General features: G+C 62.4%; 47 protein-coding genes and 1 tRNA gene (1 of these 48 only partly in view). 29 read left to right on the top strand and 19 right to left on the bottom strand.

Annotation, left to right across the window (positions count from 1 at the left end):
- Together HHL24_RS25705 and HHL24_RS25700 are read left to right on the top strand one after the other, a co-directional pair.
- Positions 1–990 carry the 3' portion of an autotransporter assembly complex protein TamA gene (locus HHL24_RS25705; RefSeq protein WP_169488159.1) on the top strand. 849 nt of this gene lie to the left of the window's left edge, so the window shows 990 of its 1839 coding nt (coding positions 850–1839); the start codon falls outside the window, past its left edge; its stop codon occupies positions 988–990.
- A gap of 28 nt (positions 991–1018) precedes the next feature.
- Complete coding sequence (locus HHL24_RS25700; protein ID WP_169488158.1) at positions 1019–5449, top strand: translocation/assembly module TamB domain-containing protein; 4431 nt, start codon at positions 1019–1021, stop codon at positions 5447–5449.
- 113 nt (positions 5450–5562) lie between these two features.
- Here the strand turns inward: HHL24_RS25700 and metG are convergent, their stop codons facing one another.
- Positions 5563–7698 (bottom strand): methionine--tRNA ligase, encoded by a 2136-nt coding sequence (metG, locus tag HHL24_RS25695; protein ID WP_169488157.1) that lies wholly within the window; start codon positions 7696–7698, stop codon positions 5563–5565.
- Positions 7699–8120: 422 nt separating this feature from the next.
- A complete protein-coding gene (locus HHL24_RS25690; protein ID WP_054035104.1) occupies positions 8121–8774 on the bottom strand; it encodes an OmpA family protein in 654 nt (217 codons plus the stop codon).
- Between the two features lie 330 nt (positions 8775–9104).
- Here HHL24_RS25690 and apbC point away from each other — a divergent pair, with 330 nt between their 5' ends.
- From apbC to HHL24_RS25665, 5 genes are all read left to right on the top strand, one after another.
- Positions 9105–10193 (top strand): iron-sulfur cluster carrier protein ApbC, encoded by a 1089-nt coding sequence (gene apbC, locus HHL24_RS25685; protein ID WP_169488156.1) that lies wholly within the window; start codon positions 9105–9107, stop codon positions 10191–10193.
- Positions 10194–10324: 131 nt separating this feature from the next.
- On the top strand, positions 10325–10858 hold the full coding sequence (locus HHL24_RS25680) for a superoxide dismutase family protein (protein ID WP_120298454.1): 534 nt from the start codon (positions 10325–10327) through the stop codon (positions 10856–10858).
- Between the two features lie 143 nt (positions 10859–11001).
- The gene (gene dcd / locus HHL24_RS25675; protein ID WP_169488155.1) at positions 11002–11571 is read left to right on the top strand and encodes a dCTP deaminase; all 570 of its coding nucleotides are present in this window, start codon (positions 11002–11004) and stop codon (positions 11569–11571) included.
- Between the two features lie 87 nt (positions 11572–11658).
- Positions 11659–13944: an arginine/lysine/ornithine decarboxylase gene (locus tag HHL24_RS25670; RefSeq protein ID WP_169488154.1), complete on the top strand. Its 2286-nt coding sequence runs from the start codon at positions 11659–11661 to the stop codon at positions 13942–13944.
- Positions 13945–13946: 2 nt separating this feature from the next.
- On the top strand, positions 13947–14705 hold the full coding sequence (locus HHL24_RS25665) for a lysozyme inhibitor LprI family protein (protein WP_169488153.1): 759 nt from the start codon (positions 13947–13949) through the stop codon (positions 14703–14705).
- Positions 14706–14815: 110 nt separating this feature from the next.
- On the opposite strand, the gene HHL24_RS25660 is transcribed toward HHL24_RS25665, so the two are convergent.
- From HHL24_RS25660 to zwf, 4 genes are all read right to left on the bottom strand, one after another.
- Positions 14816–15742, bottom strand: coding sequence for a bestrophin family protein (locus HHL24_RS25660; RefSeq protein WP_169488152.1), 927 nt, complete (start codon positions 15740–15742; stop codon positions 14816–14818).
- Between the two features lie 178 nt (positions 15743–15920).
- On the bottom strand, positions 15921–17837 hold the full coding sequence (locus HHL24_RS25655; protein WP_169488151.1) for a bifunctional transcriptional regulator/glucokinase: 1917 nt from the start codon (positions 17835–17837) through the stop codon (positions 15921–15923).
- On the bottom strand, positions 17815–18522 hold the full coding sequence (pgl, locus tag HHL24_RS25650) for a 6-phosphogluconolactonase (RefSeq protein ID WP_169488150.1): 708 nt from the start codon (positions 18520–18522) through the stop codon (positions 17815–17817). The genes HHL24_RS25655 and pgl overlap by 23 nt, the downstream gene beginning before the upstream one ends.
- 203 nt (positions 18523–18725) lie before the next feature.
- Positions 18726–20189 (bottom strand): glucose-6-phosphate dehydrogenase, encoded by a 1464-nt coding sequence (gene zwf, locus HHL24_RS25645; RefSeq protein WP_169488149.1) that lies wholly within the window; start codon positions 20187–20189, stop codon positions 18726–18728.
- A 532-nt stretch (positions 20190–20721) separates the two neighbouring features.
- Between zwf and HHL24_RS25640 the strand changes: the two genes are divergently transcribed.
- From HHL24_RS25640 to HHL24_RS25625, 4 genes are all read left to right on the top strand, one after another.
- Positions 20722–21969: an ABC transporter substrate-binding protein gene (locus HHL24_RS25640; RefSeq protein ID WP_169488148.1), complete on the top strand. Its 1248-nt coding sequence runs from the start codon at positions 20722–20724 to the stop codon at positions 21967–21969.
- Between the two features lie 205 nt (positions 21970–22174).
- The gene (locus tag HHL24_RS25635; protein WP_169488147.1) at positions 22175–23113 is read left to right on the top strand and encodes a carbohydrate ABC transporter permease; all 939 of its coding nucleotides are present in this window, start codon (positions 22175–22177) and stop codon (positions 23111–23113) included.
- Complete coding sequence (locus tag HHL24_RS25630) at positions 23103–23960, top strand: carbohydrate ABC transporter permease (RefSeq protein ID WP_074285103.1); 858 nt, start codon at positions 23103–23105, stop codon at positions 23958–23960. Before HHL24_RS25635 ends, HHL24_RS25630 begins: the two co-directional genes overlap by 11 nt.
- Positions 23961–24136: 176 nt before the next feature.
- The gene (locus HHL24_RS25625) at positions 24137–25252 is read left to right on the top strand and encodes an ABC transporter ATP-binding protein (RefSeq protein WP_169488146.1); all 1116 of its coding nucleotides are present in this window, start codon (positions 24137–24139) and stop codon (positions 25250–25252) included.
- Positions 25253–25378: 126 nt separating this feature from the next.
- On the opposite strand, the gene HHL24_RS25620 is transcribed toward HHL24_RS25625, so the two are convergent.
- Positions 25379–26296: a LysR family transcriptional regulator gene (locus tag HHL24_RS25620; protein ID WP_169488145.1), complete on the bottom strand. Its 918-nt coding sequence runs from the start codon at positions 26294–26296 to the stop codon at positions 25379–25381.
- Between the two features lie 173 nt (positions 26297–26469).
- The gene (locus HHL24_RS25615; RefSeq protein ID WP_169488144.1) at positions 26470–27129 is read right to left on the bottom strand and encodes a glutathione S-transferase family protein; all 660 of its coding nucleotides are present in this window, start codon (positions 27127–27129) and stop codon (positions 26470–26472) included.
- 412 nt (positions 27130–27541) lie between these two features.
- On the opposite strand from HHL24_RS25615, the gene HHL24_RS25610 reads away from it, so the two are divergent.
- The gene (locus HHL24_RS25610) at positions 27542–28123 is read left to right on the top strand and encodes a hypothetical protein (RefSeq protein WP_169488143.1); all 582 of its coding nucleotides are present in this window, start codon (positions 27542–27544) and stop codon (positions 28121–28123) included.
- Between the two features lie 138 nt (positions 28124–28261).
- Here the strand turns inward: HHL24_RS25610 and HHL24_RS25605 are convergent, their stop codons facing one another.
- The 3 genes from HHL24_RS25605 to trxB form a co-directional block, all read right to left on the bottom strand.
- Positions 28262–28882 carry a trimeric intracellular cation channel family protein gene (locus HHL24_RS25605; protein ID WP_169488187.1) on the bottom strand — a complete coding sequence of 207 codons (621 nt, stop codon included), beginning with the start codon at positions 28880–28882 and terminating at the stop codon, positions 28262–28264.
- A gap of 13 nt (positions 28883–28895) precedes the next feature.
- The gene (locus tag HHL24_RS25600; RefSeq protein ID WP_169488142.1) at positions 28896–29669 is read right to left on the bottom strand and encodes a Smr/MutS family protein; all 774 of its coding nucleotides are present in this window, start codon (positions 29667–29669) and stop codon (positions 28896–28898) included.
- Between the two features lie 245 nt (positions 29670–29914).
- Positions 29915–30913 carry a thioredoxin-disulfide reductase gene (gene trxB, locus HHL24_RS25595; protein ID WP_169488141.1) on the bottom strand — a complete coding sequence of 333 codons (999 nt, stop codon included), beginning with the start codon at positions 30911–30913 and terminating at the stop codon, positions 29915–29917.
- 336 nt (positions 30914–31249) lie between these two features.
- Here trxB and HHL24_RS25590 point away from each other — a divergent pair, with 336 nt between their 5' ends.
- Positions 31250–33565: a DNA translocase FtsK gene (locus HHL24_RS25590; RefSeq protein ID WP_169488140.1), complete on the top strand. Its 2316-nt coding sequence runs from the start codon at positions 31250–31252 to the stop codon at positions 33563–33565.
- Between the two features lie 231 nt (positions 33566–33796).
- Complete coding sequence (lolA, locus tag HHL24_RS25585) at positions 33797–34525, top strand: outer membrane lipoprotein chaperone LolA (RefSeq protein WP_169488139.1); 729 nt, start codon at positions 33797–33799, stop codon at positions 34523–34525.
- Between the two features lie 55 nt (positions 34526–34580).
- Here the strand turns inward: lolA and HHL24_RS25580 are convergent, their stop codons facing one another.
- Together HHL24_RS25580 and HHL24_RS25575 are read right to left on the bottom strand one after the other, a co-directional pair.
- Complete coding sequence (locus HHL24_RS25580) at positions 34581–34877, bottom strand: DUF418 domain-containing protein (RefSeq protein ID WP_169488138.1); 297 nt, start codon at positions 34875–34877, stop codon at positions 34581–34583.
- A 77-nt stretch (positions 34878–34954) separates the two neighbouring features.
- The gene (locus HHL24_RS25575) at positions 34955–35875 is read right to left on the bottom strand and encodes a LysR family transcriptional regulator (RefSeq protein WP_169488137.1); all 921 of its coding nucleotides are present in this window, start codon (positions 35873–35875) and stop codon (positions 34955–34957) included.
- 168 nt (positions 35876–36043) lie between these two features.
- Here HHL24_RS25575 and speB point away from each other — a divergent pair, with 168 nt between their 5' ends.
- Positions 36044–37033 carry an agmatinase gene (gene speB / locus HHL24_RS25570; protein ID WP_169488136.1) on the top strand — a complete coding sequence of 330 codons (990 nt, stop codon included), beginning with the start codon at positions 36044–36046 and terminating at the stop codon, positions 37031–37033.
- 105 nt (positions 37034–37138) lie between these two features.
- Here speB and cytX read toward each other — a convergent pair whose 3' ends face one another.
- Complete coding sequence (gene cytX, locus HHL24_RS25565; RefSeq protein WP_169488135.1) at positions 37139–38455, bottom strand: putative hydroxymethylpyrimidine transporter CytX; 1317 nt, start codon at positions 38453–38455, stop codon at positions 37139–37141.
- Positions 38456–38851: 396 nt separating this feature from the next.
- Between cytX and HHL24_RS25560 the strand changes: the two genes are divergently transcribed.
- The 4 genes from HHL24_RS25560 (at position 38852) to HHL24_RS25545 (ending at position 42750) form a co-directional block, all read left to right on the top strand.
- Positions 38852–40165 carry a replication-associated recombination protein A gene (locus tag HHL24_RS25560; protein ID WP_169488134.1) on the top strand — a complete coding sequence of 438 codons (1314 nt, stop codon included), beginning with the start codon at positions 38852–38854 and terminating at the stop codon, positions 40163–40165.
- A 191-nt stretch (positions 40166–40356) separates the two neighbouring features.
- Entirely contained in the window at positions 40357–41652 is a 1296-nt protein-coding gene (gene serS, locus HHL24_RS25555) for a serine--tRNA ligase (RefSeq protein WP_169488133.1), read from the top strand.
- Positions 41653–41835: 183 nt separating this feature from the next.
- Positions 41836–41925 (top strand) — tRNA-Ser (locus tag HHL24_RS25550).
- A gap of 606 nt (positions 41926–42531) precedes the next feature.
- Positions 42532–42750, top strand: coding sequence for a hypothetical protein (locus tag HHL24_RS25545; protein WP_169488132.1), 219 nt, complete (start codon positions 42532–42534; stop codon positions 42748–42750).
- 137 nt (positions 42751–42887) lie between these two features.
- Here the strand turns inward: HHL24_RS25545 and HHL24_RS25540 are convergent, their stop codons facing one another.
- Positions 42888–43238: a hypothetical protein gene (locus HHL24_RS25540; RefSeq protein ID WP_169488131.1), complete on the bottom strand. Its 351-nt coding sequence runs from the start codon at positions 43236–43238 to the stop codon at positions 42888–42890.
- 287 nt (positions 43239–43525) lie between these two features.
- Here HHL24_RS25540 and HHL24_RS25535 point away from each other — a divergent pair, with 287 nt between their 5' ends.
- The 4 genes from HHL24_RS25535 to HHL24_RS25520 are packed head-to-tail and all read left to right on the top strand — an operon-like array spanning position 43526 to position 47416.
- A complete protein-coding gene (locus HHL24_RS25535) occupies positions 43526–44830 on the top strand; it encodes an NAD(P)/FAD-dependent oxidoreductase (protein WP_169488130.1) in 1305 nt (434 codons plus the stop codon).
- Positions 44815–45678 carry a DUF1365 domain-containing protein gene (locus HHL24_RS25530; protein WP_230417564.1) on the top strand — a complete coding sequence of 288 codons (864 nt, stop codon included), beginning with the start codon at positions 44815–44817 and terminating at the stop codon, positions 45676–45678. The genes HHL24_RS25535 and HHL24_RS25530 overlap by 16 nt, the downstream gene beginning before the upstream one ends.
- Positions 45679–45690: 12 nt before the next feature.
- The gene (locus HHL24_RS25525) at positions 45691–46902 is read left to right on the top strand and encodes an SAM-dependent methyltransferase (protein WP_169488129.1); all 1212 of its coding nucleotides are present in this window, start codon (positions 45691–45693) and stop codon (positions 46900–46902) included.
- 1 nt (position 46903) lies between these two features.
- On the top strand, positions 46904–47416 hold the full coding sequence (locus HHL24_RS25520) for a chalcone isomerase family protein (protein ID WP_169488128.1): 513 nt from the start codon (positions 46904–46906) through the stop codon (positions 47414–47416).
- Between the two features lie 23 nt (positions 47417–47439).
- Here the strand turns inward: HHL24_RS25520 and HHL24_RS25515 are convergent, their stop codons facing one another.
- The 3 genes from HHL24_RS25515 to HHL24_RS25505 form a co-directional block, all read right to left on the bottom strand.
- Entirely contained in the window at positions 47440–48495 is a 1056-nt protein-coding gene (locus tag HHL24_RS25515; protein ID WP_169488127.1) for an alpha/beta hydrolase, read from the bottom strand.
- 105 nt (positions 48496–48600) lie between these two features.
- Positions 48601–49905: an Nramp family divalent metal transporter gene (locus HHL24_RS25510; RefSeq protein WP_169488126.1), complete on the bottom strand. Its 1305-nt coding sequence runs from the start codon at positions 49903–49905 to the stop codon at positions 48601–48603.
- Positions 49906–50026: 121 nt separating this feature from the next.
- Positions 50027–51004: a ferritin-like domain-containing protein gene (locus HHL24_RS25505; RefSeq protein WP_169488125.1), complete on the bottom strand. Its 978-nt coding sequence runs from the start codon at positions 51002–51004 to the stop codon at positions 50027–50029.
- A 390-nt stretch (positions 51005–51394) separates the two neighbouring features.
- Here HHL24_RS25505 and map point away from each other — a divergent pair, with 390 nt between their 5' ends.
- The 6 genes from map (at position 51395) to HHL24_RS25475 (ending at position 55813) form a co-directional block, all read left to right on the top strand.
- On the top strand, positions 51395–52180 hold the full coding sequence (gene map, locus HHL24_RS25500; RefSeq protein WP_169488124.1) for a type I methionyl aminopeptidase: 786 nt from the start codon (positions 51395–51397) through the stop codon (positions 52178–52180).
- Positions 52181–52365: 185 nt separating this feature from the next.
- Positions 52366–52899, top strand: coding sequence for a GNAT family N-acetyltransferase (locus HHL24_RS25495; RefSeq protein WP_169488123.1), 534 nt, complete (start codon positions 52366–52368; stop codon positions 52897–52899).
- Positions 52900–53119: 220 nt separating this feature from the next.
- On the top strand, positions 53120–53980 hold the full coding sequence (gene minC / locus HHL24_RS25490; RefSeq protein WP_169488122.1) for a septum site-determining protein MinC: 861 nt from the start codon (positions 53120–53122) through the stop codon (positions 53978–53980).
- Positions 53981–54083: 103 nt separating this feature from the next.
- Positions 54084–54899, top strand: coding sequence for a septum site-determining protein MinD (minD, locus tag HHL24_RS25485; protein ID WP_063495093.1), 816 nt, complete (start codon positions 54084–54086; stop codon positions 54897–54899).
- A gap of 12 nt (positions 54900–54911) precedes the next feature.
- Positions 54912–55175: a cell division topological specificity factor MinE gene (gene minE, locus HHL24_RS25480; protein ID WP_028196771.1), complete on the top strand. Its 264-nt coding sequence runs from the start codon at positions 54912–54914 to the stop codon at positions 55173–55175.
- A gap of 326 nt (positions 55176–55501) precedes the next feature.
- Complete coding sequence (locus HHL24_RS25475; RefSeq protein WP_169488121.1) at positions 55502–55813, top strand: YXWGXW repeat-containing protein; 312 nt, start codon at positions 55502–55504, stop codon at positions 55811–55813.
- Between the two features lie 233 nt (positions 55814–56046).
- Here the strand turns inward: HHL24_RS25475 and HHL24_RS25470 are convergent, their stop codons facing one another.
- Positions 56047–57462, bottom strand: a complete 1416-nt coding sequence (locus HHL24_RS25470; RefSeq protein WP_169488120.1) for a chloride channel protein — start codon at positions 57460–57462, stop codon at positions 56047–56049.
- Between the last annotated feature and the right edge of the window lie 209 nt (positions 57463–57671).

The raw sequence follows: 57671 nt of genomic DNA, 5'->3' as shown, positions 1-57671 counted from the left end.
GTGGATAGCGATCCGGCCAAGCCGGTCGATACGCCGATGCACGTGAAGGTGTCGGAATATCCGTACAACAATATCCGCGGCGGGGTGGGTTATTCGACTGACAACGGCCCGCTGATCCAGGGTTCGTATTCGTATCTCGACACGTTCGGCAAAGCGTGGCCGTTTACGGTCGAGGGCCGTCTCGACCAGATCCAGCAGTACGGGCAAATCCAGCTCTCGATGCCGCCTGGGCCGCGCGCGTGGACTAATAGCGTGCTGGCCTCCTACACCACGACCGACGTGTCCGATACGCGCATCTACAGTATCCGCGGCGGCGTGCAGCGGGCCCGTACGTCGCAATACATCGACTACAACTACTCGATCCTCTACTACCAGGACCGGCTCGACCAGAACGAGTTTGCGCCGACCACCAGTCGCGCGTTGGTGCCATCATGGTCATGGACCCGCCGCAATACCGACGACCCGCTGTTCCCGCGCTCGGGCAACCTGATTCACGTCGAAGCGGGCTTCGCGGTCAAAGGCGTGCTGACCGACCAGACCTTCGTGCGCGGCTACGCCCGTGGCCAGCAGTACCTGCCGATCGGCAAGGAAGACATTGTGCTGTTCCGTGCCGAACTCGGCGGCGTGTTCACGAGCGGCAGTTCGAGCGGGATCCCGGCTTCGCTGTTGTTCCGCGCGGGGGGCTCGAATTCGATACGTGGCTACAGCTATCAGAGTATTGGTAACAACGTCGACGGTTCGGTGCTGCCCACCAAGTATCTCGTGACGGCGGCGGCCGAGTATCAGCACTGGTTTAGTCACGACTGGGGCGCAGCCGCGTTCTTCGACGTCGGCACCGCCACCGATACCTGGGGCGAGAAAGTCTTTTATCCCGGCGTCGGCGTCGGGGCGCGCTGGCGCAGCCCGGTCGGTCCGGTCAACGTCGATGTCGCCTACGGGATCCGCAACAGGAGCGTGCGACCCTACCTGACCCTCGGCATCGCCTTCTGATGGAAACCTGCTTTTACATGATCCACGCATGACCACGGACGTTTCCGCCCAGCCACCCGCGCAGCCGCCCGGCGCTCATCCGCCCGGACAGCCACCTTCGCCCGACGCGCCGCCACCTGAGCGCCGTCGTGGTCGGTTGCTGCTGAAAACGCTTGCGTGGACGATCGCTGTGCTGGTACTGCTGGTCGCCGTGGCAATCGGCCTGGTGTACGGCGCGCTGACGACTGAGCGCGGAACGGCATACGCATGGCAGGCGGCCGTCAAACTGCTGGGTGGCAAGCTAACGGGCACACTCGAGAGCGGCGCCATCGCCAACGGCGTGCAACTCCGGCAGGTACGCTGGCGCAGCCTCGACGGCAACGGCACCGATATCCAGATCGACCGCGTGGCCGGCCGCTGGGGACTGACGCGCAAGCCTTGGCGCTTCACGATCGACTATCTGCATATCGGTACGATCGACGCCCGTGTCGGCTCTTCGTCGTCCAGCAGCAGCGGACCGCTGAAACTGCCGCAAGACTTGCGCTTGCCGATGCAACTCGAAGTGCGCGACGTGCAGGTCGACAAACTGCTGTTGCGCCAGGGTGGGTCGACGACCGAGCTTTCCCGCTTCATGTTTCATGGCCGCAGCGACGGCCGGCGCCACGAGGCGGCGATCGAGCGGCTGGACACGCCGTTCGGCGCGGTGACGGCGGCGGCGAAGCTCGACGGGGTGCGGCCGTTTCCGCTGACCGGAGATATTGGTTATTCCGGTAAGGTCAACAACGAGGCAGTGCAGGTGGGCGGCCATCTGAGCGGCTCGCTGGAGAATCTCATTGCCGAACTCGATGCCAGCGGCATGAAGCTCGCCGGCCACGCCCGGGTCGAGGCGACGCCATTTGGCGACGTACCGTTGCAACGCGCGACGCTGACTTTCGACCACCTCAATCCGCAGGCATTTGCGCCCGGCGCGCCGTTAGCGGATCTGGCGGTGCGGGCTGAACTTGCTCCGGTGGGGCAAGATGCGGCGGGTGCGGTAGTGTTGGGCACGGCTAGTGGGGCGAGCGGGGTGAGTGGCGCAGGCGCGGCGAGTAAGGCGAGTCCCGCCGGCGCTTCCGGCGCCGCGAGCACCGTCAGTGCCGGCAGCGCCGCCGCCAGCAATAGCGCGAGCCAGAACAACGCCGCCGGCATTGCCGAGTCGCATGTTGTCAAAAACGGCAAAGGCGGCGTCAACACCGACGCGGCAGAAAAAGGCGCCGCAGGTTTCGCCGTTGCCGGCCATGTCTCGATCGTCAACGCGAAACCGGGTGCGATCGACCAGAACCTGTTGCCCGTGATCGATGCCAACGCCGACGTGCGCCTCGACGCCCAGGCGCAGCGCATCTCGAACCTGAAGGTACGGCTCGTGAAGAGCGCCACGCTCACTGGCGGCGGCGCGCTGACCGGCAAGCGCGGCCAGTTCGATCTGCAAGTCGCCGGGCTCGACCTGAACGCGCTCGAAGCGACCGTGCGGCCTACCCAGCTTTCCGGTCCGATCGGCATCCGTCTGAACGACGACGTCCAAAGCCTGACCCTCGATCTCGCCGACCCGAAAGCCGGGTTGCGCGCGCAAGGCAAGGTGACCTTCGACCCCGCGCGCATGAGCTTCAACGATGTGCGTGTCACGTCGGGCAAAGGCCGCATCGATCTGTCCGGCGCGCTCAAGCACGACGCGAATTCCACCTACAACCTGAAAGCGCAACTGACCGATTTCGATCCGTTGACGCTAACTTCGCAGATGCCGTCGCGCACGCCGGTAACGGGCCCGGCACCCGCGGCGAGCAATGCCAAAAGCAGGAAAGTTGCACAAGGTGCGGCGGAAGCGGGCAGCACGGCCGGTGCGAAAAGCGCGGCCCCTGCCGACAAAGCCGCCGCCGCAGTAAAGAACACCGCCAAGGCCGCGGTGCGGACTGAGGTGATTCAACGCAAAGCGCCGCCGCCCAGGCGCGGCGCGCAGCCAGCGCGCAAGATCGAGGCACGCGTGAACGGCACGCTCACGGCAGCGGGGATGCTCGGTCCGGTCTTCACCACCAAAGCTGAGTTCAAGCTTGGCCCGAGCGTCTATGACGGCCTGCCGCTGACGGGCGGCGGCACGGTCCAGCTAGCCGGCGCGCGAATTCTGCCAAGCCGCGCGAATCTGTCGGTGGCGGGCAATCAGGTGGACTTGCAAGGCAGCTTCGGCGCGCGCGGCGACCGGCTGCGTTTCCGCGTCGATGCGCCGGAACTGGAGCGCCTCGGTTTCGGCCTCGCCGGGTTCGTCGCGGCGGATGGCGACGTCACCGGCTCGTTTGCGCATCCGAATATCGTGCTGAACTACAAGGCAGACAGCGTGGTGTTCAGCAGTAACCGCATCGGCCATGCGGAAGGTCACGCCGAACTGCGCGACGGTGCGAACGGCGCGCTCGTTTTCACGACCGACGCGCGCAATCTCAGCGCTGGTGGCGTCGATCTGACCACGCTCACGGCACGCCTGTCCGGCACGCGCGCAAACCATACGCTGGAGGCGGCGGCCACCGGCAAACTGCAGGACCGTCCGCTCGATCTGGCGCTCGCGGCCAACGGCAAGCTGACCGAAGCACGCGACGGCACGCGCTGGGACGGCACCGTGACCCGCCTGCAGAACCGCGGCACGCCCGCTCTGAATCTCGAGTCGCCGCTCGCCGTGAGTGCCGGACCGGACCGCCTGACGCTCGGCGCGACACGTCTCACGCTCGAGGGCGCGGTGCTGAGCCTGAAATCGTTCGCCTTTGACCACGGCAAGATCCAGTCCGCGGGCACCTTGACCGACATTTCGCTCGCGCGCTTGCAGGATCTGCGTCGCGAGATCACCGGCGAGCCGCCGGCCGTCAAAACCGATCTGGTGTTCGACGGCGACTGGGATTTTGCGCTCGGCAGCACCGCGAGCGGTCACATCGAGTTGAAGCGTCGCGGCGGCGACGTGACGGTCGAAATCGGTCGTGGTTTGGCTTCGCTGGGTATTACGGATTTGAGCGCGCGCGCTGAATTCAGCGGCGGCAACCGGCTGAATGCGACCGTCCACGCGCAGGCTAGCCGGATCGGCGTGGTCGACGCCGACGCGCACACCGCGCTCGTGATGCGCGACGGCTTCCTGACCATTAACGAAGAGGGCGCGCTGAGCGGCAATGTGAATGCGAACGTGCCGTCGCTGAAAACGACCGGCGGCCTGTTCGGCCCGAGCTATCTGCTCGACGGTCACCTCGCGCTGAAACTCGCGCTCGGGGGCACGGTCGCCAAGCCGAACCTGACGGGGTCGCTGCTCGGCGACGGTTTGTCGGCAACGATGGTCGACCAGGGCGTGCAGTTGAAGGACGGTGTGGTGCGCATCGCGCTCTCGCAAAATCTGGTGGACTTCCAGCAGGTCGAGTTTCACGGCGCGAGCGGCACGCTGCGCGCCACCGGCCGTGTGCGTCTGGATGGCGCCCAGCCGGATCTGTCCGCGAGCATCGTCGCGGATAAGCTGGAATTGTTCGCGGCGCCTGATCGCAATCTGTCGCTGTCGGGCAGCGCGAGCGTGGCGAATGCCGGGGCAGAGGGCGGCATGGCGATCAACGGCAAATTCGTGGTCGATCACGCGCTGTTCGATATGCCGGAGCAGTCCGCGCCGAAGCTCGGCGACGATGTGGTGATCGTGCGTCCGGACGGCACGGTGGCGGGCGAGCGGCCGCCGCCCGCGGTGGCCGGCACCAACAAGCCGATCGGTCCGTTCGCGCCGCGCGCCAATATCGACATCAGTCTCGGCAACAGCTTCCGTTTTCGCGGGCAAGGCGCGGACCTCGGCCTGAGCGGCACGATCACGGCAATGAGCGCGCCGAACCTGCCGCTGCGCGCGGTCGGCAATGTCCGCGTAACGCCGGGTTCGACCTATACCGCGTTCGGTCGCAAGCTCAACATCGAGAACGGCTTCTTCACGTTCAACGGTCCGGTGGCCAATCCGGGAATCAATATCCTGGCAATGCGCCGCAATCAGCAGGTCGAGGCGGGCGTGCAGGTCACCGGCACCGTTCAGTTCCCGGTTGCGAAGCTGGTGTCAGAGCCGAGCGTGCCCGATAACGAAAAGCTCTCGTGGCTGTTGTTTGGACACGGCACGGATCAGGGCAATAACCTCGGTCAGCAAAGCACCATGACGACCGCGCTCGCCTTGCTCGGCAGCGCGAGCGGCAAGCGGATCGCGCAGACCTTCGGACTCGACGAATTTTCGATCGGGCGAAGCGAAGTCGGGTTGACCGATCCCCAGGTGGTGATGGTGTCGAAGGCAATCAACGAGTGGCTCGTGGTCGGCTACGAGCAGGGTCTGCAGTCGGCGAGCAATGCGATCAAGGCGACGGTGAACCTCACGCGCTATTGGTCGGTTGCGGCATATGGCGGCACGTTCGACGGCTTAGAACTGCTTTACACCCGGCGCTTCGACCAGATCCGGTGGTGATGGAGGTGACGGCGGTGGCAGTGGTCCGGGCAACGCCACGGCACAAAAAAACGGCACGCCTTTTAAAGCGTGCCGTTTTTTGTTGATACCTGCAGCGTTCGACGCCGCGCGCTTTATTTCACGCGCATGCCCGGCTTCGCGCCGCTATCCGGCTCGAGGACGTAGAGGCCCGGTTCGGCTTTCTCGTCAGTCGCCGAGGCCGCCAGCACCATCCCTTCGGACAGGCCGAACTTCATCTTGCGCGGTGCGAGGTTCGCGACCATCACTGTCAGCTTGCCGATCAGTTGCTCCGGCTGATAAGCCGACTTGATGCCCGAGAACACGTTGCGCGTTTTCTCTTCGCCGACGTCGAGCGTCAGTTGCAGCAGTTTGTCCGAGCCTTCCACCGCCTTGCAGTCGACGATCTTCGCGATGCGCAGATCGATCTTGGCGAAGTCGTCGATCGAGATGATGCCAGGCGTTTCATCCTTATCGGTAGCGGCTGCTTTCGCTGCCTTCGACTTGGCCTTCGCATCAGCCGGCGCCGCAGCTTCCGGCGTGGCTTGCAGCGAGTCGCGATTCGCTGCGATGAGCGCCTCGATCTGCTTCGGATCGACGCGCGTCATCAGATGCTTGTACGCGTTGATCGGGCGCGTGGAGGAGAGCGGCACGTTCGCGTCGGCCCACACCAGCGGCTCGATGCCGAGGAAGGCTTCGACCGCTTCCGCCAGCTTCGGCAACACCGGTTTGAGCGCCAGCGACAGCAGACGGAATGCTTCGATGCTCACGCTGCAGGTTTCGTGCAACGCGACCGCGTTAGCCGGGTCTTTCGCCTGATCCCACGGCTTGGCGGTGTCGACGTATGCATTGACTGCGTCGGCCAGTTCCATGGTCTGGCGCAGTGCGCGGTTGTACTCGCGCGCCTCATAGTTCGCGGCGATTTGCGGCACGGCCGCGCGCAGCGTGGCGAGCAACGGGTGCTGCATGGCGCTGTCCTGCACGCGGCCGTCGAAACGCTTGATCAGGAAGCCGGCGGCGCGGCTCGCGATGTTCACGTACTTGCCGACCAGATCGCTGTTCACACGAGCCTGGAAGTCGTCGAGGTTCAGGTCGAGGTCTTCCATCGTGCTGTTCAGCTTGGCGGCGAAGTAGTAGCGCAGCCATTCCGGATTCAGGCCCGTGTCGATCACGCTTTGCGCGGTGATGAACGTGCCGCGCGACTTCGACATCTTCGCGCCGTCCACCGTCAGGAAGCCGTGCGCGAACACGTTGGTCGGCGTGCGGTGACCCGAGAATTCGAGCATGGCCGGCCAGAACAGCGTGTGGAAATACAGAATGTCTTTGCCGATGAAGTGGTACTGCTCGGCGGTCGAGCCCTTGCGAATCCACGCGTCGAAGTCGAGGCCGCGCTTAACGGCCAGGTTTTTGAAACTCGCGTAATAGCCGACCGGTGCATCCAGCCACACGTAGAAATATTTGCCCGGCGCGCCCGGAATCTCGAAGCCGAAATACGGCGCGTCGCGCGAAATATCCCAGTCGGCGAGCTTGGCTTCGCCGGCGTCGCCGAGCCATTCGCGCATCTTGTTGGTGGCTTCCGGCTGCGCGAGGCCGCTGACCCACGCGCGCAGGAAATTCTCGCAGCGCGGATCTGACAGGCGGAAGAAATAGTGCGTCGAAGTCTTACGAATCGGCGTGGCGCCCGAGACCACCGAATACGGATTGACCAGGTCGGTCGGCAGGTAAGTCGAACCGCATACTTCGCAACTGTCGCCGTATTGATCCTTCGCGCCGCACTTCGGGCATTCGCCCTTGATGAAGCGGTCCGGCAGGAACATTTCCTTGACGGGGTCGTACGCCTGTTCGATGTCGCGCGCTTCGATCAGGCCGGCGTCTTTGAGCGCAAGGTAGACCGATTCGCTCAACACGCGATTCTCTTCGGAATCGGTTGAGTAGTAATTGTCGAACGAAATCCCGAAGCTGTCGAAATCGCGTTTGTGTTCCTGCCAGACGCGGTCGATCAGCTGCTTCGGCGTCAGACCTTCCTTTTCCGCGCGCAGCATGACCGGCGTGCCGTGCGTGTCGTCGGCGCCCACGTAGTAGACCTCGTGCCCGTGCATTCGCAACGTCCGGACCCAGATGTCCGTCTGGATATATTCGACCAGATGGCCGATATGGATTTGCCCATTCGCATACGGAAGGGCCGACGTGACGAGAACCTGGCGACGGCCTGACGGCGCGCCTGCGGAGAGATCGGTTGCGGGTACTGACATAAGGATGGTGGGAGCCTGCGGTGGGACGAAACGTTGATTCTAGCAGGGCGGGCGCCCGGCGCGGGCTGGGCCGCCTGGGCCGCGGCTGGGCAGTTGCTGGAGTGGGTGGGTTTGTCCCCCAATCCCCCAAGGGGATTTCCATCTGGGCGGTGGACTTCCTGCGGGGCGAAAAGCGAGCGCCCAAAAAAAACCGGGGCTATTAACCCCGGAGCAACAACGACAAGAGGAGAATGGTGACGCGGCGGCTTCGCCAGCCACGTACCGTAAAGACAGACCGCGGATTTTCGGCAGAGTTCGAAATTTTTTTCGTTCTCGTGCGAGATTTCCTTTCCTCCGCTTTTTACGGCTTGCCGGACGCTGGCGGCAAAAAGCGGCAAAGCCGCCTTGTGCCCGGTTGCTTCTCCCTCTTTCAGGCTGTGCCCTTATTGCGTGGCGTGTTGAGCCGTGGCGCGCAGATAGATTTCCACGCGGCGGTTAGCTGCACGGCCGGCTTCGGTGTTGTTGTCGGCGACCGGTTGGTTCTGGCCCATGCCTTGTGCCGACAGGCGTTGCGGCGCGACACCGCGTTGCCCCAGATAGCCCGTCACGCTTTGCGCACGGTTAACCGACAGCGTCTGGTTGTAGGCCGGCTGACCCGTGCTGTCCGTGTAGCCGATCACCTGGGCGATCAGTTCCGGATTCTGCTGCATGGTCTGCGTCAACTGATCCAGCACCGGCGCGAACGACGGCTTGACTGCGTAGCTGTTGGTGTCGAACGTGACCGAGCTCGGGATGTTCAGCTTGAGCGAGCCGTCCGGCTGCTCGGTGATCTGCGTGCCGGTGCCCTTGGTGGCGCCCGACAGCTTGTTGTGAATGGCTTGCCAGTTGTAGCCGGTGATACCGCCCACGGCTGCGCCGGCGCCCGCGCCGATCGCCGCGCCCTTGCCGCCGCCGAAGATCGCGCCGATCGCCGCGCCGGTGGCGGCGCCTACGCCCGTGCCGACAGCCGTGTCAGTGCCTTGCTGGCTTGCGCAGCCAGCCAGCAACGAACCGGCAACGGCGAAAACGGCAAGGCGAGTCATGATTTTTGCATTCATTTTTTAATTCCTTTTGAGTGAAGCGGGTGGAAGCGATAAATCTATCCGCCGGACGTGACGGCCGTAAAGCGCGCAAGTCGACAATACGAGAATCCTGCGTCTTCCCCAATCCCGGTCCGACAGTGGAGAAGGGTCTTCCGGCATGGCTTGGCGCCAGCCACTACAATGATGACTGAAGTACGCAGCGATGCGACCCCATGGCGTTCCGCCTGCCCGAAGGGTGCACGGCACGCGTGGTTTTAGCAATCCCGTCTAACAATTTTTTTCAAATTCCGGCGCGTGGCCGAAGCTTCGATTCCACCGCGCCGCAAGTGTTCCCACGGAGTGTCAATGAGTATCGATCGGGCTTTGGTCGACGCTGCCCTCGCGGCCGTCACTGACCCCAACACCGGCAAGCCGTACGCGGCTGCCAGGAACGTCAAGAACGTGGCCGTGGAGGATGACACGGTTAGCCTCGAGGTGGTACTCGGCTATCCGGCGAAACGGCAGTTTGAAGCGGTCCGCACGCAATTCGCCGACGCGCTGAAGGCCGTTCCCGGTGTGGTAAACGCACGCGTCGAGGTGTCCCAGAACATCGCTGCTCATACCGTGCAGCGCGGCGTCAAACTATTGCCGAACGTTAAAAACATCGTCGCGGTGGCGTCGGGCAAGGGTGGGGTCGGCAAGAGCACGACCGCCGTGAACCTCGCGCTGGCACTGGCGAGCGAAGGCGCGTCGGTCGGCATCCTCGATGCGGATATCTACGGCCCCTCGTTGCCGATGATGCTTGGGATTGTCGGCCGTCCCGAATCACCCGACGAAAAGTCGATGAACCCGATGACCGGCCACGGCTTGCAGGCCAACTCGATCGGCTTTCTGATCGAGCAGGACAACCCGATGGTGTGGCGCGGCCCGATGGCCACCTCGGCGCTCGAACAACTGTTGCGGCAGACCAACTGGCAAGATCTTGACTACCTGATCGTCGACATGCCGCCAGGCACCGGCGACATTCAGCTGACCTTGTCGCAGCGCGTGCCGGTGACGGGCGCCGTGATCGTCACGACGCCGCAGGACATCGCCCTGCTCGACGCGAAGAAGGGCCTCAAGATGTTCGAAAAGGTCGGCATTCCGATCCTCGGCATCGTCGAGAACATGGGTATGCATATCTGCTCGAATTGCGGCCACGAAGAGCATATCTTTGGCGCGGGCGGCGGCGAGCGGATGGGCAAGGAATACGGTGTCGACGTGCTCGGCAGCCTGCCGCTCGACATCGCCATCCGTGAGCAGGCCGACTCGGGCAAACCCACCGTCGTGGCGGATCCGGAAGGGCGCATCGCGGAGATCTACCGGTCGATTGCGCGCAAGGTTGCAATCCATATCGCCGAGCGGGCTCGCGACATGACCTCGAAGTTTCCCAACATCGTTGTCCAGAACACCTGAGCAGCCGTTCGGATGAGGGGCTAAAGCGAGGCCGAGGCGTCAATTTGCGCCTGGTCTCGCGGTATCATGTCGACTTCACAAGTTCGGCTCGGCGGCCGCAGGGGCGGCCGCCAGGCCGGCAAGAGGATCGCATGGGAAAACGAATCGACGGGCAGGCGGTGTATGCGTTCATCGTCCTGGCTGCCAGCAGCGTGCTGTTATGCGGCTGTAGCACGTTCCTGAGACCACAGGAAAAGCGTGCCGACGCGCAGTTGCTGCCCACCGTGGGCAATCAGGCGCGCGGCCTCGTAACGTTCATCGAGCGTTCGGACGGCGTGCAGGTCACCTACAATCTTGCGGGCTTGCCGCCCAATAGCGACCACGCTTTGCAAGTGCATGAGCGCGGCGACTGCAATGCCGCCGACGGCTCCAGCGCCGGCCAGGTGTTCTCACCGGCCGCCGAGCGTCTGAAAGCAGGTGCCCGGGTCGAAGGCGATCTCGGCAACATCCACGCGGACTCGAACGGCGTGGCCACCGGCTTCATCGTTGCGCCGGACGTATCGCTCGACGGTATCCGCTCGGTGTTGCAACGCGCAGTCCTGCTGCATCACGACGCGACCGACCCTTATGCGTATCCGCAGCATGGCGCAGGCCCCGCGCTTGCATGCGGGCTGATTCGCCAGTGAAGGCAGCGCAGGCGGCGCTCAGGCCGTGTTCGCAGCAGCAATCTCACGATCGCGTAAAATAAGCGCCTTTCGTTGACGGGCCCGGTACTTGCCGGGTTGTTACCCGTCACACACCTGTCACTCAAGTCGAGCAGCGTTCACCTATGACTATCAAATCCGACAAGTGGATCCGGCGCATGGCCGAGTCGCACAATATGATCGAGCCGTTTGCGCCAGATCAGGTCCGCGTCTCCGAAGACGGCCGGAAGATTGTCAGCTACGGCACGTCGAGCTACGGCTACGACATCCGCTGCGCCGACGAATTCAAGATCTTCACCAATATCAACTCGACGATCGTCGATCCGAAGAACTTTGACGAGAAGTCGTTTGTCGACTTCAAGGGTGATGTCTGCATCATCCCGCCGAATTCCTTCGCGCTGGCTCGCACGGTTGAGTATTTCCGCATTCCGCGCAGCGTCCTGACCGTGTGTCTGGGCAAATCCACGTATGCGCGTTGCGGGATTATCGTCAACGTGACGCCGTTCGAGCCGGAATGGGAAGGGCACGTCACGCTCGAATTCTCGAATACGACACCTTTGCCTGCGAAAATCTACGCGAACGAAGGCGTCGCTCAAGTGCTGTTTTTCGAAAGCGACGAGATTTGTCAGACGTCGTACGCGGATCGCGGCGGCAAATATCAAGGTCAGCACGGCGTCACGTTGCCCAAGACGTGACGTCGGCAGCGCACTGACCCACCAGCTATACCGGGTGACCGCTGCAATTTACAGAATGCAGCGGTCGTTCTTTTTGGAGAATCGCCCATGAAGTTTCGTTTTCCCGTCGTCATCATCGACGAAGATTTTCGCTCCGAGAATATCTCGGGTTCCGGCATCCGGGCTTTGGCCGAAGCTATCGAGAAAGAAGGCGCGGAAGTGCTCGGGTTGACGAGCTACGGCGATCTGACTTCGTTCGCACAGCAATCGAGCCGCGCGTCGTGCTTCATCCTGTCGATCGACGACGACGAACTGCTGCCGTACGTCGATAACGTCGTGGTGGAAGGCGAGACGCCGGAACTGGCTGCCGCGATCGTCGCATTGCGCGCGTTCGTGACCGAAGTGCGCCGCCGCAACGCCGATATTCCGATCTTCCTGTACGGCGAAACGCGCACCTCGCGCCACCTGCCGAACGACATCCTGCGCGAACTGCACGGCTTCATCCACATGTTCGAGGACACGCCGGAGTTCGTCGCGCGCCACATCATCCGCGAGACCAAGGTGTATCTGGATTCGCTCGCGCCGCCGTTCTTCAAGGAGCTGGTGCAGTACGCGGACGAAGGCTCGTATTCGTGGCATTGCCCGGGGCACTCGGGCGGCGTGGCGTTCCTGAAGAGCCCGCTCGGCCAGATGTTCCACCAGTTCTTCGGCGAGAACATGTTGCGCGCCGACGTGTGTAACGCCGTCGACGAACTCGGTCAGCTGCTCGATCACACGGGTCCGATTGCGGCCTCCGAGCGCAACGCGGCGCGCATCTTCAGCGCCGACCATGTGTTCTTCGTGACCAACGGCACGTCGACCTCGAACAAGATCGTCTGGCACGGCACGGTTGCGCCGGGCGACATCGTGCTGGTGGACCGCAATTGCCACAAGTCGATCCTGCACGCGATCACGATGACGGGCGCGATTCCGGTGTTCCTCACGCCCACGCGTAACAATTTCGGCATCATCGGTCCGATTCCGCGCAGCGAATTCGAACCGGAAAACATCCGCAAGAAGATCCTCGCGAATCCGTTTGCCCGCGAAGCGCTGGCCAAGAATCCGGATCTGAAGCCGCGCATTCTGACGATCACGCAGAGCACCTATGACGGCGTGATCTACAACGTCGAGATGATCAAGGAAATGCTCGGCGATTGGCTCGATACGCTGCACTTCGACGAAGCGTGGCTGCCGCACGCCGAGTTCCACGAGTTCTACCAGGACATGCACGCGATTGGCGCGGGCCGTCCGCGCATCGGCGCGATGGTGTTCGCCACGCACTCCACGCACAAGCTGCTCGCCGGTATTTCGCAGGCTTCGCAGATCGTCGTGCAGGATTCGAAGAACAGCCGCTTCGACAAGCATCGTTTCAATGAAGCGTATCTGATGCATACGTCCACCAGCCCGCAGTACGCGATCATCGCCTCGTGCGACGTGGCCGCGGCAATGATGGAAGCGCCGGGCGGCACGGCGCTGGTCGAAGAGTCGATCGCCGAAGCGCTCGACTTCCGTCGCGCGATGCGAAAGGTCGACGACGAATACGGCGACGACTGGTTCTTCAAGGTGTGGGGTCCGGAAACGTTCGCGGAAGAGGGCATCGGTTCGCGCGAAGACTGGATGCTGCGCCCGAACGACGCGTGGCACGGCTTCGGCCCGCTCGCCGATGGTTTCAATATGCTTGACCCGATCAAGGCGACCATCGTCACGCCGGGTCTGGATATGGACGGCGGCTTTGGCGAGTCCGGCATTCCGGCTGCGATCGTCACGAAGTATCTGGCCGAGCACGGCATCATCGTCGAGAAGACCGGGCTGTATTCGTTCTTCATCATGTTCACGATCGGCATCACCAAGGGCCGTTGGAACTCGATGGTGACTGAGTTGCAACAGTTCAAGGACGACTACGACAACAACCAGCCGCTGTGGCGCGTGCTGCCCGAATTCGTCTCGCATCATCCGATGTACGAACGTGTCGGTCTGCGCGATCTGTGCGAGCAGATCCATAGCGTTTACCGCGCGAACGACATTGCGCGCCTGACGACTGAGATGTACCTGTCGAGCATGGAACCGGCCATGAAGCCGTCGGATGCGTTCGCCAAGCTCGCGCACCGCGAGATCGACCGGGTACCGATCGACGAACTCGAAGGCCGCGTCACGTCGATCCTGTTGACGCCGTATCCGCCGGGCATTCCGCTGCTGATTCCGGGCGAACGCTTCAACAAGACCATCGTCAACTATCTGCGTTTCGCGCGCGAGTTCAACGAGCGCTTCCCGGGTTTCCACACGGATATTCACGGGCTTGTCGGCGAAACCATCAACGGGCGCATCGAATACTTCGTCGATTGCGTGCGCGCCTGACGATGCGGGTAGTGAAGTCCCTGTTGGGCGTTGACGGCTGGCGGCGCGCGTTTGGCGCGCTGGTCCTGACGTCAACGATGTCGGCGATATCGGCGATGTCGGTGGCAGTGCTCGGCATTGCGCCGCTTCAGGCGCACGCCGAAGTCGCCGCCGCCGACCCGATCGACGCGTCGATGCGCAGCTGTCTTGCGCGCAGCGACATGTCATCGACGGCGGGGCAGGTGCAGTGCATGGACAACGCGCGGATTGGCTGGAAGGCCGCGTTGGACGGCGCGTGGCAGCAGCTTCAGGCGAAGTTGCCGCAGGCGCAACGCAAACCGTGGGAAAAGAGCCAGGCGAGCTGGCAGGCTTCGCGCGACGTCGAGAAGCCGTTGCTGGCAGCCGTGTTCGCGACGACGCGCGGCACGATGTATGTGCTGGCCGAAGCCGATATGCAATTGCAGCCGGTGCGTGACCGCGCGCTTGCGCTGCGCAGCGCCGTGGCCAGGATCAGCGCCGGCGGGGATCCGCCGCGCCGTCCGCGCGCCTGTACCGCGGACGCGCAATGCGAACACGCGATGTTCGATCTGAACCGCTATTACCGCCGCCTGCAATCGAAGATGCCGGTGCGCTCGCGTCCGACGCTCGCGCGCGCCCAAAAGGCTTGGATCGCTTATCTCGACGCCACCACGCCGTTGATCGATGAACGCGGCCGCACCGATATCATCGGCGCGCGGGTGGCGACGCTCAAGCGCTTGTCGGAGACGGTCGGTAACGACTGAGGGCTGGCGGGACCGCCGGCAACCAATGAGCGTCAGGCGGCACGCTTGCGCGGCGCCTGCCTGCAGCCATCTTTTCCCGACTATGCGGTCGCGCTTGTGCCGCGACACTGTCAATTGAGCATGTAACCTTCGGCTTCCGGCTTGGGCATCTCCAGCGCTGGCTCGCCGAGCAGATCGCGCGTGGCGTCTTCGATGGAGAACGACAGCATCTTGAGCGGCAGGTCGTTGTCGTCGGTGCCGAACGGCTCTTCGATTTGCGATGCGATCGCCTCGTGCGCCATGAAGGTATATGCCACGAACACCGCGAAGACCGGCGTAAAGATCCCGATACTGTTGACCAGTCCGAACGGTAGCGCTGCACAGAAGAAATACACCGTGCGGTGAATCATGACCGAGTAGGCGAAGGGCAGCGGCGTCGACGCGATGCGCTCGCAACCGCCGATGATCTCCGACAGCCCATTCAGGTTTCGATCGAAGGCGAGCACCGCCATGGGATCGATCGCGCCTGCTTGCGCATGGCGCTGCACCCATTCACCTAGCCAGAGCATCAGCGTCGCCGGTTTATAGCGCGACGCCATGACGCGGTCGAATAACGGTTTCGGCAGACGTGCGGCGAGGTCTTCGCCAGGATCGCTCTTGCGGAGCTGGTGACGCAACGCATGGGGGAGGGCGCTCAGGACGGCTGTGAATGCCTCGATTTCTGTCTTTGGCAGTGGCTTGTTTGGCAGCGTAACGGCCTGACGGGTCAGCGAGCGTGCGTCGTTGAGTAGTTGGCCCCACAGTTTGCGGGCTTCCCACCAGCGGTCGTAGCTGGTGTTGTTCCTGAAGCCCAGAAACACAGCCAGGGCGATGCCGATCAATGAGAAGGGGGTAGTGCTGTTGAGGCTGAGCGAGACCGGCAGCAGATGATCGTGGGCGGCTACCGCGACGATCGCAATACAGAAGATCAGGAACAGGCGCGGCAGGAGCCGCGGGAGGACCGAGCCCCGCCAGGCCAGCAGCATGCGGAACCAATGGAGGTGTGGGCGGATGATCATTGGGGGGGCTTTGTGCCTTCAGCGATGAGGTTTCTATTATCGCTTTTTGCCTGGGCGGCGCTATTTTCTTTGCGCTGCAGGCAAACAGGCAATGCCGCTGTAAGTGGCAAACAAGGCAGGAGAAGACCCGCGCCGCAGGCATCACAACCCATACCGCGGCGCGGGCCAAACGCCCAAATCAATCGCGTGCCGAAGAAGCCGCTCCATGACTCAACCAATCGAGCACAGCGCTAGCATCATCATCAGCACCCTGTCGTGCCTTAGCGACCGTCTCAGCCACATCCGCGCTAGGCACGGCGCGCCGAATCGCCACGCCAACAGCAAGAATATCGATCATCACCAGATGCAGGATCCGCGAAATCATCGACAACTGCGATTCGCGAATTTCAATGTGATCGGTCTCCAAAGCGACAGTAGCCCGCTTGGCCAGCGGCGTATTGCTGGACGTAATGGCAATCACCTTGGCCCCCGCCTGCATGGCGACATCCAGCACACGCAGTAGCTCAGGCGCACGCCCCGACTTGGACACGGCAACGATCACATCACCCTTGCCGAGCAATGCTGCAGACGCCGCCTGCATATACAGATCGCCATAGGCAATCGTCGGAATACCAAACCGGAAGAACTTGTAATGCGCGTCCTGCGCGACGATGTTCGAATTGCCGAGCCCATAAAACTCGATCCGCCGCGCGCCGTTCAACAGATCGATCGCCCGCTCGACCTGGTCGAAATTCAAATGCTCACGCAGCTGCAAAATTGCGGACACGGTGTTATCGAGCACCTTCGCGCCGAAGTCGGTCGCGGTATCGCCCAGATGCACCTGGCTGTGACTCACCGGAATCGTGCCGGTCAAACCCGTCGCCAGCTTCAGCTTGAAATCCGACAAGCCCTGGCAGCCAAGCGAGCGGCAAAAGCGGATCACCGTCGGCTGGCTCACGTCGGCCTTGCGCGCAATATCCACAATCGGATCGTTGATGATCGAACGCGGATGATTCAACGCGAGATCGGCCACGCGGCGCTCGGCCGGCGTCAACGCATCGCGCATCTGGCGAATCCGCTCGAACACGGCCGATGAACTGCCGCCCGCGCGATTCGACAACTGCTCCGCGAGAATCGCCGACACACCCAGAAACGCCGGGTATTCAGCGGTAATCACGTAGGTCGGCACGCTCTGCAAATACGCCTCGAAGCGGCCCTTCGCCTCGAATCGTTTGCGAAACGACGAACGCGTGAAGAACTCGCCGAGCCGTGGCACGACGCCGCCGCCAATGTAGATGCCGCCCAATGCGCCGAGCGTCACCGCGATATTGCCCGCGAAGGTGCCGAGAATCCCGCAGAACACATCGACGGATTCGGCCGCGAGCGGCTCGCCTTCCAGCGCGCGTTTGACGATCTCGATCGTGTCGACATTCGCCGCCACACGCTTCTTGTCGCGGCCTGCCAGCGCACGGTAAATCACTTCGATGCCGGGGCCCGCCGCCACACGTTCGAACGAGACGTGCGACCACTTCTTGCGTGCGTAGTGCAGCACGATGTCTTCGCGTTCGTCGGACGGGGCGAAGGTGGCGTGGCCGCCTTCGCTGCCGAGCGCGATCCAGCGGTCGTCGGCCGGAATCAGGCCGGACACGCCCGTGCCGGTGCCCGGGCCCAGCAAGCCGATCACACTGTTCGGGCGACGCGAGCCACCGCCTACCTGCACGCGCTGCGCGTCGGTCAGGCCCGGCAGGGCCATCGCCAGCGCGGTAAAGTCGTTCACCACCAGCAGCGTGTCGAAGCCGAGCGCGCGGCGCGTGGCTTCGATCGAAAAGCTCCAGTCGTGGTTGGTCATGCTGACCTGATCGCCGTCGACCGGGTTCGCAATCGCAATCGCCGCGTGGTTCACGCGGCCGATCTTGGTGTCCTTCAGATACTTCTTGATGACTTCGGCAACGCCCGGATAGTCGGCGCACGGATACACCTGCACCGAGCCGATTTCGCCCGGACTGTATTCGAGCGCGAATCGCGCATTGGTGCCGCCGATGTCGGCGAGCAGCCTCGGTCCATCGGCGTGCTGGCCCGCGCCCGGAACAGCCTTAGTTTGCACACCAGTAGACATCGAGTCTCACTCCCTTGTCGTTTGCCAACTGCGAGATGGCATTTTTTTGTAGCGAAGCGGCGGCGGCATTCAGCACGTCCATCTTTCGCGGTCCTGCGATCAGCAAATAGAGGTGCTTCACTTCTTTCAGGGCGGAGAGCGACCAGCTCACGCGCGCATGCGGCGCGCTGCCGGGATGCACGGCAACGAAGCGCTCAGTCGTGGTGATCGCGTGATCCCATTCGGGCGCATCCGCGAAAATCGACGCGGTATGGCCGTCTTCGCCCATGCCGAGAATCGCGACGTCCGGCACGGCGCTAAAGCGCGGGTCGGCGTTGAGCGCGGCAACGTGCGCATTCAGCTCTTGCGCCGTGTCGACCAGCGGCCAGAAAGCGGCATTCTTCGCGGCGTTCTGCAACAGCGTATCGTGCGCGAGTTGTGAATTGCTCGCACTGTCCGTTTCCGGCACCCAGCGGTCGTCGACCAGCGTCACGGCAATGCGTGCCCAGTCGAAGGATTGCGTGGACAACGTCTGCAGGAACGGACGCGGACTGGAGCCGCCGGACACTGCAAGCATTGCCGGGCGCGCGCCTGCTTGAGACGCGGCCGCCTGTGCGGCGAGCGACGCATGTAACGCGTCGCCAACCGCTTTCGCCAACGCGTCGGATTGGGCGCGTTGATCGTCGAAAGCGTGAAGCTCGATCACTTCTCCTCCGTGCTGCTTTTTTGTTAGATCTGCGGAACGTGCCGTGCTGCTCTCACGCGATGCCTGCAAGTGGGATGACTTGCAGGCGCCTTCGTGATACCGGCGCCATTCCGTTCAGTTCGTCGGTGGGTCTTGCAGGCGCTGCGCTGTGCTTCGATCGGGATCGCGATCAGGGCACGGCGCGGCGCCGTGATTCAGTTGATTCAATTCTCTTCTTCGAGCCAGCAGGTGCCGTGCTGCGCCAACATCGCGCTCGCCGCGGCCGGTCCCCATGTGCCTGCTGCATACGGCTTGGGCGGCTTGTTCGACGCTGCCCATTCGTTGAGGATCGGTTCGACCCAACGCCATGCCGCTTCCTGTTCATCGCGCCGCACAAACAGCGCGAGGCGGCCGTTGATGACGTCGAGCAACAGGCGCTGATACGCCTCCATCTGCCCTTCGCGGAAGAACCGGTCGAACGCGAGGTCGAGGTGGACGCTGGCGAGGTTCATGCCTTCGCCCGGCTGTTTCGCGAGACAGTAGAGGCGAATGGTTTCGTTCGGCTGCAAACGGATCACGAGGCGGTTCGCACCGCCGCGCAACGCGGACGCGCCCAGTGCCGAATGCGGCACTGCACGAAAATTCACGACGATCTCGGCAACACGATCCGCGAGACGCTTGCCCGTGCGCAGGAAGAACGGCACGCCGGCCCAGCGCCAGTTTTCGATTTCCACCTTCAACGCAACGAAGGTCTCAGTCGTGCTGTCCTGCTTCACGCCAGGTTCGGTTGCATACGCCGGCACCGCGGTGCCACGGATCACGCCTGCATGATACTGGCCGCGCACCGCGACCTTGCCGATATCGCGCGGATCGATTGGTTTCAAGGCGCGCAGCACGCGCAGCTTTTCGTCACGTACCGAGTCGGAATCCATCGAATGCGGCGGTTCCATCGCCACGATGGAAAGCAGTTGCAGCAAATGATTCTGCACCATGTCGCGCAAGGCGCCGGTGTTGTCGTAGAAGTCGCCGCGCGCTTCCACGCCGAGCTCTTCCGCAATCGTGATCTGAATGCTTTCCACCCATTCACGGCGCCACAACGGTTCGAACAGCACATTGCCGAAACGCAGCGCGAGCAGGTTCTGCACCGGCTCCTTACCGAGGTAGTGGTCGATCCGGTAGATCTGTTCTTCAGCGAAGATTTCACCGACTGCATCATTAATTGCGTTGGACGACTTGAGGTCGTAGCCGAGCGGCTTTTCCAGCACGATGCGCGAATTTTCGTTGAGCCCCACCGACGCTAGCGCATGGCAGATCGGCACGAACAGCGACGGACCCGTGGCCAGATAGAACACGCGAATGCCGGGCAGGCCGCTCACGGCGTCGCGCAGCAGCGTGAAGTCTTCGGGGTTGCCGAGATCGATCTTCACGAACTCGATACGGTCGAGGAAGCTCGCCCATGCTGTTTCATCCAGACCGTTCTTCGACACGTGCGGCTTGACGTGCTCATTGACCCATTCGAGGTAGTCAGCACGACCAGCCACATGCCGCGCCACCGCGACGATCTTGCCGCTGTCGGCCAGCATGCCACCTGCACGGTGCGCTTCATACAGTGCCGGCAGGATCTTGCGCATCGACAGATCGCCAGTTCCGCCGAAGAGAACGAAGGTGAAGCTTGAATCGGTTTGCATGAGTCTCCGTCGATATCCTGGGGGCCGCCGTGGTGACCGGAAAGGGCGACCGTAGTCCGATAAAATAATTTTTGACACTGAATTGTAGTTTAACTACAATCCAAATCAAGAGGTAGCGCTAATTCGATGAAAAAAGCGTGCGCTGTGAGGCTAGATGCGCGTTTTCCCGAATCGGCATGCGGCCCCTGCATGTTAACGGACATTGCGTGCGAGCACGTGCCAGCATGCCCCCGGCAGCCTTTACGGAAAGCCGGAAAGCTGAACTGGCGTCAGGGTTAACGTGTGAGGCACCTCGAGTCTGCCGCGCGCGACGCGGGCAGGCAAAAATCAAAAGAGGAGACAGTCAGTTGCATCCCGAACCACTCATCTCTTGAGCTTCCAGCGGCCGGATATCGGTCCGCCGGCACATGCCTTAAGCATGCGCCCGACCGTGCTCGATCGCCCAGTGTTTTGCCTGTTTGAACCAACCACAGCACCCTGGCGACATCAGGGGCCATTTGTTTTTTGTTCAGGTGTCTGGAGGAGATAAGCAATGAAATTTCGCGCGATCATGGGCGCTTTGTGCGCCGCAGGTCTGATGTGTGGCGTCTCGGCTGTGCAAGCTGCCGAGTCGATCGAAGTGTTGCACTGGTGGACTTCGGGCGGCGAATCGAAAGCCGTCGGCGTCCTCAAGGACGACATGACGAAGCAGGGTTACACGTGGAAGGACTTCGCGGTTGCTGGCGGCGCAGGTGCGGCTGCCATGACGGCACTCAAGACGCAGGTGATCTCGGGCAACGCGCCGAGCGCTGCGCAGATCAAGGGTCCGCTGATCCAGGACTGGGCTTCGCAAGGCGTGCTGGTGCCGATTGACGCGGCTGCTGGCGACTGGAAAAAGAACCTGCCGCCGGAAATCGACAAGATCATCCACGCAGACGGTCACTACGTTGCTGCGCCGTTCTCGGTGCACCGCGTGAACTGGCTGTACATCAACAAGGCAGCACTGGACAAGGCAGGCGGCAAGGCGCCGACCACGTGGCCTGAGTTCTTCGCGGTGGCCGACAAGATGAAGGCTGCCGGCATCCAGCCGATCGCGATGGGCGGTCAGCCGTGGCAAGACCTGACGCTGTGGGAAGACGTCGTGCTGTCGCAGGGTTCTGACTTCTACAAGAAGGCGCTGGTCGACCTCGACGAAAAGACGCTGACGTCGGACAAGATGGTCGGCGTGTTCGACACGGTCCGCAAGATCCAGGGTTACTTCGACGCGGGCCGCACGGGCCGTGACTGGAACCTGGCAACGGCGATGGTCATCAACGGCAAGGCCGGCATGCAGTTCATGGGCGACTGGGCGAAGGGCGAGTTCGCCAACGCCGGCAAGAAGTCGGGCTCGGACTACATCTGCGCTGCGGTTCCGGGCACGGAAAAGTCGTACACGTTCAACGTCGACTCGTTCGTGTTCTTCCAGCAGAAAGGCCAGAAGACTGCAACGCCGGGTCAATTGGCACTGGCCAAGACGATCATGACACCGGACTTCCAGGAACAGTTCAGCCTGAACAAGGGCTCGATCCCGGTTCGTCTGGGCGTGTCGATGGCCAAGTTCGACGACTGCGCGAAGAAGTCGTACGCGGATGAACAAGTCGCGATCAAGTCGGGCGGCTATGTGCCTTCGCTGGCACACGGCATGGCGCAACCGGATGCAGCAGCTGGTGCGATCTCGGACGTGGTCACGAAGTTCATGAACTCGCAGCAAGATTCGAAGACCGCGGTTGCCGCGCTCGCGAAGGCAGCGAAGACCAAGTAAGTGACGTAAGCGAAGTAGTGCGCCTGGCTGTTCCCTTCGTGGGCGCCGGGCGTGCTCTTCGGATTGCTCGCAGCCGTTACGTTACTTAGTTACTTCGGGCGAGAGACTTCACCCCTGGTTTCATCGAGTCACACCTATGCCGTTCCGGCCTCGCGTTTTTCAGGCGTGAGCGCCCCGGCGGTACAGTTTCAGCAGGAGTCGAGTAGTGACTGCTTCTATCAGCGGAAACGGGAAAACGGCTACCGTGACCCGCCGCACGTCGCCGATGGCGGCCCTTGCCGATCGCTGGATTCCGAAGCTGGTGCTCGCACCCAGCGTCGTGATCAGCCTGATCTTCGTGTATGGCTTCATCGCTATTACCGGCTTTCTGTCGCTGTCCAATTCGCGACTGATGCCACGGTATGAATTTGTCGGTCTTGATCGTTATCGCGAGCTGTTCGATAACGATGTGTTCTGGACCTCGGCTGCCAACCTCGGCTGGTTCGGCATTCCGTTTATCGGTATCTGTATCGGCCTCGGCTTGTTCCTCGCGATCCTGCTCGATCAGCAGATCCGCAATGAAGGCGCGCTGCGCGCCGTGTTCCTGTACCCGATGGCGCTCTCGTTCATCGTGACGGGTACGGCGTGGCAATGGATCATGACGCCGAGCGTCGGCCTCGAGAAGGTGTTCCACGACTGGGGCTGGACGAGCTTCTCGTTCAGCTGGCTCGGCGACCCCGATAAGGCGATTTTCTGCGTCGTGATCGCGGCGGTGTGGCAATCCACCGGCTTCGTGATGGCACTTTTCCTCGCGGGTTTGCGCGGTGTCGACGCTGAAATCTTCAAGGCCGCGCAGATGGACGGCGCCGGCTTGCCCACCATCTATCGCAAGATCGTGATTCCGAGCATGCGCCCGGTGTTCTTCTCCGTGCTGCTGATTCTCTGCCACATCACGATCAAGACCTTCGACCTGGTCGTCGCGTTGACCGCGGGCGGTCCGGGTACGTCTTCATCGCTGCCGGCTATTTTCATGTACACGTTTTCGTTCAATCGCGGGCAGCTGGGCGTCGGCGCGGCATCGTCGATGATGATGCTCGCCACCGTTGTGGCCGTGCTCGTGCCGCTGATGTATCTGGAATCGAGGAGCACCCGCAATGCAGCCTAAGATGACGATCAGCCGTGCCGTCATTTATGCGGCCTTGATCCTGTTCGCCCTGTATTTCCTGTTTCCGCTGTACGTGATGCTGTCCACGTCGTTCAAGGACATCGATCAGCTGCGCACCGGCAACCTGCTCACGCCGCCAACGCACTGGACCATCGACCCCTGGATCAAGGCGTGGAGCGGCGCGTGTACCGGGGTGCGTTGCGACGGTATGCAGCCGTTCTTCATGAACTCCGTGCGCATGGTGATTCCGGCCGTGCTGATCTCGTCGATCATCGGCGCGTTCAACGGTTATGTGCTCACGCACTGGCGTTTCCGTGGCGCGGATCCGATCTTCACCATGATCCTGGTCGGCTGCTTCATTCCGTTCCAGGCGATCCTGCTGCCGATGGCACGCTTCGAAGGCTTGCTCGGCCTGTCGAATTCGATAACCGGTCTGGTGGTGGTGCACGTGATCTACGGTATCGCCTTCACCACGATGTTCTTCCGCAACTTCTACGTCAGCATTCCGGCTGAACTCGTGAAGGCCGCGCGGATCGATGGTGCGGGTTTCTTCACGATCTTCACGAAGATTCTGATGCCGGTGTCGCTGCCGATTTTCATGGTGTGCCTGATCTGGCAATTCACGCAGATCTGGAATGACTTCCTGTTCGGGATTGTGTTCTCCGGTGTCGATTCGATGCCGATCACGGTGGCGCTGAACAACCTCGTGAACACCTCGACCGGCGTGAAGGAATACAACGTGGACATGGCCGGCGCGATCATCGCCGCCTTGCCGACCCTGCTCGTTTATATCGTCGCCGGCCGCTATTTCGTGCGCGGTCTGACGGCGGGCGCAGTCAAGGGCTAACGCATACGCATCGCGGCGGCGCTTCTTCAGGGAAACGCCGCCGTCATCCGACAAGACGCTCCTGAGAAAACGCCGGGCCGCCCCAAGTTTTCTCAGTCCCCCTCGGGGGGCCTGGCGCGAAGTGCCAGGTTTGGGGGCGCTTTTAAGCAGTACCAGAGACAAAGAGGATTCACAGCATGGCAAGCCTTTCCATCCGTGACGTGTACAAGACCTACCCGAACGGGGTGCCGGTTCTGAAGGGTGTCAACATCGACATCGAAGACGGCCAGTTCCTGATTCTCGTCGGCGGCTCGGGCTGCGGTAAGTCGACGCTGCTCAATATGATCGCCGGCCTCGAAACCGTGACCAAGGGCGAGATCCAGATCGACGGCAAGACGGTGAACAACCTCTCGCCGAAAGATCGCGACATCGCGATGGTGTTCCAGTCGTACGCGCTGTATCCGTCCATGACGGTGCGCGAGAACATCTCGTTCGGCCTGGGTATCCGCAAGGTGCCGAAGCAGGAACAGGCGCAGATCGTCGACCGCGTGTCGAACACGCTGCAGATCACGCACTTGCTCGACCGCAAGCCGGGTCAGCTGTCCGGCGGTCAGCGTCAGCGGGTGGCCATGGGCCGTGCCTTGGCGCGCGATCCGGTGATGTTCCTGTTCGACGAACCGCTGTCGAACCTCGACGCGAAACTGCGGATCGAAATGCGTTCGGAAATCAAACTGCTGCATCAACGCCTCGGCACAACGATCGTCTACGTGACGCACGATCAGATCGAAGCGATGACGCTCGGCGACCGCATCGCGGTGATGAAAGACGGCGTCGTCCAGCAGTTCGGCGCGCCGCAAGAGATCTACGACTCGCCGGCGAATTTGTTCGTGGCGGGCTTCATCGGCGCGCCGCCGATGAACTTCATCCAGGGCAAGCTGGTGGAGCAGGGTTCGGGCGTCGGCATCGAACTGGATACGGGCGGGGCGCGCAGCGTGCTGAACCTGCCGTTCGACTCCGCGAAGGTGAAGTCGCACTTGGGGCGTGAAGTGATTCTGGGCCTGCGCCCGGAGCGGATTACCGATGCGCGCGGCGCGCATGGCGACAATGCCTCGTTGCAGCCGATCGAAGTCAAGGTCGACGTGATCGAGCCGACTGGACCGGACACGCTGGTATTCGCGCAGGTCAACGGCAAGCGCATTGTGAGCCGTGTGCACCCGGCGTCGAATCCGCAGCCGCTGACGAGTACGACGCTGCTGTTCGATGCGTCGAAGGCGGTGTTGTTCGATCCGTCCAATGAAGAGCGGATTGCCTGAGGCGGGTTATTCGCTGAGCGGTCCGGGTTGAAGAAAGCCCCATGCGTGCGAAACGCACGGGGCTTTTTGCCGTTCGCTAGTGTTTTTTGCGCAAGGTCCGGCACCTGCCGTCCCTGCGCCGTGACGTCAAGCGTTCGTGATGCGCAGATCCGGATTGTTTCGCGCCAGTTCGGTGACCCACTCGGTGAAGGCGCGAAGCCGTGAACTCAGATTGCGGCGATGCGCGTACAGAATCGACAGCGGCGTGCCAGGGCTCGTGTAGTTCGTGAGGATTTCCTTGAGCGCGCCTTGCGCGATCAGATCGGCGACCATGAAGCGCGATGGCTGGATGATGCCGTGGCCGAGCGCGCTCGCGCCGATGTAGACGCTGCCGTCGTTTACCGCGAGCACGCTCTTCAACGTGACTTTGACGATCTCGCCGTCCACCTCGTACTCGAATGGAAAGGTCTTGCCGCTGCGCGCGGAAACGTAGTTGACGGCACGATGCTCGCTGAGCTCTTCGAGCGTGGTTGGCGTGCCGTATTTCTCCAGATAGGCCGGCGATGCGCAGGTCACGATCCGCGCCTGGCCGATATGCCGCGCGACGAGACTCGACTCTTCCGGCGTGCCCATGCGGATCACGCAATCCACCCCGTCCTGAATCAGATCGATATTGCGATCCGCCAGCCCGAGCCGCACGTCGATCTCAGGGTATTGCCGGTAAAAGTCGTCGAGCGCGGGCAGCAGCAGCGCACGGGCGAGCGTGCCGGATGTATCGACGCGGATCGTGCCGCTCGGATGTTCGCGCTTGTTCGACAGCGACGATTCGGCATCGGCGACCTCCGCGAGGATGCGCACGCAGCGTTCGTAGAACAGCGCGCCGTCTTCCGTGACGCTGACCTGCCGCGTCGAACGGTTCAGCAACCGTACGCCAACGTGTTCTTCCAGTGCCTGAATGGTGCGGCTGACTTTGGCGCGGGGCAGGTCGAGCGATTCGGATACTTTGGTGAAGCTGTTCGCCTCGACCACACGCGTAAATATCTCCATCGCTTCGAAACGGTCCATGTTTTTCCCTTGTCGCAGATTGGCGGAAATTGGTCTTCGAAGTGAAGTGTATAGGTTGGAAATATTGTTGTGGCAATGAGGCCTACGGGCGCGCAGGCGGGGGCGCCGATTAATTTGCTCGCGCGTTGGCCCCGTCGTGCCTCGTTGTGCCCGGTTTGGCCACGTCGGTGCGCTCAATCGCGGTCGGGCGCGCCAAGCGGAAACAGCGAGCGATACGGACGTGCCTCGTCGACCGCGCGTGCGAATGATGGCCGGGCCAGCAGTCGCTTGCGATAGGCGAGCACGTGCGGAAACGCCGGGCCGATCCGATGCGTCCAGTCGGCGTAAAACAGGAACGGCGCCGCGCCGCAGTCGGCGAGGCTGAACGCATCGCCGGCCGCCCATTCACGCTCGGCCATCACCTTGTCGAGCCAGCCGTAGGCGGTGTCGAGCATGTCGCGGGCTTCGGCCACGGCGCGCGGATCACGCTCCGGCTCGGCCCGCAGGCTGTCGTAAATAATCTTTTGCTGCGGCGTGGAGATGTAGTTGTCGAAGAAGCGATCCATTCTGCGCACTTCCAGCGCGGCGCGGGCATCGGCAGGTAAGAGCGGCACCGGGCCCGGGTGATACAAGCCGAGATACTCGATGATGATGCTCGCCTCCGTGACGGTGCGGTTACCGTCAACCAGCACGGGGAAACGCTTGATCGGCCAGAGCGCGGCGAATTCCGTCATGACTTCCGGATTGTCGTGCGACAAAAAGCGGAATTCAAACGGGGTGCTGCATTCGTACAATGCGATAAGAACTTTCTGCGAGTATGACGAGAAAGGGTGCGCATAGAGTTTCAGTGCCATGGTGATCACCTTTGGTTCAGAGAGAGCGGGTTGCGGCGCAGCATCGGCGCGAGGCCGGCTTACAGACGACGAATGAGACGGGTGAGAATCGACATCTCATGAACTCGCCCTTTTTTCTGTCGGTATGCAAATCAAATATCAGGATAACCCGGGGCGCAGCCGGTGCGTCAGAGGCGCAGGGCCGTTCTGCCAGTCGGATGAGACTGTGGTTGTCAGTTCCGCGCGAATACCCTGAAAAGTGTCAAATCTTTATTGCGTGATTGACCGTTCATTCGCTACTCGAGCGAATGTAGTATCACCTGGCCATGCCAGCAGTTAGTCGTAAAGGGCGGGGCATTCCTTCCGTGTGTAAATTAGGTAAGCTAAGTAATAGTCTTGGTGAGGCACAAAAGAGTACGGAAGCGAGATCAGAATGGGCGGCGAACGGGAGCAGATAAACCAGGCATTCCTGGAGAATATCCAGGGCAGAACGTCGTCTGCGATTTTGACGTACTTCTTTTCGCACGGCGTTTGCGTCAGCCGTGCGGATCTAAGAACGGCGACCAGGCTGCCCGAGCACGAACACGTTTTTTCGGCGTTGGAACCCGAGTTTGCTCGGGTGATGGAATCTATCAACTTGCTGGGAGACATTGGATTTCTGTCGCTTCCAGACAAGGAGAAAACCATGCGTGCGATTTACAAGATCGAAGCGCGGTTGTTAGCGCAACGAGGCAATGTGGAAGGGCTGGGGAGAGCCGTGGCCCGCATCGGCCGCGCTAAAGCGTCGATTCCCCGGAAGCCGAAACTTTGGCCGTATGCGGTTTGGGGCAGCGTGGTTGCACTTGGCGGTTTCGCTACCTTGCACTGTGTCCTGATCGGCGTCGCGATTTATGTGATCGGTGCGGCGAAGTTGTATCAGTTCTTTAAGCACAAGGCGCAGGCGGATCAGGCGGTGCGAGACGCTCGCGCTCAGTTTGAGCAGACGGCGGTGCTGGAGGTTTCGCCGCCGAACTGAATCACGAGCCACAACCGGCAAGACCTGCTCGGGCAACAGCCGCGGGGCCGTCTTCAAGAAAACGTGTCGGCGCAAACAAAACTGTACGAACTTTCAAGAAGGGCAGCGTAATTTTTGAAAAGGCTTGGTGAGGCAGGCTTAGTGAGGCAGGCGGACGTCGAGTCTGAACGTCACCAGTCTTGCGAGCAGAATGAAGGCGGTGGCGAGCAACACGCTGTACACCGTATCGACGTTCATGTAGTCCAGCAGCACGTACAGCCAACACCCCACAAATGCGCATGTCGCGTACGGTCGCGAATCGCGCAAAATCAGCGGCACTTCATTGCACAACACGTCGCGAATCACGCCGCCGAATACGCCTGTCAACACCCCCATCATCACCGACGTGAACCACGGCATCTGCGCGTCGTGCGCGATCGAAGTGCCGGAAATGCTGAACAAGCCGAGTCCCACGGCATCGGCCACCAGCAGGACCCGCTCGGAGAGCAGGCGCGACGTCATCTTCAATAGCGTCGGCGCAAACAACGACATCACGAAGATCGCGATCAGATACGCCTGATGTTCGACCCAGTAGAAGGGCCGCCGCTCGAGCAGCACGTCGCGCAACGTACCGCCGCCGAAGGCCGTCGCGATCGCCACGAGGAAGGTTCCCACCGCATCGAGCCGTCGGGTTCTGGCTTCGATAAACCCGGAAATCGCGTACGCGAAAAGAGCCAGCGCCTCCATGATGGTCAGCGCCAGCGTCAACCTCGGATGGATCACCGGGACTCCGTCAGGACTTGGGGTGAGCCGGCCATGCGCCCGGCTGCAACAGCACGACCACCGCGCCCGCGCCGCCGTCATTCGGACGTGCCTGACAGAACGCGATCACCTCGGACTTCTGCACGAGCCAAGCGCGCACTTTGCCCTTCAATACAGGTTCTTTACCGATCGACCCGAGGCCCTTGCCGTGAATCACGCGCAAACACCGCAGGCCACGTTTCACCGACTCGCGAATGAACTCCGCCAACGCCTCGCGCGCTTCCTCGCGACGCATACCGTGCAGATCGATTTGCGCCTGCACGATCCAATCGCCACGCCGCAGTTTTCGCACGACCTCCTGACTGACGCCAGGCCGGCAATACGAGAGCGTTTCGTCGGTTTCGAGCAGGATCTCGGGATCGAACTCGTCAGAGATCGCTTCGTGCAGCACGGCTTCTTCGTCGAGTTTGGTTTGGACCGGCAACGGCGACGGGGGATTGCGCGGCAAGCTGGCGCGCGGCGGCACCGCCAGCGGCGCAACCACGCCGATCTCGCGGCGGAACAGATCGGCGTCCGCGGAGGCTTCGCGCTGCGCGGCCGCTGCTGCCGCGCGTTCGCGCTCACGCCGTTGCGTGTCGCCCTTTAAGGCATCACGCAACGCGCCGAGGCCGGCTAGACCCGCGGCCGGTTCGATCTTCGGCTTGACGATCGGTGCGGCCGGCTCAGGTGCTGCAGCCTCGGGCCCGGGCCGGGCAACGGCACGGGCGCGCTTCGGTTCGCTAGGGTGGGGCTGATTCTTCGGCATATCGGTAATACACAGAGAAGTAGATCGATCGCGCGATGGTTCTTTGGGGCACGCAAACGTACCACAGAGCGTCGCCACGAAGCGCTGGCCAGCGGGCCGGGAAGACGCAAACTCGGACAAGCACAGCGCAAAACAACACGCGCCAAGACGAAAAAAGCCGCCAGCTTTTCAGCCGCGGCCTTCTATGAAGCGAGCGGCCGGGCCACGCCCAGCCGCCATTTTACCGTTGCGCTTATGGTTGCAGATCAGCGCTCGGCTTCGGCGCTCATCACGTGTTCGCCAATCTCGTCGAGGGTTTCCAGATAACGTTGCGCGTCGAGCGCGGCCATACAGCCCGTGCCCGCGCTGGTGATCGCCTGACGATAGACATGATCCTGCACGTCGCCCGCGGCGAACACGCCAGGCACGCTGGTTGCCGTTGCAAAACCGTTCAGGCCGCCCTTGGTGATGATGTAGCCGTTCTTCATCTCCAGCTGACCTTCGAAAATGTCCGTGTTCGGCTTGTGGCCGATCGCGACGAACAGGCCTTGCAGCGCGATGTCCGTGGTTTCACCGTTTTGCGTGTTCTTGATGCGCAGGCCAGTCACGCCGGTTTGGTCGCCGGTCACTTCCTCGAGCGTGCTGTTCCACTTGATCTCGACCGCGCCTTCTTTTTCCTTCGCCAGCAGGCGGTCGATCAGGATCGGCTCGGCGCGGAACTTGTCGCGGCGATGGATCACGGTCACTTTCTTGGCGATGCCGGAAAGATAGAGGGCTTCCTCGACTGCGGTATTGCCGCCGCCGATCACGGCCACATGTTGTTGCTTGTAGAAGAAGCCGTCGCAGGTGGCGCAAGCCGACACGCCTTTACCCATGAACGCCTCTTCGGACGGCAGGCCGAGATACTGCGCCGACGCGCCGGTCGAGATGATCAGCGAGTCACAGGTGTATTCGCCAGAATCGCCGATCAGGCGAATCGGCTTCTCATCCAGCTTCGCCGTATGGATGTGGTCGAAAATGATTTCAGTGTTGAAGCGCTCTGCGTGCTCCAGGAAGCGCCCCATCAGTTCCGGACCTTGCACGCCGTGGGCGTCCGCCGGCCAGTTTTCGACGTCGGTCGTGGTCATCAGCTGGCCGCCCTGGGCGAGGCCCGTGACGAGCACCGGCGACAGGTTGGCGCGTGCCGCGTAGACCGCTGCCGTGTAGCCGGCGGGACCGGAACCGAGAATCAGAACTTTGGCGTGTTTCGTGGAAGTTGCGGGCATGGTCGAAATCCTTTTACGGCGCCCGGCTCGCCCATGCGAGGCCGCGCGACTTGAGCTGAAACTATAGATGGGTATCAGAGCGGCATTATAAAGGGCGGCACGCCGGCTTGCTCCATGAAGCTTTCTGATCGCGGCGATAGCGTTGCTGCGGGTCGCGGCAGCCTTTCGCGAGGCCAATCGGCTAAGTTACTGTCATTTACAGCCTCGCGTCCGGCACTGCGTTTACAATAGGCCGCATCGATGGACCCGGCAGCCAGGACCGGGTCTGGAGCCGCCCTAGGCGCGGCTTCGGGCCGCGACTCTGGCAGCAAATCGGCCACATAAGCAACAGGATCAATGGCAAAAGCTACCTATTCCGCGAGCGCGCAGGCATTGCCGCACCGCATGTCGCGCCTTTTCACCGAAATCCGCTGGATCTTGCAGGTCGCGCTCGGCGTGTTCCTGCTCATGGCGCTCGTCAGCTACAGCCGGCACGATCCGAGCTGGACGCATGCCGCGCAGGTCGACCACATCGCCAACTGGGCGGGCCGTGTCGGCGCGTGGACGTCCGACATCCTGCTGCTGCTGTTCGGGCTGTCCGCCTACTGGTGGATCGTGCTGCTGGGCCGCCATATCTCCGCCAATTACCGCCGTATCACCCGTCACGAGGAACCGCAGGAAGATGCGCCACGCGATGTCAGCTGGCTCGCGGACGCGTTCGCGTTCATGCTGGTGTTGCTTGCCTGCGACGGTATCGAGGCGCTGCGCATGTGGTCGCTGAAAGTGCAGTTGCCCCGTGCGCCGGGCGGCGTGATCGGCGAGGCGGTCGCGCGCGGGGTGTCGCATGCGCTGGGCTTCACGGGCGGCACCTTGGCGCTGCTGATCGCGCTGGGCATCGGGTTGTCGCTGTATTTCCGCTTTTCGTGGCTGTCGGTGTCGGAAAAGGTCGGTGAGTCGATCATTTCGGCGGTGACTTTCGCCAAGCTGCGCCGCGAGGCCGGCCGCGACCGTAAATTGGGCGAAGCCGCCGCCGTGAAGCGCGAAGGCAAGGTCGAAAAGGGCCGCGTGCGGATCGAGGAACACGAGCCGGTCATGATCGTGCCGCCGATCGTCACGCCCGCCAAATCAGAGCGCGTCGAGAAAGAGCGGCAAGTGCCGCTATTCACCGACCTGCCGGGCGACTCTACCTTGCCGCCGATCTCGCTGCTCGACGCGGCGCCCGTCGCGCAGGAAACCATTTCCGCCGATACGCTCGAATTCACCTCGCGTCTGATCGAGAAAAAACTCAAGGACTTCGGCGTCGAAGTCAGCGTGGTTGCCGCCTATCCGGGTCCGGTCGTCACACGTTACGAAATCGAGCCGGCCACCGGCGTGAAGGGCAGCCAGATCGTCGGTCTGGCGAAGGATCTGGCGCGTTCGTTGTCGCTGGTGTCGATTCGTGTGGTCGAAACGATTCCGGGCAAGAATTTCATGGCGCTGGAGTTGCCGAACCAGCGCCGTCAGACCGTGAGTCTCTCGGAGATTCTCGGCTCGGCGGTTTATGCGGACGCGGCTTCGCCGCTCACCATGGGCCTCGGCAAGGACATCGGCGGCAAGCCGGTGTGCGCCGACCTCGCGAAAATGCCGCACTTGCTGGTGGCCGGTACGACCGGTTCGGGCAAGTCGGTGGGTATCAACGCGATGATCCTGTCGCTGCTCTACAAGGCGAGCGCCGACCAGGTCCGCATGATCCTGATCGATCCGAAGATGCTCGAAATGAGCGTCTACGAAGGCATTCCGCATTTGCTGTGTCCGGTCGTGACGGACATGCGCCAGGCGGGTCACGCGCTGAACTGGGCGGTCGCCGAAATGGAGCGCCGCTACAAGCTGATGAGCAAGCTCGGCGTGCGAAATCTTGCCGGTTACAACAACAAGATCGACGAAGCCGCGAAGCGCGAAGAGAAGCTGCCGAATCCGTTCAGCCTGACGCCGGACGATCCGGAACCGCTGACGCGTCTGCCGAACATCGTCGTGGTGATCGACGAATTGGCCGACCTGATGATGGTGGTCGGCAAGAAGGTCGAAGAACTGATTGCGCGGATCGCGCAGAAGGCGCGCGCGGCCGGCATCCATCTGATTCTCGCGACGCAGCGTCCGTCGGTCGACGTGATTACGGGCCTGATCAAGGCCAACGTGCCGACGCGGATGGCTTTCCAGGTGTCGTCGAAGATCGACTCGCGCACGATTCTCGATCAGCAGGGCGCGGAATCGCTGCTGGGTATGGGCGACATGCTGTACCTGCCGCCGGGCAGCGGTTTGCCGGTGCGTGTGCACGGCGCGTTTGTGTCGGACGAAGAAGTGCATCGCGTCGTCGACAAGCTCAAGGAGCAGGGCGAGCCGAACTACATCGAGGGCATTCTCGAAGGCGGCGTGACGGGCGAGGGCGACGAAGGCTCCGCGGGCGCCGGGGGAACGGGCTCGGGCGACGGCGAGGCGGACCCGTTATACGACCAGGCGGTCGACGTGGTGCTGAAGAACCGCCGGGCGTCGATCTCGCTGGTGCAGCGGCATTTGCGCATCGGCTATAACCGCGCGGCGCGCCTGCTCGAGCAGATGGAGAACTCGGGCGTGGTATCGGCGATGTCGTCGAACGGCAATCGCGAGATTCTTGCCCCGGCGCGGGAAGCGGAATAGGCGATCCATACGGCTGTTCCGCTGAACCCGCCGCAACGCGCCGGGCATAGGCCCCGCGCATAAGTCCCGCGCATAAGTCCCGTTTAAGGCTTCTTGCTTAAGCTGTGACCGAAAGCCGAGGGCTCGTCCCTCGGCGGCGCGGTTCAATCTAGCCGCTACGGTCACCCGTGCGTTGCCCACAAAGCCCGCCGCCGCGCCCGCTCAACGAATTCAATTAAGGGAGAAAACACCATGCAGCTATTCGCGCAGCAGCACGCTCGACAGAGTGCTCAACCCAGTCGTTTTGGCCAACTCGCTCGCACGATCGTACGCGGCGTCGGCAGTGTGGCGATCGGAGCGTCGATGCTCGTCGCGTCGCAGGCATTCGCGAGCGGCACCGAGCAACTGAAGGCGTTCGTCGCGCAAGTGCATTCCGCGCGCGGTACCTTTGTGCAGCAGGAAGTGCGCGCGCCGAGCAAGGCGCAAGGTGCGAGCGGCGTGCTGTCCACGGGTGGCAAGACTGGCACGTCGAGCGGCACGTTCACGTTCGCCCGTCCCGGCAAGTTCATCTGGCAATACGAGAAGCCCTATGCACAACTGCTGCAAGCCGACGGCGACAAGCTCTACGTGTACGACAAGGATCTGAATCAGGTGACGGTGCGTAGTCTCGGCGGCGCGCTCGGCGCGAGCCCGGCGGCGATTCTGTTCGGCAGCAACGATCTGGATAAGAACTTCACGCTGCGCGATGCAGGCGTGAAGGCCGGCATCGACTGGCTCGAACTGACGCCCAAGGCGAAAGACACGCAGTTTCAGCGCGTCGGCATCGGCTTCAAGGACGGCAATCTTGAAGCGATGGAACTGCACGATGTGTTCGGCAACGTGACGCTGCTGACGTTCTCGAACATTCAGAAGAACCCGCCGCTGCCGGCCGATGCATTCAAGTTCACGGTGCCGAAGGGCGCGGATGTGATCAACGGTTAAGCGCCGGCTTTAAGCCTTGCCCGGATAAAAGCCGCGCCATCGAGCGCGGCTTTTATCATTGCGCGGCCGTTTGTTTCGCCAAAGGTTGGATACGCATATAGGTTGCACAGCGCCATAGCCATTCGACGGGGCCGAAACCAAAGCGCCGCAACCACAGCCGCGAGAACACGATCTGGCTCGCCCTAACTGCCACGCACAGGCATGACAATTCGGCGGCATTCAACGGACCTATCGCAATCAGCGCGGGCAGCAGCACGAGACCAATCACGGTTTGCGTCAGATCGTGCGTGAGTGCGAGCCGGCCATAGGATTGCAGAAGACGGCAAGCCGCTGTGACGGGCCACAGCGACACCGCAGGATATCGATGGCGGCGATGCGCTCCACTGTGTGTCCTGCCAGCCGATTTTCCGCGCACCATCCTCCTGTCTGCTATTGGTCTACCTCAGCGTGGGGGGCGGCGTGCGCGGCCTTCATGTCGTCGATGAACGCTTCGACGATATCGGTGCGATGTTGCCGTGCGCGAGTGACCATGTGGAATGCGACACGGTAGCGCATCAGTGCCGGATTCACGGCGGCCAGCAAACCTTGTTTGACGAACGGCGCCGCGAAATGCCCGGGCAGATAGCCGAGATGCTGGCCCGACAGCACCAGCATCGCGACTGCTTCCATGTTGTCTGCGACGGCGGTCACGTTCTGCGGCGTCGTCGAACTTTCGGCTTCAGGAAGCGGATAGCTGCGCCACGCCCATTCGTGAGCCGCGGCTTCTGCGGGTGACACTTCTCCGGCTATAGCGAACAACGGGTGTCCCTTCGCACAATACGCGAACTGATCTTCGGCAAACACCTCGGTGTATTCGAGCGACGGCACGCGATGCCAGAAATAGCCGATGCCGATCTGAATCCGGCCGTTCAACAACAGTTCTTCGAGTTCGCCCGGCGAGCGCACCAGAATCGAAAATCGCACTGACTGATCGCGCGCCCGAAACCGGCCGATCGCGTCGCTGATGCGCGCGCTCGCCGACACCGGCGTGTGGCCGATCATGCCGATATCGAGCGTGCCGACCAGCTTGCGGCCGACATTGCGCGCCTGCATGCCGAAGGTATCGACGGCAGATAGCAGGGCACGAGCTGCGTCGATGAATTGCTCGCCGCGCGCGGTCAGGCTGAAGCCGCCGCGGCCGCGCTCGCACAGCCGGTAGCCGAGGCGCGTTTCCAGGGTGGCGAGTTGCGTGCTGATGGTCGACTGGCCGACGTTCAGCGTGGCTTGGGCCGGCGAAACGCCGCCGGCGTCGACGATGGCGAGGAAGACGCGGATTGACCGCAGGTCGAGATCAGTGAGTTGGGAGAACATACGTCAGGATACATCGCTACGAATCAATGTGAAGTTTATTCTGTTCGTATTTTAACTTGAGGGAAACTGCTCAAGAATCGAGATTCGCCCGGCAAGGTGCGCTTTTTACTCACTCCTCGGCCGGTTGCACGGTTTTGCTTACTGCCCTCTTTTCATTGCCGAGACACGATGAATACTTCCTCCTTCATTTCCCCCGAGGCCGGTGAACGGCCGCAACCGCTGTCCGGCAACGCAATGCCCCGCTGCGGCGGCATTGCGACGATGATGCGGCTGCCGAACGTCGGCTCGGCCGAAGGGTTCGACGCCTGCTTCGTCGGCGTGCCGTTCGATCTCGGCACCTCGAACCGCACCGGCGCGCGCTTCGGACCGCGCCAGATCCGCAGCGAATCGGTGCTGCTGCGCCCATACAACATGGCGACGCGCGCCGCGCCGTTCGATTCGCTGCGCGTGGCCGATCTCGGCGACGTCGCGATCAATCCGTACAACCTGCACGATTCGATCAAGCGCATCGAAACCGCCTACGACGAAATTCTCCAGCACAACTGCAAGCCAATCACGTTGGGCGGCGACCACACGATTGCGCTGCCGATCCTGCGCGCGATTCATCGCAAGCACGGCAAGGTCGGTCTGATTCACGTGGATGCTCACGCCGACGTCAACGACACGATGATGGGCGAGAAGATCGCGCACGGCACGCCGTTCCGTCGCGCGGTGGAAGAGGGCTTGCTCGACTGCGACCGCGTCGTGCAGATCGGTCTGCGTGGCACGGGGTACGCGGCTGAAGATTTCGACTGGTGCCGCGATCAGGGCTTTGAAGTCGTGCAGGCCGAGGCGTGCTGGAACCAGTCGCTGGGGCCGCTGATGGCGCGCGTGCGTGAACGCATGGGCGACGGTCCGGTGTACATCACGTTCGATATCGACGGTATCGATCCGGCCTTCGCGCCGGGTACGGGCACGCCGGAAATCGCCGGGTTGACGGTGCCGCAGGCGCTGGAAATCATTCGCGGCTCGCATGGGCTGAACATCGTCGGCTGCGATCTGGTTGAAGTGGCGCCGCCGTACGATCCGTTCGGCACGACCGCGTTGCTCGGCGCGAATCTCGCATTCGAATTGCTGTGCGTGTTGCCGGGCGTCGAGTATCGGGCTTCGACGCGTTGAACTGCGGGTTGAACTGCGCGTTTTGCTGATTCAGGTTGATGACGTATGAAGAGAAAAGGCCCGCATTTGCAGGCCTTTTCTGTATTGCGATGATGCTTGGGCGACTCAAGCGTAAGCAGTCTTCCGAGCCGACACCAGCGCCAGATAACACACCGCGCCGATCACCAACGCGGGCAACGTCGCGCCGAGATTCGGCAGCCATTGATTGATCGCCTGATACGACACGATCCCGATCGCCCACGACGCGAACGCGCTCAGATGCCAGCCACCCGAGAAGCCATAACGGCCGCGCACATCACCGAGCACGGCGGCTTCAATGCGACGCTTGCGCACGATGAAGTGATCCACCAGCACCACGCCGAACAGCGGCGCGAACACCGAGCCGATCAACAGCAGGAAGTTCTGATACTTAGCCATCGGCACGAGCAAGGCGATCGCCGTGCACAGCGCGCCGAATGCCGCCGACAACAACGGCACACTGCCGCGCGTCCAGAACGTGCCGGTCGAGACCGCTGCCGAGTGGATATCGGCGAACGCGTTGTCCACTTCGTCGATCAGGATCAGCAACAGGGCGAGGCCGCCGCCCGCTTGAGCCAGCGCGCCGGTCAGCAGCGCGTCGCCACCGCCTGCCGCGAGGCCGTAGATCGCGCCGAGCGCGTAAAACCAGATGTTCGCAATACCATAGCCGAGCAGCGTGCCGCGGAAGGTTTCGCCGGGGCGTCGGCCGAAACGCGTGTAGTCGGCGATCAGCGGCAGCCACGAGAGCGGCATCGCGACCACCAGATCGATTGCGCCGCCGAACGACATCTCGCCGGTGCCCGGACGGCGCATCAGCGCAGCCAGGTCGTGTTTGGCCAGCAGATTCCACGAAAGCCACGCGGCGCCCGCCAGCAGCAGCCAGATACCCCATGTGCGCAGAAAACGCCGCACGAAAGACAGCGGGCCGCTGATGGCCAGCAGCGTTGCGAGCAAGCCGAAGACCACGGTCCAGATCAGCGGCATCGAGAAACCGAAGGCCTGCTTGGCGAGCGCATCGGCGGAATCGCGCATCACGATCACCTCGAACGAGCCCCAGCCGACCAGTTGCACCGCGTTCAGCACCGCCGGCACTGAGGCGCCGCGCACGCCGAGCGTCGGCCGCAGTGACGACATGGCCGCGAGGCCTGTGTCCGTGCCGATCACACCGGCCAGTGCCAGCAATACGACGCCGATCACACTGCCGATCACGATCGCCAGCAACGCATGCGGCAGCGACAGCCCCGGCACCAGTAGTGCGCCCGCTTGCGCGACCAGGAGGCCGATGCCGAGCGAGAACCAGAGCGCGAAAGCGTCGCCGGTGCGGAACGCGCGGCGCGCGTCGGGCACCGGCGTGAGCGGTGCGTAGGTGGAGCCGGCGTCGCCGACGAGTGGATCTTGTGCCATCTAATCTTGTCCCTGTTGGTGTTGCTTGCACGTTCGCGTGCGACGCCGGCGTTGCCGGCCAATCCGCGCGCGATATTAGCCTGTCAGGCTGTCGGCGAGATTACTGGCTAATCGGGCCGCTCATTTGCGTGCGATTTTGCCTGCGACATGGCCCGCTCAGTTATTCACCCCGTTATCCGTTAACTTGCCTGCTGTTTTGCGGTTTTCATCGATGGAATCTTGCGCAAGTGTGGCTAGCCGAATCGCTTCGATCCGCCGCGCGGTCGTCGTCCAGGCGCCGTCACTGTCATAATGCGGGACGTTGCCCGCACTCCTGCGTGCTGGCGTGGCTCACCGGCAGTACGCCGCCTTCACACGGACCGCGTCCGGAAAAGCCGAGATTATCCCCAAAACGTCATGTTTGAAGAACCCCGTGCCAATGTTCCGCTCGCCGAACGCCTGCGGCCCCGCAATATCGACGAAGTGATCGGCCAGAAGCACCTGCTTGGCCCGAACAAGCCGCTGCGGGTCGCCTTCGAATCCGGCGAAGCCCATTCGATGATCCTGTGGGGGCCGCCCGGCGTCGGCAAAACCACGCTCGCGCGGCTCATGGCCGATGCGTTTCATGCCGAGTTCATCGCGCTGTCCGCGGTGCTGTCGGGCGTGAAGGATATTCGCGAAGCTGTTGAGACGGCGCAGATTCATCGCGCGAACGGGCATCAGACGCTTGTGTTCGTCGACGAAGTGCATCGCTTCAACAAGAGCCAGCAGGACGCGTTCTTGCCGCACGTCGAGTCCGGGCTGTTCGTGTTCGTCGGCGCGACGACCGAGAATCCATCGTTCGAGGTGAATAGCGCGTTGCTCTCGCGAGCCGCTGTCTACGTGCTGAAAAGCCTCACCGACGAAGAACAACGCGAACTGCTCGACCGCGCGCAGAAAGAACTCGGCGGTCTGACGTTCACCGACGAAGCCCGCGACGCCCTGATCGGTTCCGCCGATGGCGACGGCCGCAAGCTGCTGAACAATCTGGAAATCGTCGCGCGCGCCGCGGCCCAGCAGAAGAGCACCGAAATCGACGGCGCCTTGCTCGGCAGTGCGCTTGCCGAGAACCTGCGCCGTTTCGACAAAGGCGGCGACGCATTCTACGACCAGATCAGCGCGCTGCATAAATCGGTGCGCGGCAGCAGCCCGGACGGCGCGCTCTACTGGTTCTGCCGCATGCTCGACGGCGGCGCGGACCCCCGTTATCTCGCGCGCCGTATCGTGCGGATGGCGTGGGAAGACATCGGTCTCGCCGACCCGCGCGCGGCCCGCATCGCGCTCGACGCGTCCGAAACCTATGAGCGCCTCGGTACGCCCGAGGGCGAACTGGCGCTGGCGCAGGCGATCATCTATCTGGCGGTCGCGCCGAAGTCGAACGCTGGATATAACGCGTACAACGAGGCCCGGCGGTTCGTGAGCAAGGACCAGTCGCGCGGCGTGCCGGTGCATCTGCGTAATGCGCCGACCAAGCTGATGAAGGAACTCGGCTACGGTCACGAATATCGCTACGCGCACGACGAACCCGATGCCTACGCGGCCGGCGAGACTTATCTGCCGGACAACATGCGTGATCCGCACTGGTACGAGCCGACGCCGCGCGGTCTTGAAGGCAAGATCGGCGACAAGATGGCGCGCCTGGCCCAACTTGATGCGCAGTGGCGCAGCGAGAACAAGCCGAAGAAGGGGTAAGCTTTTGCGGCTCGCCGAGCGCCTCGTTTTGCGCGTCGGTTGGCGCCGTTCTCGCGCCTCGGCCAGTGCCCACCGCGCATCGTTTCTCGCGCCTTGCCGCCATTCCGCACGCCTTGACCATCTAACGCACCGGCCGCCCGCGCCGGTGCGCTAAAATCCCAGCTTCATATAACGAACACCCGCCCCATCCCATGCTCGACATCCAGCTGCTGCGCAAAGACCTCGACGGCGTCGCCAAGCGCCTCGCCGACCGCGGCTATACCCTCGACGTGGCGGCCTTTACCGCCCTCGAAGCGGAACGCCGCGACACCCAGACCCGTACCGAAGAGATGCAGGCGCGCCGCAACACCCTGTCGAAGCAGATCGGCGGGATGAAAGGGCGGGGCGAGGACACCTCGGCGCTGATGGCCGAAGTGGGCGGTATCGGCGACGAGATGAAGGCGTCGGCGGCCAGGCTCGACGATATCCAGAAGCGTTTGTCCGACCTGCTGCTCGGCGTGCCGAACCTTCCGCACGAAAGCGTGCCCGCAGGCAAGGACGAAACCGAGAACGTCGAAGTGCGCCGCTGGGGCACGCCGCGTCAGTTCGATTTCGAGGTGAAGGATCACGTCGACGTTGGTACGCCGCTCGGCCTCGATTTCGAGACCGGCGCGAAACTGTCGGGCGCGCGTTTCACGTTGCTGCGCGGCCAGATTGCGCGGCTGCATCGTGCGCTGGCGCAGTTCATGATTGACACGCACACTCAGCATCACGGCTACACCGAGGTGTACACGCCGTACATCGTGAATCCGGAGATTCTGTACGGAACGGGCCAACTGCCGAAATTCGCCGACGACATGTTCCGCGTCGAGAAGGGCGGTGACGAGAACACGGTCACGCAGTATCTGATTTCGACATCGGAAATCTCGCTGACGAACACGGTGCGCGACAGCATCGTCGAAGCGGACGCGTTGCCGATCAAGCTGACCGCGCATTCGCCGTGCTTCCGCTCGGAAGCGGGCTCGTATGGCCGCGATACGCGCGGTCTTATCCGCCAGCATCAGTTCGACAAGGTCGAGATGGTGCAGATCGTCGCGCCGGAAGCGTCGTATGACGCGCTAGAGCAGATGGTCGGCCACGCTGAGGCGATTCTGCAGAAGCTTGAACTGCCGTACCGCGTGATTACGCTGTGCACGGGCGATATGGGTTTCTCGGCTGCCAAGACGTATGACCTGGAAGTGTGGGTGCCTGCGCAGAATACATATCGTGAGATTTCGAGCTGCTCGAATACGGAGTCGTTCCAGGCTCGCCGGATGCAGGCGCGCTTCCGCAATGCGCAAGGCAAGCCGGAGCTGGTGCATACGCTGAACGGTTCGGGATTGGCGGTTGGCCGCACGCTCGTGGCTGTGCTCGAGAACTTCCAGAACGCGGATGGTTCGGTGACGGTGCCGGCGGCGTTGCGTCCGTACCTCGGTGGGGTGGAACGGCTGGAAGTGCCGGCGGCTTGATTGGTGTCAGGCTGATGCGCGGCTAATGCCGCTACCGCTTGCCAAGCCCCTTCGAAATTTTTTGGTCGAGGGGCTTGGAAATCGGATTCAGCTGTTCTATAATCTTTCTCTCCCAAGCAACGACCCGCTTGGATCTGATTCGCCAGCAACTAAGCAGTTTCGTTGCTGCGAGTCGGAAGACCCGGAAAGGTGGCAGAGTGGTCGAATGCGCTGGACTCGAAATCCAGTGTACCTTTAGGGGTACCGTGAGTTCGAATCTCACCCTTTCCGCCAAATTTAGAAAACAGGCCCTTCGGGGCCTGTTTTCGTTTCTGCCCGCCGAAGAACCCGCCGAACATTAAAGTGTCCTTTGGGCGAGCCATCAATGCTTGCGGTGCATCAAGTCCCGAAGATGATGTTCTTGGAACCAGTGGCTTAGTCTCTCCCGGTTCTCGGATGCGGCCCAGATCCCCGCGCCGCACACAACCACGATGATCCCTATCAAAATCGCCAACGTTAAGTCAGACATGGCGTCCCTCCATAGAAGTCACGGCCATGCTTAGATTTTAGATGGCAGTTTGCGCCATGCCCACCATGGGACTAGTCGCGAATCGGCAGGGGGTTATCAACCCATTTGTGTCCACAGGGCAAGCAAGTTTGTCCGCTGACCAAGCGCTTGCGTCCTTGGGGGCAAGTTCTGTCACTGGGCGCCATCTGCCGGAATGATCCGCGCTGAAGGTAAGCAACTGTTAATGCTTCCAATCATGGGTTCCCACCGTACAGACGGCACAACCCGCCTGGTGCGACGATCTGAAGTGAGCAGGGCAGGAATGCGCTGCCACGCACCGGCGTGAACGAACGCCGTCGCCGGTCCCTCCAACTTTTATCAGGAGGACCATCATGATCCGACTATTCTGTATCTTCGCACTCTCAGCCGGCCTTGCAGGCTGTCTCGTCGCTCCGCCATACGGTTCTGGTTACGGACCTCAGCCTGCACCCGCGTATCAATCTGGCCCAGGCTACTACGGGTATGCGCCTGGATATTACGCGGGGCCGACCGTCGATGTCGGCATCGGCATTGGTGGCTACTTCGGCGGCCACGGCGGACATGGAAGATGAGCGAGCGCGGCGCATGAGGTCACGCGCCTGCCGTTACCGAAATGTTAGCGGCTGCGGCGGGTGTGCGCCTGCCGTAACCATTTCACTTTTTGGTTAGCTGAGCAAACGCCCGGGGCTGGGTAGCACCGCTATCGTATTCAATGCTTTGTATCGTTGGCCGGGTGTAGGCCGCAAACATCAAACTGGTCGATTTGGTTCCTCGCCGGTCGCGCCATCAATTTGCCGGCGAGCATCCCCCGATACAATTCCACATCAATTAGCGCTCGCTGCTCCGACTGACAGGCGATGCCTTCGAGCGCCTCGATCAGCTGTTCATTGTCCTCAACCGACCACCCACCAATCCGAATCGACTGCGCAATCGCCGCCAGCCGTCCGAACTGCTGCACATAGAAATCCCCCGCACTAGCCGCTGCGTCGAGCAGGCGTTCGATGAACTCATCGCGCGTACGGGGTTGGGAGAAAGAAGAAGGGGTATTTGAAGAAAACATAAAACGCTCCCGTTACATGATTGAGCCGCGTCGCGCGGCCATGTGCGGGGTAGGTGTGATTCAGGCTGTCAAACCCGGCCACCCTTGTCTAGGCGGCACCCAAAAGTATAAATCACTGCATCCAACTGGGGATCAACCACCCAGGCAGATCAGCAATTTCCTCACGCCTCAAGTCCGTCACCTTTGCATCCATTTCAGCCCTCGCTGCGTAAATCCCCTCAAGGACGCGCAACCCCCGCCAGACCCAACTAACCGACCGCGCGCCCCCAAGACCAGGAGACGCGCCCATGACCCATCCCGCACCGACCTCTCCACTACCGCGCGGCTCGCGGGTCGCGGTCATCGGCGCCGGTATTTCGGGTTTAGCCAGCGCCTACCTGTTGGCGCGCAACCATCAAGTCACCCTCTTCGAATCGGCCGGCTATGCCGGCGGCCACACCAACACCGTGGACGTCACGCTCGAAGGCCACACGCATCCCGTCGACACGGGCTTCCTCGTTTTCAACGACCGCACCTATCCGAATCTGATCGCGCTGTTCGCCGAATTGGGTGTTGAGTCGCACCCGAGCGACATGACCTTCTCGGTCTCGCTCGACGAAGGCCGCCTCGAATGGGCCGGCACCAGCCTGAACACGGTGTTCGCGCAACGTCGCAACCTGTTCTCGCCGACCTTCCTCGGCATGCTGCGCGACATCGTGCGTTTCAACGGCAGCGCGCAAAGCAATCTGGAGCTCGCGATAGAAACGCGCGCGTCGATGGGCGAGCTGCTGACGGCGGGTGGCTATGGCCGCGCGTTCCAGCGCCATTACCTGCTGCCGATGGCCGCGGCGATCTGGTCGAGCGCGACCGCCGATATCCTGGCCTTCCCGGCCACCACGTTCCTGCGTTTCTGCCTGAACCACGCGCTGCTTCAGGTGAATCGGCGGCCACAGTGGAAGACGGTCGTCGGAGGCGGGCGCGAATATGTGCGCCGCATCGTCGGCACGCTCGATGACGTCCGCATCGGTACTGCGGTTAGAGGCGTACGGCGCGATGCCGACGGCGTCGATGTGTTCACGGACACGGGCACGGAGCGTTTCGACGCGCTGGTGCTCGCCACCCACGCGCCGACCTCGCTGCGGCTGCTGGACAACGACGCCGATCAGGACGAGCGCAGCGTGCTGGGCGCCGTGCGCTACCAGCCCAACGTCGCCGTGCTGCATACGGATACGAATCTGCTGCCGCGCCGTCAGCGCGTGTGGTCGGCGTGGAATTACCTGGGGAGCCACGCGGTCGACGGCACGCATCCGGTGTGCGTCAGCTATCTGGTCAACCAACTCCAGCCGCTGCCGTTCAGGACGCCGCTCGTCGTCACGCTCAATCCGGTGGCGCAACCCGCGCCAGGCACTGAGCTGCGCCGTTTCGTCTACGACCATCCGCTGTTCGATCTGGCCGCCATCGATGCGCAGCACCGTCTGCCGTCGCTGCAAGGCAAGCGCCGCACCTGGTTCGCGGGCGCATGGACGGGCTACGGTTTTCACGAAGACGGTCTGAAATCGGCGCTGCGTGTCGCCGCCGATTTCAACGCGTCGCCGACATGGGCCAAGCTATGAATCCGGCCAGCATCAAAGCCAACGTCGATCCGGCCGGCTGGCTTTTGACGGGGCAGGTGATGCACGAGCGTCTGCGGCCGAAGCATCACCGCTTCACGTATCCGGTGTTTTACGTGCGCTGCGATCTGGATCGTCTGATGTCGCTCGATAGCGGATGGTTCGGCGTCGATCGCTGGCGTCCGCTGAGCTTGTACCAGCGCGATCATGGTCCGCGCGATGGCAGCGATCTCGCCACATGGATGCGCGCGCAACTATCCGCGGCGGGTCTGGAAGAGGCGGACGGCAAGATCTGGCTGCAAGCATTCCCGCGTGTGTTCGGCTACGCGTTCAATCCGGTCAGTTTCTGGTTTTGCCACGACCGCGACGGTCATCTGCGTGCGCTATTGGCCGAAGTGCGCAACACCTTCGGCGATCGCCACAGCTATCTGCTGAGCGCTGCGGGGAACGCACCGATCACCGCTAAAACGGAACTCAAATGCCGCAAAGTGCTGCACGTGTCGCCGTTTTGCCGCGTCGAGGGGCGCTACGAATTTCGCGTCAGAGAGACGCCGAACCGTGCGTCGGTCTCGATCGATTACACGGACGCTGACGGGCTTCTGATTCGAACAGCGCTCGGTGGCCGTTTAAAGCCCTTAACGCGCTCGACAGCACTCGCCGCGCTGATCCGTCAGCCGTTGCTGACCGTCGGCGTCGTCGCAAGAATTCATTGGCAGGCGTTGCGCCTCGCCATCAAAAAAGCGCCGTTCTACGGCAAAAATCCCGCGCCGGGCCGTACCGCTGACGCACCCACCGACCACACCGCTGCCGGCCAACCGTCCGCCGCTGCGCGCCGCATTTCGTCCGATTGAGGAGATTCATCCATGGCGCTTTCAAGAACCCTGAGCGGGCATCGAACCGTCCCCGCGTCGGGCCGTCTGTTTCTATCTCTGCTTGAACGGATTCAGGTTGGGCATCTGGTGCTGATCACGCCCGATGGTCAGCAGCGCGTGTTCGGCGACCCGCACGCGGTGCCGGGTGCGCGTCTGGAGTTGCGCGATTGGCGTGCCTGCGGCGCGATTCTGCGCAAAGGCGATATTGGTTTTGCCGACGCATGGCGCGCCTTCTGGGTCGAGACGCCCGATCTGGCCGCCTTGCTGCGCGTTGCGATCCGCAACGAACGCGCGCTGCAACGCACAGTCTACGGCGGCTGGCTCGCGCAACTCTGGTACGGGCTGCGTCATAAACTGAGGCCCAATACACGCTCGGGCAGCCAGCGCAATATTCACGCGCACTACGATATCGGCAACGCGTTCTACGCGCAGTGGCTGGACTCGACATTCACCTATTCAAGCGCGGTGTTCGACGGCAATTTCTATCAATCGCTTGAAGACGCACAGCATGCGAAGTATCAACGCATCATCGATACGCTGGGTTTGCGCGAAGGCATGCGCATTCTGGAAATTGGCAGCGGATGGGGCGGTTTTGCGATGCATGCGGCACGCCAGGGCATCCACGTGCACGGCGTGACGATCTCTCCCGCGCAGCTCGAATTCGCCCAGAAGCGCGTGAGCGAAGCAGGCTTGAGCGGCATGGTGCATCTTGAACTACGCGACTACCGTGCGCTGACTGGCCAGTACGACGGCATCGTATCAATCGAAATGTTCGAGGCCGTCGGCGAGAAATTCTGGCCGAGGTACTTCCGCACCTTGCGCGAACGCCTACAGCCTGGCGCCCGCGCGCTCGTGCAAACGATCACGATCGACGACTCGCATTTCGCGGCCTATCGGGCGACCAGTGACTTCATCCGCGAATTCATTTTCCCGGGCGGCATGTTGCCGAGTCCGCAGCGTTTCATCGAAGCGGCGCGGCGTGGCAAGCTCGCGGCGCGCACGTCGTTGGCATTTGGGCGCGATTACGCCGAGACACTGCGCCGCTGGCGTAGCGCGTTTGAAGCTCAGCTCGATGCGATCCAGATGCAAGGCTTCGATGAAACTTTCGTGCGCACGTGGCGGCTCTATCTGGCGTACTGCGAAGCCGGGTTCGACGAAGGACGCACGGACGTGATGCAGTTCGTACTGTCCCCGGCGGACTGACATGCGTGCGCTCGCGGCTATCGTACTGATGGTGTGGGTGACCGCCGCCTGCGCCGATTGGCGCGGTGACGTGCAGTCCGCGAAACTCGTGGGCGAGGGCGACTTCAAGGTGTTCGGCTTCAAGCTTTACCGCGCGCAGATGTGGAGCGAACGCGTGCCGGTCGACTATGACGAACGCTTCGCGCTGCACATCACTTACGCTCGCGGCATCAAGCGCGAGCGGTTCGTCGACGCGGGCATGAGCGAGATCAAGCGTCTTGCGAGCGCGCCGATTCCGGCGGATACGTTGGCACGCTGGCGCGCGGATATGATGCAGGCGCTCGTCGACGTCGGCCCCGGGGACCAGCTAAGTGCGGTCTATTTGCCGGATAAGGGCGTGCGTTTTTATGCTGGCGACCGCATGACCGGCGAGTTCGACGATCCGGCATTCGCCCGCGCATTTTTCGGCATCTGGCTCGACCCGTCGACGCGCGCGCCGACTTTGCGCAAGCAGTTGCTCGGCACGACGCCGTAGGGTGGGCAGCGCGTCCTCTGCGTTCAATCGTTGTGTCCGACGGTGCTCTTCGTGTGGCAATCGGGACCCACATTCACCGCTGATGCTGACGAAGCAGCCGCGCATGGCACGGCTTGCGCTTTTGCACGCCGCCGCATCTGATAGACGTTACCCGGTGTGCCGGAAGATGCGGCCAACGATTGCGCATCATCATCGCGCTGCGCCTCACGATTCGCTTGTGCGTCAATAAACGCGCTCATATCGTCGAGTACCGGCGCAAAGCCGCGCAACGGCCCCGCGATGGCGCCGACCAGCAGCGCGTGCCCGATCCTTGGGTAGTGCTTCACCTCGACGGTATCGCCGGCGGCGTGCAGCCTGGCCGCGAACCGGTCGGTATTGCCCGGATCGACCGTCGTATCCTGCTTGCCCGCCGCGAGGAACATCGGCGGTTCGTCGCCGCCGACGAAGTTGATCGGCTGGCTCGCCGCGCGCAATGCCGGCGGGAAAATCTCTTCGAGCGTCGCATCCTTCAGCGGCAGAAAGTCATACGGACCGGCAAGGCCGATCACGCCGCTCAAATCATGCTTGCTCATCTGCTGCGCCGCGAGATAGCGGCCGTCGGTGGCCAGCAGCGTCACGATATGCGCGCCGGCTGAATGACCCATCAGAAAGATTCGTGACGGGTCGCCGCCGAACTCGGCCGCGTGATCGCGGGTCCATCGCACGGCCACGGCGGCGTCGTCGACAAAGCCCGGGAAGGCGGTTTCCGGCCACGTCCGATAGTCGGGCACCACGGCGATAAAGCCGCGCGAGGCTAGCGCAGCTCCGACAAACAGATAGTTGTCCCGCGAGCCGCTCTGCCAACTGCCGCCGTAGAAGAACACGACGATGGGACGGCCATGCGAAGCGCTTGTCGGTGTACGGCTTGCTGTCGGCATGTAGACGTCGAGTTTCTGGCGCGGCGCGCTGCCGTACGCCCGGGCGTCCTCGACCTGGAAGTTCTTGCGCGATACGGCGGCATTGAGCACGCTGGCGGCGCTACAGCCGCCCAGGGCGGCGAGCGCCAGCGCTGCGGTCAGGGTGAACAGGTGTCGAGGCATGAGAGTCGGGTCCGTCGAAGATCGTTCGAGAATAAGCGTTCGAGCAATGTACGCGCCAACCCGATAACCGGATGCAGACGGCTGCCTTGCGAGGGTGAGGCGCGATTACATCGAAAAGCCGGCGATCTGGACCAGCAGAACGATATTGAGGGCTAGCACGACGACTGTACCGGCCACCGCCGCAATCGTCGTCGTGCGACGATTCCTGTAGCGGCCCATCAAATCCCCACGCGACGTGAACCACACCAGCGCGATCATCGGCACCGGCAGCGCGATGCTTAGCACCACCTGGCTCAGCACTAGCGCGCGTGTTGCATCCACTCCGCAGGCCACCACGACGAAGGCCGGCACCATGGTAATCAGCCGCCGCGCCCAAACGGGGATGTGAAAGCCGACGAAGCCCTGCATGATCATCTGCCCGGCCATTGTGCCGACGACCGAGCTCGATACACCGGACGCGATCAATGCCGCAAGAAAGAGACCCGCCGCAGCGCCACCCAGCAGCGGCGTCAGCGTGCGCCATGCCGTTTCGATGCTCGCGATCTCAGCGTGGCCGGCATGAAACGCGCTCGACGCCATGATCACCATCGCCATGTTGATGAGCCCGGCGACGCCGAGCGCAGCCACCACCTCGATATTCGAAAAGCGCAGCAGCTTGGCACGTTCACCTTCATTGCGCGGCTTCACGCGATTCTGCGTGAGTCCCGAATGGAGGAACAGCACATGCGGCATGACCGTTGCGCCGATAATGCCGACGGAAATCGTCAATGCATTGCTATCGGGCATGCTCGGCGTGAACGTATGCTTGACGACCGACGGCCAATGCACCGGCGCAATCAGCAACTCGCCGAGATACGACAGCCCGATCACACCGACGAGCGCCGCGATCGCCAGTTCGAGTGGGCGGAAGCCGCGCTTCTCGAACTGCAGCAAGCCGTAGGTGACGGCGGCCGTGATCAGCATGCTTGGCATCATCGGTAGATGCGTGAGCAACGAAACGCCGATCGCGCCGCCGACGAATTCCGCGAGATCCGTCGCCATCGCCGCGGTTTCGCTGATGCCCCACATCGCGAGCACGCAACGGCGCGGCAGTGCCGAGCGGCATAATTCGGCGAGATTGCTGCCGGTCACGAGTCCAAGTTTGGCGGACAAAGCCTGAAATAACATGGCCACGATGTTCGCCAAGGCCACGACCCACAGCAACGTATAGCCGTAGCCGGCGCCCGCCTGGATATTGGTGGCGAAGTTGCCCGGGTCCATATACGCGATCGAGGCCACCACCGCTGGTCCGACGAACGGCAGCATCGCCCGCAAGCCGCGGCGCCGTCCCGCCAGCGTCTCACGGATGTCGAAACAGGTCTGCTCGGTGAGGGTTTGCGGCACGGTGGCCTGACTCATCGCTTCGTTCATAACTGCTCCTGTCCGTCTTCAAGCGTTCAAGGCAATGCGGATGAAGGCTGGCCAACGGGTGAGCGCGATCGTCATCGCGGCGACCCGTTGCCGGTGCAAATGGCACAGCAGGTTGCGTGCTTCAGGCGCTCATGTTGAGCGTACCGTTCACGCCGTTCGGGAAGAAGCCACCCTTGGTCGCCATCGAACTCGTCAGATACACGATGTTGAGGACGTTGCCGTAGCCGCGGCTGAAGGCGAGCCCGTTGCTGTCGAGCGGCACGATGTTCGATGAGCCCGGCGTCGCGCCGGTGATGCCCTGATCGTCGTGGCCGTTGTTGTCGAGGCTGTCGCGTGCGGCGGAGATCGCGTTGGCGGCGGTGTAGATACTCGCCGTGTCGACGCCTTTGGCAAACAGCACCGTGCGTACGAGACCTGCGTGATACGCCTCGGCCGCGAGAATGCCGGCAGCTGCTTCGAGGAAGGTCTTGTTGCTGATGAGCGGAGAGGCGCCCTTGTAGGCCGTCACACCCACATCTTCGAAGATGAACGCGCCGAGCAGGAAGTTGTTGTCGTTCGCATACGGATTGAACGCCACACCCGCGCCGACGAGTCCCGCTGCGCGCGCCGCATTCGAGAACGCACCGTTCGGATTGGTGCCGCCGATGTCTATCGAGGGCATCGCGACCGCCGCCGAGCCCAACGCACTGCGCAGGAAGTTGACGTGCTCACGCTCGTCGTTGGCGATCTCGTTCGCATAGGCCTGAACCACCGGATCCTGGAACGGCACTTGCTGCCCTGGGATGACCGTGCCCATTGTGCCCACACCGGCCGTCACGCTAGCCGCGAGGCCCGAACCCGTCGTCGCATACGTGTAAAACTGCGATTCGAGGTACTCCAGATTCAGCGCGAAGTTCAGTATTTCCGCATCGGTCGGCGCGCTCTGCGCTGACGCGATCGATCCGGAACCGCCACCGCATGCACTGATCAGTGTGCCGCCGACCAAACCTAAACTTAGGCCGCCGGCGTTGCGAAAAAACTGTCTGCGTTGCAGGCGCCGTTCAACCCGGCGATCAAATACATCGATAAGTTCTGCTGATTTAGTGGTGGATTCCGACATGGCTATGCTCCTCAGATGGTTCGCTGCCAATGCCGCGGATTCGCAACGTCTACGCGCTGAAAACTGCTACGACGCGATGCAACGGCGCAAATCGCGGACGCAAAAGAGGGCCCGGTTCTTCTGAGAAGAACCAAACGATGCGGGGAGAAGAAGCGAGTCCTCAACCACCTTTACGGAACGAATGCGCTGCCAGATGCAAACCTCGCAAAAGATTTATGTGGGCGCTCGCAGCATGAGGCAGACTGACTCTTTTTTGCCGCTTCGTGAAAGCCGGTCGGCGTGATGCGGAAAAGCATCCGGCGAGCAGGCTCGACCCGGCTCGCGGAGGCCGTCCGGCGATCCTCTGTACAATTGGCCGATCGTCAACATCGACCCACCTCGACCGAATTCATGGCCATTACCTACAAGACTCCCGACGACATCGCCAAGCTGCGCATTTCCGGCCGCCTCGCGGCCGACGTCCTGGCGATGATCGGCGAGCACGTCAAGGCCGGTGTCTCCACCGACGAGCTCGACGCGCTGTGCAACGATTACATTGTCAATACGCAAAAGACGATTCCGGCAAATGTCGGTTATTTGGGATTTCCGAAGACTGTCTGCACATCCGTCAATCAGGTGGTGTGCCACGGCATTCCCAACCGCAGCGAAATCCTGAAAGATGGCGACATCATCAATATCGACGTCGCGATTATCAAAGATGGCTATTTCGGCGACACCAGCCGGATGTATTGCGTCGGCCAGCCGAGCACGGTGGCGCGCCAGCTAATCGACACGACCTACGAAGCGATGCTTGCCGGCATCCGTGAGGTCAAGCCTGGCGCTACGCTGGGCGACGTCGGCTACGCGATCCAGAAGGTCGCGCAGCGCGACGGCTTCTCGATCGTGCGCGACTACTGCGGCCACGGCATCGGCCGTGTCTACCACGAAGACCCGCAAGTGTTGCACTACGGTCAGCCGGGGCAGGGCGTGCGTCTGAAACCGGGTATGGTCTTCACGATCGAACCGATGATCAACGCGGGCCGCGCCGGCACCGCTGTGCAGCGTGACGGCTGGACGGTCGTCACCAAAGACCGTTCGCTGTCGGCGCAATGGGAGCACATGATCGCCGTGACCGAAGAAGGCTACGAGCTGCTGACGCCGTGGCCGGACGGCACCGGAGATTACGAAGCGCCTTGAACGCAGCGGCCAGCGCGCCTGACGAACCGGCTATCAAGGCGGTGCGGGCGCGAATTGCTGCGCAGTTGGCGCGCGGCGCCCGCACCAGGGGCCGCCGCTGTGGTCCGATCCAGTAAATAAGGATTTGACTCGCGCGCCGGTTCGGTTAAAGCTATGCCTTAGGGTTTCAAGGGGTTTTCGTCTGCATGAGTCCGTCATTGACCGTTCGCCGTATCGCCGCTGATCAGGGCGCCGTTTTTCGCGAACTCCGTACTGCGTCGCTGCGGGAGGCGCCCTATGCCTTCGGCGAAACGCTAGAGGACGCGTTGTCGGCGGATGCCGCCACGTTCAACGCCACCGCCGCCGAACACGCTGTTTCGTTTATTGCCACCACTTTCATCCTCTATACCGAGGGCCATCCGGCAGGGCTGATCGAAGCCTATTTCGACGACACCGCGGCGCCCCGCGCGTTCGTCTGCGAGTTGTGGGTGGCGCCGGCCGTGCGTCATCTGCGAGGTGGCGAGTTGCTGGTCGATACCGCCAGCGCCTGGCTCGCCGGCGAAGGCGCCATGGAAATCTACGCGTGGGTTGCCGACGCCAACCGCAATGCGATGCGCTTTTACGAGGCGCTCGGCTTCGGTCCGACCGGCGAGCATCGGCGTGTCGTGCGCGCGCCCGAGCAGGCCGAAAGCCTGCTAGTGCGCCACGTGCCGACCACGTCGCAGGTATTTCAGCAGTGATCCCGCGAGCGGCGCGTCAGTCTGCCGCTCAAATCCCATCCGCGTCGCTACAGCGTTCATGGCCGAGTTCGTGGTCGAATAACCGGCCTAAGCGCGGCCTGAACGGCCGAGGCGTGGCTACGTCACGGGTATTCAGGCCGCAGGGGCGCGTTCTCCCGGCAAAAAAACTCGCTCCCCGCCTGGACGCCTGTAAAATACGCAAAATTTTTTGCCGAACGCTATGTCGCCCAAGAAATCGCCCTTTTTCGAACTCCGCAGCGGCTCTGTCGACACGCTCCTGTTTGTGGTCAAGACAACCGATCTCGACGCAATGCGTGCCGAACTGACCCGGCGCTTCGAGGCGACCCCCGAATTTTTCGCTAACGACGTCGTCGCGATCGACGTGCGCCGTCTCGCCGAGAATGAACGCGTGCCGCTTGCCGACATCGCGCAACTGCTCGACAGCGTGCGCATGCGTCCGGTCGGCGTTGTCGCCAACGCGCAGCAGGCGTGGGCGGCCGAATCCGCGCTGCCGTTGCTCGAAGCGCGCGACCGCCGCGGCGGCGCCGCGAAGTCCGCTGACGAAGAGGGCGCCAGTGCCTCTTCGTCAGCACCGGTGCCGACCGCTGCGACGGCCACGTCGGCCGATCTGTTCACAGCCGCAGCCGTCACCCCCGCTGGCGCGCCGCCGGAAAACGGCACACCGGCCACTGCAGCCGCGGTTGAGCCGGCGCCTGCCGCCGAGCCAGTACGTCTCGCCACCTCATCGCAAACCATGGTGGTCGACAAGCCGCTGCGCTCGGGCCAGCGCATCTACGCAAAGGGCGATCTGGTCGTGCTGGGTCTGGTGAGCTACGGCGCGGAAGTGATCGCGGAAGGCAACATCCATATTTATGCGCCGCTGCGCGGCCGGGCGTTGGCCGGCGTGCAGGGCAATCACGACGCGCGCATTTTCTGCACGTGTCTCGAACCGGAACTGATCTCGATCGCGGGCATCTACCGTACGACTGAGACGCCGCTGCCTGCCGACGTGCTCGGCAAGCCGGTGCAGATCTGGCTCGAAGAAGAAAAACTGATGATCGAACCGCTGCGGCTCACGTAATCGACGTGACGCGCGCGCTGCCCTGAACGATCTCGGCACGCGGCGTTCCACGGCAAATATGGCCGCACATAATTGACGAATTTGACGAACACAGGTAAGGGTAATGGCAAAAATCATTGTGGTGACTTCGGGCAAGGGTGGCGTGGGCAAGACGACCACGAGCGCGAGTTTTGCATCGGCCCTCGCATTGCGTGGCAGCAAAACCGCCGTGATCGACTTCGACGTCGGCCTGCGTAACCTCGACCTCATCATGGGCTGTGAGCGCCGTGTGGTGTACGACCTGATCAACGTGATCCAGGGCGAAGCCAACCTCAACCAGGCGCTGATCAAGGACAAGAAGTGCGAGAACCTGTTCATCCTGCCGGCCTCGCAAACACGTGACAAAGACGCGTTGACCATGGAAGGCGTCGAGAAGGTCATCAACGACCTGATCGCGATGGACTTCGAATTCATCGTTTGCGATTCGCCGGCGGGTATCGAATCGGGCGCACTGCTGGCCATGCACTTCGCCGACGAAGCGCTGATCGTGACCAATCCGGAAGTCTCCTCGGTACGCGACTCGGACCGTATCCTTGGCATTCTGTCGTCGAAGACCAAGCGCGCGATCGAAAGCAAGGAACCGATCAAGGAACACCTGCTGATCACCCGCTACAACCCGAAGCGCGTGAGCGAAGGCGAAATGCTGTCGCTCACCGACATCCAGGAAATCCTGCGCATCGATCTGATCGGCGTGATCCCGGAATCGGAAGCGGTGCTGCATGCGTCGAACCAGGGCCTGCCGGCCGTGCACCTCGACGGTACCGATGTCGCAGAAGCCTATAAAGATGTCGTGTCGCGTTTCCTCGGCGAGCAGAAGTCGCTTCGCTTTACCGATTACCAGAAGCCAGGGCTGCTGCAGCGCCTCTTCGGCACCAAGTAAAGGGAGCGCGTAATGTCGATTCTTTCGTTTTTGCTGGGCGAGAAGAAGAAGTCCGCGTCGGTAGCGAAGGAACGCTTGCAGTTGATCATCGCGCACGAGCGCGCCGGCGGCCATGCGCCCGCCGATTACCTGCCTGCGTTGCAACGCGAACTGGTGGCCGTGATTTCAAAGTACGTGAAAATCTCCAACGACGATATTCGCGTGAGCCTCGAGCGCCAGGACGACCTCGAAGTGCTCGAGGTCAAGATCGAAATACCGCAGGCCGGTTCCGCATAACGTGCTGCGCGTTCTGCTTCGTTTCGTCGATGTGACGTGACGAGGTGGAGCGCGTGGGCGCTGTCCTCTCGCTGTTCTTTCTGCTGTTCAATTTGACGCGCGGATGCGGGTTCTACGCGCTGTCTGTCCCCTCGTTCTCTCCTTTTCTGCTAAAACGCGCCGCTTCGCCGTGTACGGCCACGCATGTCCGCACGTTGCTACGCCGCGCAGCGAAATAATCCGTTGCACTTCAGCGTGTGCCGTTACACGCGCGCAGTCAGCGCTTTGGTCCCCTCGCGCATTAAACGGATAACGCCGTATTCGGTGTCCAACTACAGAGGGAAAACATGAACAAGACCTTTCGCTTGCTGATCGCCAACGCTGTTCTGATCGCTGCCGGTGCATCCGCTGTGGCATCCGCTTCCGCCGAGGAAGTCGTCTTGATCGCGCCGTCCGCACCGCCGGCCGTGCGTTACGAAGCCGTGCCGGCGCCGCGCGTCGGCTACGTGTGGGATCACGGTCATTGGCGTTGGGACCACGGCCGCTATGTGTGGGTCACGGGTCATTGGCAGGCCGAGCGTGTCGGCTACCACTGGGTGCCGGGCCACTGGGTCGAACACGGCCCGAACTATCGCTGGGTCGAAGGCCACTGGGCGTAAGTCCGCGGGCTCCAGCGGTGTGCGGCACGGCGTGGTTGATCCCGCTCGTGCCACTCCCTTCAGTTTGACGACACAGAAGCCGCGCACGCGCTCGGCGTAGTGCTCCCCTGTGTTTCAGAGGAATACATGATGAAAAAGAATCTGCTTCTGATCGCCGTACTGGCGGTCATGCTGGCCGGCTGCGTGGTGGTGCCGGCGCGGCCGTTGGTGATGCGCGTGCCGGCAGTCGTCGTTTACTGACGCGGGGCGCTGTCTTCAGCGCGGGCGTCGCCGTTGATTTCATCGATGACCGTTGCTTCGGGCGCTTCGACTTCGGGGACTTCCGGCACCGGAGCGGGTGCCGGCTGCGGCAGCGGCGCCATATAGCGCTCTGCCAGCGACTCATACAACGGCGGCGCGAAGAAACGCGCCACGCGGCTCGCAATCAACGCGGTGGCCATCAGCGAAATCACCAGTGCATGACCGTCGATCATCTCCATCACGATCACGAACGACGTAATCGGCGACTGCGTGACGGCCGCCAGATAGCCCACCATGGCGAGGGCGATCAGCATCGGCAATTGCATCGAGCCGAACACCATGTGCAGCAGATTGCCGAAGCCCGCACCGATCGACAGCGACGGCGCGAAGATGCCGCCCGGAATACCCGGCAGATACGAGCCGACCATCGAGATCATCTTCAGAAACGGATAGAACACGGACAGGTGCTCGTGTCCGTCGAGCAGTCCGCGCGCTTCCGCATAGCCGCTGCCGAAGGTCGTGCCACCGGAGATGAGGCCGACCACCGCGATCACGAAACCGCACAGCGCGGCGAACACGACCGGCCGCTCGCCGTGCAACTGACGCAGCGGCGCTGGAATCCAGCGCGCGGTGTTCAGCAGCAGCCAGCCGAACACGCCGCCTGCAATACCGGTGACGACTGCCGTGAGCACGACGGCCACCGCCAGCAGATCGGGGAAATGCGCGCCGATCTGGATGGTGCCGAAATAGGTGTAGTTGCCGTTCAGCCCGAGCGCGATTACACCGGCGATGATGATCGCCGTAATCAGCACGCCGCTCGCGCGGGCCTCGAAGCTGCGCGTGAGCTCCTCGATCGCGAACACGATCCCTGCCAGCGGCGTATTGAATGCCGCGGATAAGCCCGCTGCCGCGCCCGCGAGCACCAGCTGCCGTTCGATTTGCGCGTTCGAGCGCGGATACAGCCGCCGCAGATTGAACATCAGTGCCGCGCCGACCTGCACGGTCGGTCCTTCGCGGCCGATCGTGAAGCCGCCGAGAATCGCCAGAAACGACACCGCGATCTTGCCGAACAGAATCCTGAACGACAGCAACCGTGCGCCGTATTCACCGGGCCTGGAATGCAGGGTGGCGATGACTTGCGGAATGCCGCTGCCTTCGGCGCCGCGGAAGAACTTGCGCGTGAGCCAGACAGCGAGCGCCGCGACAGCGGGCGTGACGATCAACGGCGCCCACACGTGGTGTTGCTGCATCGTGCGGAATTCGCCGTAGCCCCAGTCGATCAGCCGTGCATACAGCACCGCCACCAGGCCGACCGCGATCGCGCCGAGCCAGAAGACGCCATATTGCCGCCACAGGCGTCTGGCGCGACGCACGATGCTGGAAGAGAGCGGAAGGAATGCCCGGGACATGAGGGATGTGCTGGCGCAAAGGGTGAATTATAAAACGTGCCGCATCGATAAAACGGTATGAAAGTATTTAGAAATATAGTAAAAGGCTTATTTGTAAGGCGTGCAATGTAACGCGCCGTATTAATGGCTGGATGGCGCTCGGCCGTGTTCAGCAAAGATTATTCCAATCGTCGGCTAAAATGGTTTGACGTTCGAACAACTAATAGGTC

The sequence above is a fragment of the Paraburkholderia polaris genome (genome assembly GCF_012927345.1).
Lineage (GTDB): Bacteria > Pseudomonadota > Gammaproteobacteria > Burkholderiales > Burkholderiaceae > Paraburkholderia > Paraburkholderia polaris.
The sequence above is the reverse complement of the archived record's forward strand: the minus strand, read 5'-3'. Positions and strand labels throughout refer to the sequence as shown.

Coding starts and splice junctions, on each gene's coding strand:
- HHL24_RS25700 (WP_169488158.1), top strand. CDS start 1,019: ATGACCACGGACGTTTCCGCCCAGCCACCCGCGCAGCCGCCCGGCGCT.
- metG (WP_169488157.1), bottom strand. CDS start 7,698: ATGTCAGTACCCGCAACCGATCTCTCCGCAGGCGCGCCGTCAGGCCGT.
- HHL24_RS25690 (WP_054035104.1), bottom strand. CDS start 8,774: ATGAATGCAAAAATCATGACTCGCCTTGCCGTTTTCGCCGTTGCCGGT.
- apbC (WP_169488156.1), top strand. CDS start 9,105: ATGAGTATCGATCGGGCTTTGGTCGACGCTGCCCTCGCGGCCGTCACT.
- HHL24_RS25680 (WP_120298454.1), top strand. CDS start 10,325: ATGGGAAAACGAATCGACGGGCAGGCGGTGTATGCGTTCATCGTCCTG.
- dcd (WP_169488155.1), top strand. CDS start 11,002: ATGACTATCAAATCCGACAAGTGGATCCGGCGCATGGCCGAGTCGCAC.
- HHL24_RS25670 (WP_169488154.1), top strand. CDS start 11,659: ATGAAGTTTCGTTTTCCCGTCGTCATCATCGACGAAGATTTTCGCTCC.
- HHL24_RS25665 (WP_169488153.1), top strand. CDS start 13,947: ATGCGGGTAGTGAAGTCCCTGTTGGGCGTTGACGGCTGGCGGCGCGCG.
- HHL24_RS25660 (WP_169488152.1), bottom strand. CDS start 15,742: ATGATCATCCGCCCACACCTCCATTGGTTCCGCATGCTGCTGGCCTGG.
- HHL24_RS25655 (WP_169488151.1), bottom strand. CDS start 17,837: ATGTCTACTGGTGTGCAAACTAAGGCTGTTCCGGGCGCGGGCCAGCAC.
- zwf (WP_169488149.1), bottom strand. CDS start 20,189: ATGCAAACCGATTCAAGCTTCACCTTCGTTCTCTTCGGCGGAACTGGC.
- HHL24_RS25640 (WP_169488148.1), top strand. CDS start 20,722: ATGAAATTTCGCGCGATCATGGGCGCTTTGTGCGCCGCAGGTCTGATG.
- HHL24_RS25630 (WP_074285103.1), top strand. CDS start 23,103: ATGCAGCCTAAGATGACGATCAGCCGTGCCGTCATTTATGCGGCCTTG.
- HHL24_RS25625 (WP_169488146.1), top strand. CDS start 24,137: ATGGCAAGCCTTTCCATCCGTGACGTGTACAAGACCTACCCGAACGGG.
- HHL24_RS25620 (WP_169488145.1), bottom strand. CDS start 26,296: ATGGACCGTTTCGAAGCGATGGAGATATTTACGCGTGTGGTCGAGGCG.
- HHL24_RS25615 (WP_169488144.1), bottom strand. CDS start 27,129: ATGGCACTGAAACTCTATGCGCACCCTTTCTCGTCATACTCGCAGAAA.
- HHL24_RS25610 (WP_169488143.1), top strand. CDS start 27,542: ATGGGCGGCGAACGGGAGCAGATAAACCAGGCATTCCTGGAGAATATC.
- HHL24_RS25600 (WP_169488142.1), bottom strand. CDS start 29,669: ATGCCGAAGAATCAGCCCCACCCTAGCGAACCGAAGCGCGCCCGTGCC.
- trxB (WP_169488141.1), bottom strand. CDS start 30,913: ATGCCCGCAACTTCCACGAAACACGCCAAAGTTCTGATTCTCGGTTCC.
- HHL24_RS25590 (WP_169488140.1), top strand. CDS start 31,250: ATGGCAAAAGCTACCTATTCCGCGAGCGCGCAGGCATTGCCGCACCGC.
- lolA (WP_169488139.1), top strand. CDS start 33,797: ATGCAGCTATTCGCGCAGCAGCACGCTCGACAGAGTGCTCAACCCAGT.
- HHL24_RS25575 (WP_169488137.1), bottom strand. CDS start 35,875: ATGTTCTCCCAACTCACTGATCTCGACCTGCGGTCAATCCGCGTCTTC.
- speB (WP_169488136.1), top strand. CDS start 36,044: ATGAATACTTCCTCCTTCATTTCCCCCGAGGCCGGTGAACGGCCGCAA.
- cytX (WP_169488135.1), bottom strand. CDS start 38,455: ATGGCACAAGATCCACTCGTCGGCGACGCCGGCTCCACCTACGCACCG.
- HHL24_RS25560 (WP_169488134.1), top strand. CDS start 38,852: ATGTTTGAAGAACCCCGTGCCAATGTTCCGCTCGCCGAACGCCTGCGG.
- serS (WP_169488133.1), top strand. CDS start 40,357: ATGCTCGACATCCAGCTGCTGCGCAAAGACCTCGACGGCGTCGCCAAG.
- HHL24_RS25545 (WP_169488132.1), top strand. CDS start 42,532: ATGATCCGACTATTCTGTATCTTCGCACTCTCAGCCGGCCTTGCAGGC.
- HHL24_RS25540 (WP_169488131.1), bottom strand. CDS start 43,238: ATGTTTTCTTCAAATACCCCTTCTTCTTTCTCCCAACCCCGTACGCGC.
- HHL24_RS25535 (WP_169488130.1), top strand. CDS start 43,526: ATGACCCATCCCGCACCGACCTCTCCACTACCGCGCGGCTCGCGGGTC.
- HHL24_RS25530 (WP_230417564.1), top strand. CDS start 44,815: ATGGGCCAAGCTATGAATCCGGCCAGCATCAAAGCCAACGTCGATCCG.
- HHL24_RS25525 (WP_169488129.1), top strand. CDS start 45,691: ATGGCGCTTTCAAGAACCCTGAGCGGGCATCGAACCGTCCCCGCGTCG.
- HHL24_RS25520 (WP_169488128.1), top strand. CDS start 46,904: ATGCGTGCGCTCGCGGCTATCGTACTGATGGTGTGGGTGACCGCCGCC.
- HHL24_RS25515 (WP_169488127.1), bottom strand. CDS start 48,495: ATGCCTCGACACCTGTTCACCCTGACCGCAGCGCTGGCGCTCGCCGCC.
- HHL24_RS25510 (WP_169488126.1), bottom strand. CDS start 49,905: ATGAACGAAGCGATGAGTCAGGCCACCGTGCCGCAAACCCTCACCGAG.
- HHL24_RS25505 (WP_169488125.1), bottom strand. CDS start 51,004: ATGTCGGAATCCACCACTAAATCAGCAGAACTTATCGATGTATTTGAT.
- map (WP_169488124.1), top strand. CDS start 51,395: ATGGCCATTACCTACAAGACTCCCGACGACATCGCCAAGCTGCGCATT.
- HHL24_RS25495 (WP_169488123.1), top strand. CDS start 52,366: ATGAGTCCGTCATTGACCGTTCGCCGTATCGCCGCTGATCAGGGCGCC.
- minC (WP_169488122.1), top strand. CDS start 53,120: ATGTCGCCCAAGAAATCGCCCTTTTTCGAACTCCGCAGCGGCTCTGTC.
- minD (WP_063495093.1), top strand. CDS start 54,084: ATGGCAAAAATCATTGTGGTGACTTCGGGCAAGGGTGGCGTGGGCAAG.
- minE (WP_028196771.1), top strand. CDS start 54,912: ATGTCGATTCTTTCGTTTTTGCTGGGCGAGAAGAAGAAGTCCGCGTCG.
- HHL24_RS25475 (WP_169488121.1), top strand. CDS start 55,502: ATGAACAAGACCTTTCGCTTGCTGATCGCCAACGCTGTTCTGATCGCT.
- HHL24_RS25470 (WP_169488120.1), bottom strand. CDS start 57,462: ATGTCCCGGGCATTCCTTCCGCTCTCTTCCAGCATCGTGCGTCGCGCC.